The following is a 57671-nucleotide window of genomic DNA, read 5'->3' as shown; positions in this document are numbered from 1 at the left end:
AACGGTTCTCAAACGTAAATAGGAACCATCCTCTATCCAGCGGTCAGAAAAACGGGCATTCCCTACCGGATCGCCATAAGTGGCTTTTGGTACCGACGTAACTTGTCCATCACCTTTCCACCTGTTGCTAATATTTGGTGTTTGGTTGTAATAAGTACTTCCAGATTCTAGCTGTGCCCTGGTATAATTGTAAACATCGTTACCGCTAACAAAAGTGATTAAAGCATCTAAACTCCAGTTTTTGTAAGTGAAGGTGTTGCTAAAGCTTCCAAATATATTCGGATTAGGATTGCCAATAACGGTGCGGTCGGCGTTGTCAATTATCTTATCGCCATTGCTATCGGTAAACCTTACATCACCTCCTGTAAATGGCACAAGTGCTCCCAAACTGTTGCGACTAGATAAACCTGAGGCAGCTGCCTCGGCATTGGTCGCAAAAACGCCATTGGTTTTATAACCGTAAAACTGATTGGCCGCCTGACCAACCTGACTGATGTAAGCACCACCTGCATAACTGGTTATAACTGAATTTCCATCAGGTAAACTGGTAATTTTATTGGTTGATGTACCGATGGTTAAACCCGCATCCCATTTTAATTTTTCATTTAGAATTCGACCGTTTAAGGCTAAATCTAAACCATTTGTCTGCATGCCACCGTTATTGTTGATAAAAGAAGCTGTCCCCGTAACAACACTCAGCAATTGATAGCTTAGCATATTTTTAGTGCTGTTTCTCCAATAATCTAAGCTGATGCTTAGGCGCTCACTAAAAAAGGAGCCATCTATACCAGTATTAAACTTGCGTACGGTTTCCCATTGTAGATTCGGATTGGCAAAATTTCCTGTTACGATACCCCTGATGCCCAATACATTTTGAGAGGTATAATATTTTCTGGCGGTATAATTACCCACATCGTCATTTCCAACTAAACCATAGCTCATTCTTAATTTCAGCAGGTCAACGCGGTGTAAATTGCGCATAAATTTCTCTGAAGAAATTACCCAGGCAGCACCAACAGCGGGTAAAACGGCATAACGGCTTCCGTTAATTCTCAAACCATCGACGAAATTCAAGAAACCCTGATCGGCCTTTGCACCAAAGCGCGAAGAGCCATCAACAGCCATTGAGAAATTAACGAGGTATTTATCGGCGTAACTATAATTGGCAGACAGGTAATTGTTCAGTGTACGCCATTTCCCAATATCACCACCAAAAGTTCTAAAAGCGGCATTACTGTTTCCAATGCTGATCAACTCATCTGTTGCAGAGTTAAAACCCAAAGCATAATCCTGCTCGCTTTCGCTCTGCGAATATCGGGCACCCACAATTGCATGTAATTTACTGTAGGAGCCAAAAGACTGATCGTAAGTTAAACGAAGATCGTTAAACACATTAAAAAACCTTCCTACCTGTGTACCCAAACGGCTATCGCCTACATAATTGGAAAGCGTATCGTTGGTTACCCCTTTTCTTGGAATAAAAAGCGTTTCCTGTGTTTTATCGTAAGTTACACCACTAAGGTTAGATAGTTTAAAGTTTTTGTTGAAAGTAAAATCGAAATTGATGTTTCCATAAAATCGATAAGCCTTTTTTAAATTTTGACCTTTCTCGATTAAAGCTCTTGGATTACTCACCTGTAAAGTATCGTAATCCGCTAAATTTGGTGAAACTGCCCCAGTCGAATTTATTTCATTCCTGGCCATAAAAGGCGATTTAACCAAAGCTAAAAACAGTGGGTTGGTTACAGGAGCAATTCCCTGGTCTTTTAAACGTTGCTCAGTATAGGTAAATGATAAACTGGTGCTTCCCTGCAGTTTTTTGGTCAGGTTTAAATCACTGTTAAAACGCGTGCTGTATTTTAAATTATCAGTGCTATCAATTACGCCCCTATCTCTGGCATAAGCTGCAGAAAGTGCATACTTCGCAATATTATCGCCACCGGTTACCTTTAAAAAATAGTTCTGATCGAAACTGCTTTTTAATACTTCATTCTGCCAATTCGTTTCGTTGTGGTATTTAAAATAATCGGGATTGGCTGGACTGTCGTTCATATAAGGTTTTGCAGCAATGGCACTATTGCTTAACCCCTGACTTTTTAAAATATCAGAAAGATATAACCTATAATCTGAAGCGCCCATTACAGGTAAGTTTTTAGGCTTGAAATTGAAACCTGCATAGCCAGAAAAATCGATATTGGTAGCCAGATCGTGTGCACGGTTAGTGGTAATTAATACTACTCCATTTGCCGCTTTTACCCCATAAGTAGCTGCCAAAGCTGCATCTTTAATGATGCTGATGTTTTCGACATCCCGAACATCGATAAATTGAAGCGGGTTGTTAACATGGCCTTTAATTAGTGAAGTACCGTAATTATTGGCATCGAAAATCATCCCATCAACCACATATAAAGGCTGATTTGTGGCATATAAAGAGTTGAATCCTCTGATAAGCACATCGGCACCAACTCCTGGTGTTCCGGAGCGCCTGGTAACGTTAACCCCTGCGGCCCTGCCCTGAACGTAACTCATTACACTTTCAGAATTATTGGCCCAGTTGCCTTGTAAACCCACATTACTGATGGCGGGTATTGCCCTTGCCTGAGAAACCGTACCTATCGGCGTAACTACCTCGTTGTAAACCGAAGTAAATGATAACGGGTATAGTTTAGTTTTGATTTCTTTATCTTTGTAAACCGGCAGCACCTTGGTTTGGAAACCATTACCCGAAATAATAATGCTGGCCTTATAATCGGGTACAATTACAGTAAACCTTCCTTTTTCGTCGGTAATGGCGGCGTTAAAACCAGTAATTGTGATGTTAATGCCCACTAAAGGCTTATTGGTATTTCCATCGAGCACAACTCCTCTTATTTTTTCGCCTTTAACTGCACGCGCCTTTACTTTTACGGTAGTGGTATCTGTTTCGGTTTTCACCGAATCTACTTCCTGTGCCTGCGCAGCTAAGCCAAACACCAGTAAGCAAAGCAATATGCCCCAAACTTTTTTTATCGTTGTAAAATTATACATAGTATTTTTTTTGAAAGCAAGATTCATAATTAAGGTAAAACTGGTTCGAAGCGTAGATAATCTAATATGAGTGTACTTACATTTATACTCGTACTATTTGCAGCGGTTAACCTCACCTGAAAATTACCAAACTGTGCTGGCGTATATTCTCCTAAATAGGTTTCATTATAAGTTAAGGGGTTTACCAAATGGGTATAAAACAAAGTATAACTTACTGTGACAGGGTTAAAAAAGAAATAACGCTGCGTAAATGCCGCCACCTGCGGATCGCCAGGCAAACCAGAAATCGCTCTTGCGTAAACTTTATATTTTACCACCGGTAAATTGGTTTTGGTGTAGAATACACCAAACTCGGCATACTTATGGTCGTAAACCTCAATATCATTAAAAGTTTTTCCTAAATTATCGATTTTTGTACGGTATAAAAGCGTTCTTGCAGCACTAACGGCCTGTGGTTTCTCGCCCTCGATTCTAAATTCAGGTATTTTATCCTTTAAGCGGAAAGGCAAAGCATTTACCACATGCACCATACCATTACTGGCACGGTACGAACGGATAATATTGACCTTATTAACTGGCACTTTTACACCTTTTAAAGAAATAAGCGTATCTGGCAATTTTTCAATCGGATAAACACCTTTTATGGTTAAATCTTTAACAAGAAAGAAAGAAGCATTTAAATTTGGATCTATACTTGGATAATAGCTTGAAAGTTTTGATGATTCGGCTGTAAAGGCGGCATCCTGTAGTATAAAATAGGTGTATTGCTGACTTTCGTCCCTCAGATCGGCTACATTTACCCAATAAGTATTTCTGGCTATCATTGGTGGATTAGGTGCAAAAATTGGATTACCCAATGCGTTATAACCAATAACCGTAGCGTTTGCGGTATCGATAACGGTAATGGATAGATTATTGATGTAGTTTTTTTGCAAAGCACCATCGGTACTGGTCAGCATATAATCCCAAATATTCTGTTTGCCTGGAACAGCCTGATCTATGGTATACAATACCCCATTTTTAACAAACTGGCCAGCAGCCGAAACAGTGCCTTCTTCAAATTTAGTGCTGGTAAAAACACCAAACTTGTTATTAAGCAGTTTCAACCTTGTTGTGTCGCCCTCTTTGTTTAATGGAAAAGTAGATAGTGCAATATGGTTGGCTACAAAATCTTTTAATTTTGCAGGATCAGAAACAATTGCTGCATCTAAACTGGCTAAAGCCTGATTGGTAGGAGCCCAAACCGTATAGTTTTGTGCACCTGCAAGCACCTTATCATAACCCGTAGTTTTAACATAACCGTTAAAAATACTGAGGTTCGCTTGGGCATCAAGCTTTTGCGAAAGGTCTAGGCTATTATCTACATTAGTAAGCTCATTATGCAGTTCCAGGTTATCTTTACAGGAATATAAAACTGTACTGATACTGAGCAGGACAACGTATATTATATATTTTCTAGTCATTATTTATATTTTTTAGTTCTATGGCTCAATTAGTTATGGACGTTTATAAATCAGACCCGACGGACTAAATCTTGGATAGTTCTGATCATCATCAATCGGAATAAAGTGAATCATATCCATATTCATAATTCCGGACCCATTACCACGCAGCGTAGTAAACCTAACCCAGTGTTTATCAGTTGTTTTAATATCTACCACACCAGCCAATTTCCCGACCATAACCGACCATTGGTTATTAACTGATATGGGCTGTATGCCTCTTACACCATCCTGATTAACGTCTGCAGTGGTAGCCATATAGCGTTTAAAGCCGTTGGTTAACATTAATCCATCTGCAGAAGGCAAAGCAGCATTGGCGGTAGGCACACCAGAACTGGTTAAAGTTTGGGCAAAATCGACTAAGTTTGGCAATAATTGTTCTTGTGTTGTGCCCACATCTACCCCAACCTGTGTAAGTGGTCCGGAGCCATTGTAGGTATAACAGATCCAAACTTTGTATTTACCTTTTACCAGCATAGGGGTTCTGATTTCCATCCAGATAGAACGTGCGGCATTACTGGTAGTGGGGTTAAACTGAATTACATCTCTGTTGGCATAACTGCGGCCATCAGATGCGCCGATTGGCGTTGACGACACGGCATATACAGGGCCAATTGTGTTTGACCGGTAAGCATCAAGCCTGATACCTGCTGTAATCAATTTTCCATTTTGTAAAAGCGGAATGGTTTGTCCGGGTGCCCGCCAGGCCGCCAATAATTTTAATTCTGGCTGATCGCCAATATCGAAGAAAACACCCGTAGGTACCCTTGGTTTAATTTTGTAAAAACCTTTCGATTCGTGTAAAACCCCGTTAGAAGTAGTAACATTGCTAAAAGTCCTATTTACTTCTACTCCAGGCTCAATTACACCATTAAACTCATCATCATTTAATAAGATTTTCGTTCCAACTAATTTTGTGGTTACAATTTCACTAGGTACCAAAGTAGATAACGAAGGTGAAGAAACAATATCAGGCGTATAACTTGCCCCTGTTGAAATATGGTAAGCTACATACATCCACAAACTATCGCTATGACTTTTCGGGTTGCCTGTTTTTGAAAGTTTGGCTTTTAAAGCAGCGTAATTATTAAAACCTGCAGCTTGCAATGCCGAATCAGATTCGAGAATTACCGTCTGGAAACGACGTGTAGTATCAGGAATTACAGATTGTACATAGTTTAACGAATCGTAAAAACCAGTTTCTTTTAAGGCCTGGGTGAAGATGCTATACCTGGTATTGCCTTCGATAGTTGAAGCCAGCGTTTTAGTTGAAGGAATTAACACATGATCGATAACATGGATGATTCCATTCCCAACCCGAACATTCGACTGGGTAATGAGTGCCTGTTTGTTGATGATAAAACTACTTACACCATCTTTAAAGGTAACACCAGTTTGCAGATACTGACCGTAAAGGGTAATCTGGGTTAATTTACCGTCGGTAAATTTGCCCGTAGCAACTGTATCTGGCAAAACGTGAAAACGAACAACATCTTTCAGTTCTGCAGCTGATAATTGGTCGACTGCTGTTTTACTTAAACTTTTTAACCAATCGTTAACTGCATTATTATCAGGAGTAAACATGGTGTATTTACCATATGCTGCCAAATAACCTTTTGTACCCGATCTCTCTAAGATTTGGGTAAACAAAGAAAATTTTTCTGGATTTTTCTCCAAAAATCCGGTAATGTTAACATCATCAGTAGTACTTATTGTTAAACTTTCTCTTTTACAGGCATTGATCACTAAGATTATAAATGCGCTGAATATAACCAAACAGGTAATGTTACGGATGTCTAATTTCATTTTCATATCACTTATTCTATTTAGTGTAAAATGGATTTTGTACAAGATTAGGATCTGTAAATAACTCACTCTGATAAATCGGCAAGTAATGGCTGTTGGGATCTCTAAATTTGGTAATGGCTGATTGTTGAAGTGTAGGCGATACTGTTTTGGCGGCAATATCTAACAGAATATCAATGCGGCTATAGTTATTGCGTTTGGCATGGCGCAGAAGGTCGAACCATCTTTTGCCTTCAAAAGCAAATTCTCTGGCACGTTCGGCCAAAATATAATCGCACAAAGCTTCAGTTTCTGAAGGGTCTACAGTAACTTTCGTAGCATTTACAGCATTACGTCTTAATCTCAGTTCATCAACCAATGCCAAAGCTTCTACACCGCCACCGGTTAAGGCCAAAGCTTCGGCTTTAATCATCATGATATCTGAATAACGGTATGCTTGCCATTTTACGTAAGAAGGATTTTCTGTGCCATATTTCTGGATGGTAAAAGCCGAATTATAGTAAGAATCAGGCCTGATATCATAGTTATTATCCGGATCAACATCATCAGGAATAAAGATTTCAGTACTCAAAAAAGGAGAACCGATAAAACGTCGTCTTGTATTTACCAATAAATTATAAAACGGGTTTTCTATAGCCTGGTCAAATTCAAATATGGTTTCGATGGATGAACCTCTGAAGAATACATTATTGTACCAGCCAGAACCTGCACCAACCAGGGCAAATCTTTGCGAACTGATGATTTTATTACACTCGGTAATACAGTTCGGATAATCTTCCATCCACAGGTACACATCGGCTAACAAAGCATTTACGGTAAATTTGGTTACCCTACCCTTATCAAACCTTGTGCTACCATAAGTGGTAACCGCGCCTTGTTCAGCTTTTTTTAAGTCGGTAATAATCTGTTTTAAAATATCGGCCTGTTTGGTTTTCGGCAGATCCTGCAAATCGGTATCTTTTACGGTGGCAGTTAATTTTAATGGTACATCTCTAAATGTGCGCAGCAGGTAAAAATACATGAGGCTTCTTAAGGTAAGCGCTTCTGCCACATAACCGTTCAATGCTGCATCTGTAAAAGTGGGATCGGTAGCTTTAACGCCAGGCGCAAAATCGAGCACGGTATTGCAATAATTAATGGTACGGTAAAATGCTGCCCATCTTGCTATTGTATTATCCTGGGTAATATTTACATTGATAATGTCCGTTTCCTCTGTTGTAATACTAGGCCCACCTGTAATCATATCGGCCCTAAGCTCGCCATATATAAACATGTACTCCAATAAAGATTTATCACCAATACCGGGAGGAGGCGCCAGCAAAGAGGTGTAACAACCAGAAACTGCTGCTAAAACATCCTCTTTCGTTTTCCAGAATTCCTGTCTGGTAATTCCATCTCTGGGTTGAAGATCGAGCCACTTGTTGCAAGAGCTGCTCATCACCAGCATCATTAGTAAACAAGTGCTATATAAAATATTTTTCATCAGTTTTGAATTAAAAGTTAGCAGTTAAACCGAAAGTGATTGTTTTAATTGGCGGCGTGGTAGAATTATCTATCACTGTGTTCGCCCCATTTAACTTAATTGGCACCTCAGGGTCCTGACCAGTATATTTAGTAAATGTTAAGATATTCTGAACGGTAAGATTGGTGGTAAGCGATTTCATACCCAATCTCTTCATAAAGGTTTTGCCAAAGTCGTACTTTAACACTACCGAGCTCAATCTTAAAAATGATCCGTCTTCAATGTATCGGTCGGAGCCTAAAAAGTTATAGCCCGTACCATACATGGCTCTTGGTATATCAGTAACATCGCCCTCTTTTTTCCACCGGCGCAATACAGCTGTACTTTGGTTATTAAAACCATACATATTGGTGGTGTTAATTTTAGTACCGTTAATAATATCGTAACCGGTACGGAAAGTGAAGTTAAAACCTAAACGAAGGTTTCCATTGATGGTTAGGTTAGATCCAAATCCTCCTGTTAGTTTAGGGTTACCATTACCCAGGTACACGATATCTTTATAATCAATGTTTCCATCATGGTTGATATCTTCATACATGGCATCGCCCGGTTGAAAAACATAATCGATAGATGGATAAGCAAAACGCATATAAATTTTATCGCCGTTCGGCCCAACAATCTGGTTTCCATTCTCATCCAATGCAACCGTTGCATTTTTATCAGGATATACACCTTTAAATTTGAAGCCATAAAACGATCCGAAAGGATTGTTTTCCTGAACAAATACTTTGTACACATTGTTGCTGGTTACCCTACCTTTGTTTTCTCTGGGGTATAGCGGTGAAACCTCACGGATTACGTTTTCGTTGTGCGCGATATTGAAAGAAAGATCTAATCTTATCTTTTTCTTTTTGATCACGGTAGCATTCAGGTTTACTTCCCAGCCCTGATTATCCATGGTACCCACATTCATATCAACCCCTCCATAACCATTATAACTTGCTACCTGTAAGCCTGGATAAAACAGATCGGTTGTACGTTTACGGTATAAATCGAAATCGATATTTAAATTTTTAAAGAGGTTTAAAGTAATACCGAGGTTGGATTGAGTAACAGTTTCCCACCTTAAATCAGTTAATTCCATATTGGTAGAATATACCCCGGCATTATCCAAATAGCTAAAACCGTAATTTTGGTAAATATTAAAGTAAGAATAATCGTTACGCGGCACATTACCACTTTTACCGTAACTGGCCCTTAAACTAAAATCATCTACATATTTATTGGTCTTTTTCATAAAAGGTTCGCCAGATATCCGCCAACGGCCAGAAACTGAAGGAAAAATACCATATCGGTTAGCCGCACCGAACCTGGAGTTACCATCTCCCCTAATGCTACCATTAATAATGTAACGGTCTAAAAATTTGTATTGAACATTAGCCAATAAACCAACTGACCTGGTTTGTCCTAATGATGAGGTGGCAGAACCTGTGTAATTGGTACGGCTATCAACAGAAGGGTCGGATAAATACGATGATGCCGTATTGGTAGAAAACAAGTACTGCCCGGTTCTGCGACTATCTTCACTATCGAAGCGTAAAAAACCTATAATATCGTGTCTATCGTTCAATTTCGGTGTATAGGCCAATGTCATACTAGTGTTCATGGTGAATGAATCGCCATCAGCATCTGAAGCTGTATTGACTACCGATTCGGTATAAGGGCGGCCTGTTGCAACCTGTGGAAGGAAGGTTTTTACTTTGGTGTTATTAATATTTACCATAAAACTCCCGTTTAGGCGTAACACACTTGGCAAAATTTCGTACTGCAAACTAAATTTTGGTGTTATACGCTCGCCCAATTGGTGATTACTACCTGCTGTAGCCATGGCCAAAGGATTAAAGGTTCCGGTTACTCTTCTGTTATCGAAATTATAAAAGAATGCACCTTGGGCTGTTGCTGCAGGACTAAAGAAATTATCCGTTAAATTACCATACTCATCGTACTCATAAATACTCTGGTTAGGCATCTTTGTGTAGGCTACATCTCTAACATTTTGTGTAAAAAGTCCGTTCTGATCGATATGCGTATAAGAAATGTCAGAACTAAACCTGATTTTGTTCGACACCATATAATCTAAATTTACCCTTGCCGAAACACGGTTTAAATCGGTGCCAATGGTAGTACCTGTTTGGTTAAAATAATTTACCGAAGCACGGTATCTGGCTTTTTCACCACCACCAGAAATAGATAGGTTATGATCCTGCAGGTAACCTATCTTGGTAATTGCCGATAGCCAATCGGTATTGTTGCTGTAATTATAGTAATTATAAGGATCGTTCGGATCATATTGAAATTGCTTTGCAAATTCTGAAGTAGAAAACTGACGCCCCGCATTATAATATTCTTCCAAAACGAGTGATGAATACTGGTTACCATCCAACATCGGGATCGGACTTGGCTGTTTAGAATACGAACCTTTAAAGTTATAGGAAATAGCTGGCGGACCAATTGATCCTCTTTTTGTGGTAATAATTAATACACCGTTTGCTGCTCTCGATCCCCAAACCGCTGTTGCCGCTGCATCTTTTAGTACGCTAATTTCTTTAATATCAGATGGGGCAATATTTAATAACTGACCATAATTGTTCTCATCAGAGGTGGCAAAGTTAAAATCAGAAGGGATGGTAATATCGTAAGGCATACCATCCAATACAATTAATGGATCGGTTGCACCATTAATGGAAGATGTACCGCGGATACGGATCTGCATCGGCGCACCCGGATCGCCTGTACTGGCGGTAATATCAACCCCTGCCATGCGGCCTTGCAGGGCCTGATCGATTGATGCCGATTGGAGGTCTTCGAGTTCTTTGGCATCAATGGTAACTGTAGCCGAAGTTTGATCGCGTTTATCGATCGTCATTCCACTTCCATTGTTCGTTTTTGCCCTCGAAACAACCTGAACTTCATCCATTTGATTTTCAGAAGGTTCCAATTGAAAATTAATAACTACCTTATCGATATTAACAGGCGCTGAAGACTTATAACCGATATATGAAACCGATATCCTATAGGTCTTATCTGCTACCGGCAAAGAGTAATTTCCATCAATATCTGTCGAAACGCCTTTAATTACCCTTTTATCTTTATCAACAATTACAACAGATGCACCAATAATGGGCTGCTTATCTTTTTTATCAATAACCCTACCCTTTACGTAATTAATTTGTTGTGCATAGCTTAGTGATGATACCAACAAACAGCATAGTAAAATAAAAAAACTATAATTATATCTTTTAGTCATCTCGGTTTAGAATTGATATTTTAAATAAGAATTGATTTGATGAATCACCGTTCTGTTAGATAACACGTTGCTTCTATCGGTTGTACCCAGCAAAACATTCACAGAATTATTGGTTACATCTCTTAGCATGAGTGTATTGGTGGTGTTGGTAAATACAGTAACCTTGGCTGCATCTCCCGAATCGTTTTTAAGCAAGCTTTCAAAAGAACCTGTTTTCTGTCCATCGCTTGCTACTGTGCTTTTAATAATATGGTATTGGATAAATTTGGCCACCTTGCTAATATCTCCGGCATCTGTTGGCGCATAATTTGGTGCTCCGTTGGGTAACTCTGGCAATAACCCGGCCGTTACCGCAGCTTGTATAGCCGCATTTGTAGGAATGAAAACGGTGTAAGAGCTTCCATCGGTAACCCCTTGAATTGCACCTGTAGCAGCAGTATAAAGCGTAACGTTATTTTTAAGGTACTGAAAGAAAGAATAATAAGGATCGGTTGTTAGCGTACCATATTTTTCGATATGTTTGCTTACCGGAAGTACAGTATACATGAGTACTTTGGCAGCATAAGCATCAGCTCCATTAACAGCTGTGGCTACTGAATCGATTTTGATGCTTTTATCTGCAACTGTGGGCAGATCTTCTGTACCTGCTGAAGAGAAAAAACCATTATTGTACTTAATATATTCGCCACCAGAAGTTTTTAAAATACCAGCTGTTGTGGCAAAATTTGGCACGTCACGGTCGCCCAGCGGGATAATATGCGTTTGTAACAATCGCCTTAAAACATTCAGATCGCCCCTAATTGGCGACGAAGGATAAAAGGGATCGTATGAGAACCCTAAACTTACCAAGGTGGCATCGGGAATAGGAATAACAATGTATTTTAATGAGGCTGTTTTAATTGGAATAGCATAACCCAATACATCAAGCGCCTGTTTCATAATGTAATAGGTAGGATCTAAATTTACTTTCCCGTAAACCGTCGAAAATACATTGGCATTTTGAGCAGCGTTTACGCCATAAAACAATCCATTACTTAAAAACTGTTTGTCTACCACGTTCGCAGGTGCAAGTTTAGTGGGTTCGCCTAAAAAGCTGTTAACTGAATTAAACTTGCTCGGCCATACTGTAGTTCTGTATAAGTGGGAATTGATAAAATCTCTAATAATATCGGATCTTAAAGAAAACAGTTCGTTCAGCTGTGCTTTATAATTTCCTGGCTGTAACCTGTTTTTGGCATAATATTTTAACAGCACCTTTGCATAGGCCTCAACCGCATCATCAGTTGGTGCAAAAATGGTGTACATACCAATCTGCGCATCGTTGGCATCTTCTTTTAGGTAATTTTCGTTGTTAGGCGAAAAACCAAGCAATACACTATAGTTTTTAGCGTAAACATTATCGCTTTTACCTGTTAACACCTGGTAGCGGTGGGTAATGTCAGTATTTAAATTGTAGCTTACATATTTATCCAAAAGGGATTTGAAGGCGCCATATTGCGCTTTAGCACCTATATACTGATCGATACTTTGTGGCGGTGTAAGCACCTTATCTACGATGTGGATTACGCCATTTTCGGCTACAATATCTTGCTCGATAATTTTTCCAGGACCTACATTTTTTCCGGCATACTCGGTATTTGGATAAAAATAATTATAATCTAAAGCACTAATGCCTGCAAAAGTGACAAAGGGGCTAAGAAAAAAGGTCAGGTTTTTATTATTAAAATCGGTTGGCAAATAAGTTCCGTTTCGGTTACCTGCAATTACCTTTATTGCTTTACCATCATTATCTACGCCATCGTAAACAAAATCGTAATAAACGGTACGTCGCCTAAAACCAACATTTTTAACGAAACCTTTTGCTGTTAAATTATCGCTTAAACGTTCTACTTTCTCTCCGTCATAAGTCATTGAATAACGTACGATTGCCGAAGCGAGCGTTGCATTTATCTCGGTTAAGTTGTTCTCAGACATGTAGGTGGTAAAAGCCGCATCTGTTGGTGCAAAAACCGTCCACGATCCTGCTTTGCTTAAGGTTTCTTTATAGCCCGATTTATCTATACAATCTAAAAATCTGGTAAAATTCCCTTTGGCCTGAAGTTGTTGATAAATTGGATCGGCTAATGTTTCAGGACGACCATAGAACTCATCAAATTCTTTTTTCCGGCAAGCGCTGAGAATGAATATAACCGCCAAATTAACGATTAAAAATTTTTGTAAAATTTTACTCATAGCAATTTCATTGGATAAACGGCCATTAAATACTGGGCAATAAAAAGCTATGGATCTAAATCAATTAGAAATTAAAAAATGCAAAAACTGACTTAAAGGGTGAGTAGATTTTTACTGCATAGAATCGTATTAACGTTCGTTAATTAAATAGTTGGTTAAAAAGTTATTTGGTTAGTGAATTATTTCTTAAATATAAAAAGGTGGAACAAAATTCCCATCCTGTACTATCCTGTCTTCTTACTATAAAATATTATCATAAAAACATAACATCCATCTTCAGCACACCTAAATCGTTTTAAGCAAGCTCTAATGCCTTTAAAAAAAACAAATAACAATATGCCGATCAAAAAAAACATTAACAGTACAAGAAATAAGACAAAATGCGAGGGCTATCTGCAATTAGCAGTAGCATGTAATGTTGTTTGGTTTAAAGCTATTTGATACTCATCCATCCTTCTGGGATAGAAATTACAAAGATATTCATGGTTCGGTTATCTTCAGACAACATCGCTGATTGGATTTCGATTTTTTTACCATCAGGGCTCACGGTAGGATGCGGATGATCTGCAGCTGTTTGCTTATGTCCTGCCGAGAGCAGTTTCATTTCATGTGTTTTCCTATCTGTGCTAGCCAGTGTGATGGTTAAATACTAAAGTGCAGGTAAAAACGGCAATAAGAAATGAACAGGATATATATTTCATCTTTATTTTGGTTAAATGCGGTGTTGATTATTTATACATCTGTACCGAACTATCGTTTATTACAAAAGGATGCTTTTGTAATAAACGATAAGTTTCTGCTCCTGCCAAAAGCACAGGGCCATAACTATGTGCGGCAAAAACATTTACAGGTCTGTAATAGTAAAACGCAGGATCGAAACCCATGCCCGTACCCACACATGTACCTTCTACCTGACCGTTTGCATTTATTTTAGTACTTACGGCATTCCAGGCCAACAATACCATAGGGCCATAAGCTTTGGCATCTAGCCAGCCTTTGTTAACTGCACGGGCAATGCAATAGCTATAAATGGCGGTAGCAGAGGTTTCCGAATAAGAATCATTCCGATCTAAAAGCTGATGCCAAAAACCTGTCCCATCCTGCAGCGCTGCCAACCCTTTTACATGTGCTTTTAGCATTTGCAAGATATAGGGCCTACCAGGATGGTTTACAGGTAAGGCATCCAGCAGTTCTATTTTGGTCATAAGTGCCCAACCATTTGCCCTCGCCCAATGAAACTGGGGATGGGGATCCATATCCTGAACCCAGCCATGCATATACAATCCTTTTTCTGGGTTAAACATCCGCTTGGCGAACAATCTGTATTGTTTCTCCGCCTCGTCAAAATATTTAGTATCGCCAGTTAACACCCCCATCTGGGCAATTGCCGGCAGGCTCATGTAGAGATCATCAAGCCATAGCGTATTGGGCTGTGGCCGGTTCCTGGCCAATGTACCGTCTTTCAAGCGGAACTCTTTGGTCATGATGTAATTTAAATAATGATCAATAACCGGGCGGAGATCGGCTTTCACTTCTCCTGTTCGCTGTGCCTTAATCATTGCAGCAGCAATAGAACCTGCATCATCCAGTGCACGTGGATCTATCACTGAACGAACGGGCGTTGCAGCCCCCTTATTTGTTTTTAAATATTTTTGGTAAGCAGAAACAAGCTCTGCCAAAAAATTCACCCGTTTAACCGTATAATCTTTAAATTTTGATCACCAGTGGCAATAGCAGCCTCTAACATACCTGTATAGGTAACACCCCATTCGTAACTCGTTAAACGATAGTCTCCTGGTTTAAATATCGAACTGGAATCTGCTTTCTTTAAATCCGAAACCACTTTTCCCGAAACCTTATCTATCAGTTCGAAAGGGGTCGTTTTATCCAGATAATTATAAACCCGATCTAATGATACTTTAACATCTGCCATTTTTGTTTCTCCATAAGGTGTAACATAGGCCGGTTTTAGCAAATGTAGCGGCGAGGTAACATCATTACCTTTATGTTCTACATATTGGGCAAAAGCAGGTACAGCAGCGCACATCGCAGTACAAAGGAACAATATTTTAGATCCAGAAGTTTTAATCGGATTGGTAAAAACAAACATAACAGATGGCTTAAACTATGTCATTGCTCCTAAATGGAAACAAAACATATATGGGTTTATAAATGGTTAATCAATCCAATCTATCATAATTACAAAAAAGAAGCGACCTGCTCTGTCCTGCTTCTTCCGTAAAGAAATTATTACAGTATATATAGAGCCTGTTTAATTTGATACAATTATTTTACTTATCCTAATATTTTTGTCACACTGAGGGGAGTCGATTGCTTTTAATATATCTAAAAACGGGTCTTCGACTCCGCTCTCCATAGGAGTCCTTTGGACAGACTGACATACTAATAATTTATAATAAAATTAAACAGGCTCATAGAATACAGTATGTTTTGCGCAGATTTTTTATGCATTGGATGTATTAAACAGGCTTTACAGCTACGAGCTGCATTTCTTTTTCCTTTCCGCGGAGCTTAATTGCACCTAACATTTGCGTGGTATAATGGTCTGTTAACTGGAGCTCTTCAATTAGCGCTATCGAAACCAGCATCTCCTGGTTAAACTCCTTACACATATTCTGGATTCTTGAAGTGGTATTGAGTACATCTCCAGAGTAGGTAATATCGCGTTTTATAATCCCAACTTCGCCTGCTATAATCTTTCCGCAATGAATACCTGCTTTAAAAGCAGGCAGTAAACCATACTTTCCAATGTACTTATCCCTCAGAAGTAACAGATGCGTTTTGATATCAAAAAAACAATTGATGCATTTATTGTTCCTTAATCCTTCATCATATCGCCAGGCAATTACCACTTCGTCGCCCACATATTGGTATATTTCTCCCCTATTTTCTAGAATAGGATTTGTAATATCGATAAAGATATCTTTTAATAATTCGTGGTATTTTTTATCTCCGAGGCTTTCGGCAATGGAGGTTGATGAATTTAAGTCAAGAAACATAAAGATCCGTGATTCTTCTTTAGGTGTATTGTATTTTCCCCTAATAATATCCCAGAAAATCCCTTGTCCAAACTTACTGTTTATCTGCAGTAACAACTGCGTTATCGAAACCACGATGGCCCACACCAATCCGTTTTTCAAAAATCTTTTCGAATCGCCCAGCTCATAGAGGCTCAGTATCTCGTTTACAATTAAAATAACGCCTAAAAACGATCCGGCTACAATTAAAAGGGTATAACCATAAGGCTTATCGTTATATTTTACATTTACAAAGAATACGAGCAAACTTCCGCCTAACAGTGCCCCAAAAAGGCCAATAACTGCATTTAATATGATTGAAGAAATTAATGTATAACCAGGCACTGGTCCTAAAGAATTCCGGGTATGCAGTACAAGATCTTCAAAAACAGCGATTACAACCCCAGTCAACATCCATGCAAGGATAATGATTAATAATTGCTGGAGTTTCTGCTGTGTTTGCCGATTAATTTTTACTGACATCTTGATTCTTATTCAAAACTACTGATTCAATATACCTTAACTTTTCACTAAAATAATGAATATAATCTCATATGTATTGTGTTTAACATCGAATAAATAAGTTTAAGATAGTCTCAGTTTTCATTCAGATTCTCGACAGCTAAAAACTGTTCGCTGCCGCACAACCACTGTTCGGAAATGAACATGCCTCAACGAGCAATAAGCAAAAACAACTATTACAGAGCAATTAAGGTAACATTTACTTTTTGGCACCAGCTTAGTTAACCATGAAACTGAATAATATTGTTACAAGCTGGTTTTAACTAGCGCAACACCATAAGCTTATTATTTTAACATTTAAATAAAAACACGATGAAAACTTCAATTAAAACGCTAGTCATTATTACATCCGCAGTAATAACCCTAACGGCTGCTCTTCCAAACAACTTGAGGGCTACAGAAAAAAACGCGAAGATACTTTACAAGATCCCAAACTTTAGAAAAATTGTGATAAAGGGAAATGTAGAAGTGATGTTGGTACAGCGGCCCGCTAATGGAATATCTTACGCAGATGACAACATTGGAAGCGCAAAAATTACCCAGCAGGGTGAAGTGCTACGCATTACCGGCCTCAATAAAGAAAAGTGTAAACTTGTTATTTATGTAAACGATATCTACCGCATTGAGGCTGATCAAAATGCTGTAGTAAAAACAGAAGCAAAGCTCAGCACTAAATTTCTCCAGATCATTCTTAAGGGGAATGCCTTTGCCGATATCGACACCAGTAGCGAAGGTTTATATACTGAAATTCTCGACAATAGTACATTAAAACTCAAAGGCAATACCAATCACCATACGCTGGTGATAGGCAAAGCACCAAATTTAACCATCGACCGTTTTGCTGCCATCCAAACAGATGTTAGCCAGGCGGGAGCCACCGAGGAAGAAATTGCCGCCCTTGTCCCATCCTCAGTTCAATAAATGATAACGGCTTTAAAAGTAAATCATCCTGACCAATAATTTTGCTTATTACACAAACAACCAATAGAGACAGTTATTTTTTCTATTTTGCATTCAAAACAAAGTTTACCTCTAGACTAAATAACATCATTAGCAAATGAAACTCTCTGAAAACTTACAAAAGCTATTGCCATATGGTTACCTGTTCCTTGTGGTGATGGGTATACTAAAAGAAAGCATTTTTTACTATCAGATTGGTATAAACATTTTAAAATATACCACAATTATGGATGTCTTGATCAGTCCGGTGGCAACACTAACATCTCATCCGTCGGTATTAATCGTTACTACAGGTTTTATTATCCTCGCTTATGCTTACCCGACCTACCTGGCAAAGCGAAAGGATAAAAAGTGGGCACAAAATCTTTCTGGCCTAAAAAATCCTGAAACACTTAGTGAAGAGGAAGTAGGAAATCATTTTTCGAAACTTTTCACTATTGTTTTTGCCATTGGGCTACTATCACTGTTTTTGGGAATTGGACTTGGCCAAGGGAAAAACTTATCAAAACACATCAGCAATAACGAGCTCACATACGACCGCAAACTGAATTATTCGAACGGCGAATCTGAAGAAATTTATTTGATCGGCACAAATAGCATTTATTATTTCTACCTCTCTAAAGAAAACAGATCAATTAAGATCGCCCCAATTGGTGCTATAAAAAATTTAGAAATTCCACTAAAAGCTTCGATTAGCGCTAAATAGTAGTCTAGTTTCTGAATAAAATGTTCAGGTATTTTATGTTAGGTTGCGAGGGATCGTCATTCCCAACCCGATTGGGGATCGTAATGCAGGCGCTTTAAGATTCCCGCCTGCGCGAGAATGACGATCATTCTATTGAAGTCTGTCAATGATAGAGATAATCAATCTCAAGAAGTCTTCGACTACGCTCTCCATAGGAGTCATTTGGACAGACTGACGACTGCGGTGCTTATTTAACTCTGCTCAATTTCCTTCAGGCTATTCATTTTTTTATAAGCTAAGAATCCTTTTATATCTTCAAAGTGTTCACGAACACGCTTATTGCCAAATTCGAATACTTTTTGTACCAATCCATCTAAGAAATCGCGATCATGCGATACCAAAATCAAAGTGCCATCAAAATCTTTCAACGCGTCTTTAATAATATCTTTGGTTTTCATATCCAAATGGTTGGTTGGCTCATCCAGGATCAATACATTTACAGGCTCTAACAACAGTTTGATCATGGCTAAACGGGTTTTTTCGCCGCCAGAAAGTACCTTAACCTTTTTTGTGGTATCATCGCCACTGAACATAAAGGCACCTAAAAGATCTTTAATTTTTATTGAGCCGTCGCTTAACGGAATTTGATCAATGGTTTCGAATACCGTTAGGTTTTCATCAAGTAATGCAGCCTGATTTTGCGCAAAATAGCCAATCTTAGCATTGTGCCCTACTTTTAAACCGCCTTCAAAATCAATCTCACCCATAATGGCTTTAATCATAGTCGATTTACCTTCGCCGTTTTTACCAACAAAAGCTACTTTTTCGCCTCGTTCAATCACCATGGATGCTTTTTCAAAAACAACATGATCGCCGTAAGTTTTGGTAAGCTCTTCTACCATTACCGGGTATTGACCAGAACGTGGTGATGGAGGAAATTTCAATCGTAATGCTGATGTATCCACTTCATCAATTTCGATTACTTCGAGTTTTTCGAGCATTTTTACACGCGATTGCACCTGTAAGGTTTTAGAATAGGTTCCTCTAAAGCGATCGATAAATTCCTGGTTATCGGCAATAAAACGTTGTTGTTCTTCGTAAGCTTTCAATTGGTGTACACGGCGCTCGGCACGCAATTGGAGATAATGGGTGTATTTGGCTTTATAATCGTATATCCTACCCATCGTTACCTCAATAGTACGATTGGTAATGTTATCTACAAAGGTACGGTCGTGCGAGATTACCATCACCGCCTTTGCCGAATTGATCAGGAAATCTTCCAACCATTGAATACTTTCGATATCCATGTGGTTGGTAGGCTCATCCAGTAAGATGAGATCAGGTTTCTTTAATAAAATTTTGGCCAACTCGATACGCATACGCCATCCGCCCGAAAACTCAGAAGTTTGGCGGGTAAAGTCTTTACGCTCAAAACCCAAACCTTTTAATACTTTTTCTACCTCTGCATCGTAATTGGTTTCTTCAATCGAATAAAATTTCTCACTTAGCTCCGATACACGTTCAATAAGCTTCATATAATCGTCACTTTCGTAATCGGTACGAATAGTAAGTTGCTCATTCAGCTCGTCAAGCTCTTTTTGCATCTGGTTTACCTCTGCAAAAGCTTTCATGGTTTCTTCAAAAACAGTAACATTATCATGAGCGAGCAAATGTTGCGGCAAATACGCAATCACAGCTTCTTTCGGACCTGTTACACTACCAGAAGTAGGTTTAGCTACATCGGCAATGATTTTAAGTATGGTCGACTTGCCTGCACCATTTTTACCCATTAAGGCGATTTTATCGTTCTCGTTTATCGAAAAGGTTACATCGCTAAAAAGGGTGGTTCCGCCAAATGAAACGGAGATGTTATTTACATTAATCACGATTGGGAATATTAAATTAGCGGCAAAGATAAAGGAAAGCAGTTAAATTTTAGCTAGAAGATGAGACATAAAAGAAGGATCTCCTGAACAATTATCCAAGAGATCCTTTTTACATTATTAGGCCGCAGCGTAGCGGCAAATAAGTTTACTATTTCAGCTCAACCTCGGCCAATACCGGAAAATGATCTGAAGGAAATTTACCAAAATAGGTATCAGTTAAAATACCCCACCTGGTTGCTGTAAATTGTTTGCTCATAAAAACATGATCAATTACAGTTTGCCCACGTGGTGTACGGAAGCCATTTGAAGATGAGTTATTGGCATACGGAAACTTAACTTTTGAATGCGTATCTGATAAAACACCTGAAGTTGCGATTCTTTGATACCATTCGCTGTCTCTTCCTCCATTTAAATCGCCAGTTAACAATGCTGGTGCAGTGCCAGCAATTTCAGCAATCTTTTTTAATATCAGTTTACTGCTCTCTTTGCGGGCAATAACCCCTTGGTGATCGTAATGCACATTAAAGGTGTAAAACTTCTTTTTGGTTTTCACATCTTCGAGGAACACCCATGAGCAAATTCTATTGCAACAAGTAGCGTCCCATCCTTTCCCTGGTTGATCAGGAGTTTCAGATAACCAAAAGTCACCACTTTTAAGCAGCTTAAAACGGTCTTTACGATAAAAAATAGCAGAATGCTCCCCACCATCCTTGCCATCGTCTCGTCCCTTGCCATATCGGGCATATTCTGGCAAGGCATTAGAAATATCATCTAACTGATTTTTTAAACCTTCCTGAATTCCAAGCACATCGAAACTGTGAAAGCGGATTAGGTTAGAAACAATAGGTGCTCTGTTTACCCATAAATTACCTGAATCGGCAGGATTATCGTAACGGATATTAAAGGTACCAATGGTAATTTGTTGTGCCTTTACCATCAATGTGGTAAAGGATAACAAGGTTGCAGCTAATATTAATTTTATTTTCATCTTTATTTATTTATAAAATCAATCATTATTCCCAGCCTGGGTTTTGTTTCAGGTTGGGGTTTCGTTGAAGATCGCTTAAAGGAATTGGATAATAATAATTTCGCTCATTCCATTTCCGCGGAATTTCTTTCATCCAGATAAGTTCGCCATTACTGCCATTCTTTAACAATTGCGAATTGGTAGCACCACCAATAGTTGCAGAAACATCAACATAAGTTACTCCAGCCACACCAGGTGTTGGGCGTGTGCCCTGATAAAATGCAACGTCCAGAATGCCATCCTCATTTAAATCCATAGGGGTATTTAAAGCTGGCACGTAGAAACCTTTCCATTCTTGCTCCATTAAGGGGCCTCTTTTCCACCTCAGTAAATCAGCATAACGTAATCCTTCCAGGCTTAGCTCAATACCACGCTCTCTCCTGATTTCCAATAAGGTGGCATCAGTAATCCCAGGAAAATAATTGGTAGTTAAATAAGGGTCGGCAATGGTTGGCTTGACACTTAAACCTCCGCTAATTCCCGCTCTCGATCGTAACGCACCGATAGTTAAAGCCCATTCCGCATCCGTTAGCGTACCTAACTCAGCTTTTGCTTCAGCATAATTTAGCAATACTTCTGCATAACGAAATAATGGAATTGCATTGGTGTTTAGTGCACCCGCATCAAAATAAGTATCATCAAGTGTATATTTGATCGGCTGGTAACCCGTAAAGGTATAAGAGAATACCGGTGGCGCAGGTACCTGCTGTCCACTACTTATTCTTTTATAATCGCCTGAGCGGATGGTCTGCTTCAATCTTAAATCACGGTTTTTTACCTCATCCTTAAAAAGCATAGTACTGTATGCCGGATCATTGGTATACGGCGTACCATCCAGTTTCAGAAAGGTATTAATAAAGGTTCGGGTAAAACTTGCTTTTGCACCGTAGGTACCACTAGTCCACCACCAATTCGCCTCATTTAATACGCCAAGGTTAACATCTGCAACAGCGGCTTGGAGCACTTCGTTTATCAATGGTGTATTGCTCGTAAATACCTGGCGATAAGATGCCCCTGCACCTCCTGCCGTATTGAGTGAATAACCACCCTTTTTGATAATCTCATCGGCAGCTGAGGCAGCATCTTCCAGCCATTTGTTTGCAGTTGCACCCAAACTTAACTCGGTATGATATTTCCTATACGTACCCTCAAAAAGACAGATCCGCGATTTGTAAGCATAGGCTACCCATTTAGTGATCGTGGTGCGACTGGCATCATTGGTAGCGAGAATGTTTGCACAGGCAAAATTGATATCGGCCAGTACCGAATCCATCACCAGCTCTCTTTTATTTCTACCTGCATTTAATGCCGGATCATCAATATCTAAGGGCTTGTTAATCCAGGGTACATCGCCAAAACGCTTTACCTTTTCCATATAAAAATAAGCACGGAAATAACGTGCTATTCCTAAATAGTTGTTGCGAACTGTTGGCGATACGGCAGGGTCGTTACAGTTTTCTATAAAATAATTAATGTTCCTTAAATCTCTCCAGGTCCAGCCAGAGCTATTATTGGCGGCAAAACCACCCTGCCGGATAAAATCGGGTACAGATTTAACCGCAAGATAATCGGACATGGCATCCTGGCTGGTAGAATTTTTGGGAAGAAAATCCATACCATAAAAGGAATTGGTATATAATTTAAGTCCGTTCTCTGTACCGAATACCGCTTTTTTAGTTGCTGTGGATTCTGGTTGCTGATCTAACTTTTTGCAAGCCGCCAAAGCCAGGCAGGCCAAAAGAATCCAGGTATATTGTTTTTTCATCATTTCTATTATTTAGTAATCGATAGCCTAAAAACCAATGTTTAATCCAAAAGAGTAAGACTTCATTAAAGGATAATTGTAGCCATCACCATTTTTACTGTTTGGATTCAGGTCCTGATCCGAAGGCACTGCGTTTTCTACATCGATGGTATGTTTTACAATTTTGTACATCGGCGAATAGGTAAATAGGTTTTCGCCTGAGAAAAACACCTTTACACTGCGTGCACCGATCTTATTTATCCATTTAGTTGGCAGGTTATATCCCACCTGAAGATTTTTCATCCTGAGGTAAGCCACATTCTGTAGGTACTTTGTTTGCGCCACGCCAAGTGTGCGATTGGTATTGCTCGATGCAGCCCTCGACATTGTTCTTGGGAAATAGGCATCAGTGTGCTGTGGTGTCCACATATTACCCAAATGAAAAGTGGGTATGTTGTTATATGGTCTGTTATACTGTCCCCAGAACATTTCTGTTTCTGTGCTTGGATACCATTGTTGTTTGCCTACGCCCTGAAAGAACACAGAGAATGAGATATTGTACCAATCTGCGCCCAGATTAATCCCATAAAGGTATCGCGGCGCCGAGTTACCGATGATCTTCCGATCACCTGATTTGCCCACTTTATTCTCACCTACATTGATAAAACCATCTCCATTCAGGTCTTTAAGTTTGATATCTCCAGCGAACCATTTACCCGTTGGAGATGCTCTCATCTGTGGATCCTGTTTGGCGTGAGCTGCTATATCGGCATCATCAATAAAAAAACCTTCGGTTTCATAGCCCCAAATTTCTCCCAAAGTCTGTCCTTCGTAGTAATCGCTCAGTAACTTATCTGGATTGTTGTATTTATCGATCTTAGTCTTGTTATCAGAAAGGGTTAGCCTCACATTATATCTAAAAGGTTTGTCTGATCTCCCAATTCGGTCATTCCAGCCTAATGAAACTTCCCAGCCCCTAGTTGTTAAATCTGCGTAATTACCCTTAGGAACATCAGCCCCAAATACCGCAGGTGGAGTAAGGCCAAAAGTAAACATGTCGGTAGTTTTCCGGATATAAGCGTCACCAGTGAAAGTTAAACGTCCTGAAAGCATGGTGAGATCTAAACCAAAGTTCGTTGTTGTAGAAGTTTCCCAGGTTAAGCCATCTGGCAATACAGCCGGAATTCTGGTTGTTTGTGGTTTAACACCATTCAGAATGACATTAGATTGGCTGATGTTGAAGATTTCCTGAAATGCGTAGGAAGCAATATTACCATTTCCAAGAGATCCATAAGAAGCTCTTAATTTTAAATCGGAAATAAACTTATCGGATACTTTCCAGAAAGGCTCTTTATTGATCCTCCATCCTGCTGAAACTGATGGAAAAAATCCATAACGCTGATTTGAAGGGAATTTCGAGGATCCATCATAGCGTGCATTTACCTCTACAAGGTAGCGATCTTTAAAAGCGTAGTTTAACCTGGAGAAACCACCAAGAATTGCCCATTGTTCGTATCCTCCCTCCGTACTGATTGACTGCCCCAAAGCCAGGTTAAGATCTGTGGCATCTTCAAAAATAATCCCATTACGCTGAATGGCAACTCGGTTATAAGTAGATTGCTCATAGTTGTAACCTGCCATTACTTTTAAATAATGATCAGCCCCGAAACGGTTCTCGAACTCAGCATAAACATTAGTGGCAAGGTAATTGGTTTCACGCTTATCGAACAACAGATCGTTAGTGGTTGTCCCCACATAGGCAGTTACCCCGCGTGTATTGCTGTATGGAACCTGTACCCTTTTCTGTTCGATATCATTGTTTGTATTGCGAAAGGTAAAATCGGCATTTATCCTCAATTTATTATTTAAGAAATTACTCCTTATTCCCGTAATATTCCTAAAAACCTGGCGTCGGGTATCAATCCCATTCTTCCCATAGATAAAATCACCTACGGTATATGCAGATGCAAACGTTAATGATCCATCAGGATTAAATAAAGGCATTGTTGGTTTTCCTTCATCGGCAATGTTCCGCCAGATACCACCACCTTCACCCACATTAATTGGATTGTGGTAATTCATTACTGAGTAATCGGCATTGTTTTCGATGCTCAGCCAGGGAAAAACCTGAACAGAACCTCTTGCCCGGATATTTTTCATGTCGTAATCATCGCTATTGTATCTAAACAACCCACCTTGATTTAAGAAACGGCCTGAAACCAGAAACGAAGCTTTATCGCCACCGCCGCTTACCGACAAATTATTTTCAAAGGCAGCAGTATTTCTTTTATACAGCTCGGCATAATAATCGGTGCTACCGTAATAAATGTATTCTCCGGTAGTTGGATTAACCTCGATCTGATTGTAAGGCTGACCAGATTCTGCTCTTTTCTTAAATTCGTCAAGATATGCCTGCGAGAATTTCTGGGTTTTGTTCGCATTTTGAGGAAAAGCACCATCACCATTTACAAAAGCTTCGGCAAACATTTTTGCCCAGGTGTAACCATCAGTTACATAATCGGGAACCTGCAATGGACTTTTTATAGCATAGTTGGAAGAATATGAAACATTAGTGCGCCCTTTTTCAGCTTTTTTAGTCGTGATCAGCACAACCCCAAAAACACCCCTTGCACCATAAATGGCCGCAGAAGCAGCGTCCTTTAAGATAGATACACTTTCAACGTCGTTAGGATTAAGCAAACTCGGATCTCCCTCAAAACCATCGATAAGGATCAGTGCATTACCACCTTGGCCAATAGAAGTTGTACCTCTGATATTGTAGCTTGGTGACTGTGTGGGCTTACCGTCCATCATTTTCAGATTTAGATTGGGAAGAAGTCCCTGAAGCCCCTGTGTAAGGTTGGTAATCGGCCTGTTCTCAATGCTCTTAGCCGTAATCTGATCAACCGCACCCGTTGCATTTTCTCTCTTTTGTGTGCCATAGCCCACAACAAGTACCTCGTTTAAACTTCCAGTCTCTCCTTTAAGGGTTACATTCAGCGCTGTTGTTTCGTTGCTTTTTACCACAACTTTGTTCAGGGTTACTGCAGTATAGGAAATGAAACTTACCTGGATATTGTAAGTTCCATCAGGAACGTTTATACTAAAGCTACCATCGGGTTTGCTCTGCACAACTTTGTTTAATTCTTTAATCAGTATGCTTGCGCCTGGAAGCGGGTCGCCCTTTTCATCAACGACCCTACCGCTGATGCTTCCTGTGCCTTGCTTTTTTATGGAATGGACTGCATTATCCCAATAAATCGCCGCATTCGCAGGTATTGAGATTACACCGGATAATAGACTTGCCAATGACGCGCATAGCAAAAACTTCCGCTTAAGCAGTAAAGGTTTTTTCATGTTAATTAAAAATTAGTAATCGGCCCTAAACCGTTTTAGTTTATATTCTTGGTCCCTTAGAATGCAGGCAAAGCTACTCGCTCCATGTAAACACTATATTAACTTACTTTAATTTTTAAAGCCTAAACGAATTAGCTGAGGACGGAAAAATTGAGTTATAACAATTTCTAAAAAAATTGCGAGATACTCCTTTATACCAAAAGTAGGTTAAAGTTGAGCCTACAAATAGCGTAGAATAAAAGGATAAATAGTAAATCAATCGATAATACCATTTTTTGAGATGATGTTCCCAGAAATTTCTTCACCGTTCAATTCCATCAAAGTGGTTTCGATCGTCAGGCACATTGCATTTAGGGCGAGGTCGTTCGATGCCGCGCCGAAAGGCTGCTCGATCTCGTTTACAATGGCCTCAAAAGCTACAAAAGTATAAGCAATAAAAACTACGATAACGGGATAAGCCATTGGAGGCTATCAACCCAGCCCGAAGGGCAACAAAAAACAGTACAAATAGACAGTACAGCGCAACAACACCCGATAGCTATAAGGAATGGGTGTGGAAATAATACGTTCACACCCACCAACAATCTCTGCCGGTTTATTAAGTTTTCATCGAATCTCATCTACTGTATAGTATCAATGCGGCCGGTCTAAATCAAAATCGCTATTCCCTATCGATAATATGCATCAGCTAATCGTTGATGGTTTGGAAATTCCCAAAAGCATCTTTGCACATTTCTCACTCTTTAAATTTTGAATATTGTCCTCTTTCCATTTTTATATTTAATCGTTTGTAAAATTCAACAGGATTAAATGCTATTCGCTTATATTCTGTTTGTACAGTTGTTTTCGCTTGATTTAGTTTATCCTGGTTTTCCCAAACGGCAATTGTTATAATGACCAAATTGCCTTCATTGTCTTTTTGTTCGAAAACCTGATCACTTATAAAGCCTGGCAAAGTTTTTATAAACACCCTGTTATAATTCATTCTCTCTACAAACTCTTCAACTGATGCTTTGGGAACTGAAAACTTATCTATGAAGTGGATCTCATCACCATTTTCTTTTTTATTGGATAAATTTGCGAGGTCGATGGGTAAAACACCCAGCTGTTGTAAAAAGCCTAATCGGTCTGTTTGTATCTGACTTCCAGTTATTTTGCCATTTTTAAATTCATAGGTTACTATTCCGTCAACAGAAACAGCTCTATTGGTTGGCGGAATATTCTGAAATTGATTTTTATGAGTTCCACTAAATTTCTGTTTTACTACTACTTTATTCCCATCAGCAATTATCTCATTTACTTCCCATTGAGCATCTGGAAATGCTTTTGTTAACTCAAATATTGTTTCTTGAAAACCAGCGGCGCCCTTGGCTCCAAACTGGTTTATATAATCCGGTGAAATTAGCTCTGATAACTTCTCATACCGTTTTTTTAAAAATACCGTATCGTAGAGGAAATAAATGAGCTCCTTTTGTTTAGTGTTATCCATCTTGTTTGATTTTTCTAATGACCTGTTAGTAACTTGGGAAAAGCTATTTTGCTTGCACATTATTACTGTGCATAATGCGAAGGTTATTCTGAGTATTGAAGTCATCGGTTATATTTTTATACTTCAAATTTCAGAACAACTCAAGCCAAATCATTGTAAAAAATCATTGAATTACCAAAAGTTAGGCGATTTATAGAACGCTGATGGCGTTTGCCCCGTAAACAGTTTAAAGTCTTTATTAAAATGAGGTTGGTCGTAATATCCTGCGTTAAAAGCTATGCCTGCCAGGCTTTCTGCTTGTTGTTTCTGCCTCACAATTGCCTCCATCCTTATAATAGAGGAGAATTGTTTTGGCGATGTACCTACTATTTTTCTAAACCTCTTTTCAAAAGCGTCATTGCTGATATAAAGCGTGTCTGCTAATTCTTTTATTCTGATTGCACCTTTTGTTGAATGAATTATTTCTACCGCTGCTGAGATTAATCTGTCAGGTGTATGGCTATCTAATCTCGATAATAAAAACTGCTCAATGATGGCAATCCTTTGAATATTGTTTTGAGCTTCGGCTAATTGTTCTTCAATAATTTCAATTGTATTTCTCTTAATGAAAGCATCAAGAGAAATACTTTCTTCAAAGAGTTCATAGAGCGGTTCGTTAAAAAATGCTTTAGCCCCTGTCTCTTTAAACTGAACAACTATGGTAGCAGAATCTTGTAAATAATGGATGAGTCTTACCGATTTTCTTAAACCAGAAATAGTTGAAGCAGGCAAAAGTTCTTCTCTATCGCCTGATACGTAACTGACCTGTCCCTTGTAACGAAAAGCAACAACAAACGAGCTGCCCGGTAAAATTCTATTCGTCATTTCCACTTCACTTTCAACAATTCTGTATGCTTTAATGAAATGTCTTAGTAATTCGGTCGGTATGTACTCTTCGATTCTCATTTTTTCTGTTGGTACTGATAAAAATACAGCTTCTATTTATTCTGTTCAAATTTTCTCGGATATTTATCCCTCCAATAACCTGGCAGGATACCAAGATTGACTTCAATTTTTCTTCCTGTTGCAGGAATTCCCATGGCATCTAACCCGGTAATGCAGAATTCGCAGCATCCGCAAGCACTAAAAAGCCATGCCCCCCACAACATCACCTTCCTTCATATTCTTTTACACCATGCCCTAAGGCTGCTACGACTCCGATGGCCTCATGCCCGGGAATAAGCGGCATCTTAGCCTTTAAGGAGCCAGTCGCCGCTACAGGCATGGAGATCGGTATGGCAAATCCCGCAGGCAAGCACTTTCACCAATATCTGATATTCTTTGACCTTAACCTGCTCAATTTGCAGGGCTGTTCCGAAACTGTGGCTCACGGCTCTCATTGTTTTAGGAATCATTTTAAATATATTTATCTAGAGATTTTTAACAGACAACGGCCTTATGGCCCTGGGGAAATACGAGCAACGGAAGTTCGGTAAGCCTGGCCATTTTTTGGCTATGGCTACCCTTTAACACCCCGTCGAGAAAATCATGCGGACGATGAATCATGGCCAAACAGTCCACATGTCCGTATCCGCTGAGCCATTCCAGTCCTTCCTCTACCTCCTTGTTATATACATTTTTATAATAGATCTTATCGTAATTGATATCGGTCTTAAGCTGGGCGATAAAGTCATTGATCTTTCCTGTTTTTTCGGGGCCTGACCCATTCTTGATGACATGGACGATAAGCAGCTCTGCATTGAATGCCGCCGCCAGCCCCACAAGGGACTGAATGGCCTCGAAGTCTGTTGTGCTCAAATCGGTTGCGAACGCGATCTTGGTAAGGGGGCTGAATTTTATATTTTTGGGTATGAGCATCAGGGGTAGCTGCGCAGCATCTATCATGTCTCTGGTACTGCTGCCTAGAAAAAACCTCCGCATATCCCCTGCACCGGAAAGCCCCATCACTGCCAGATTAACCCTGGCGGTCAGAACTGCTTCGCGGACAAGATCCGAGAGGTCACCCACCTCTGCTTTTACAGAAACTTTGGGAAACCCTTTACCGGGAAGACTGTTGGCATCTACGATCAGATTAGCAAAGTCTTTCAGCGCTCTTTTGCTCTGGCTAATGACCGAATCATAGTCCATTGGCCATACCATTCCACCTGGGATGGGCTGCGAGAGTGGAACGGTAACGGCATTGCAAAGTACCAGGTTAGCCTTAACCCTTTTTGCAAGTTCAAATGCATAGCGTGATGCATTTTCAGCAGATTCCGAAAAATCGGTCAAAGCAAGTATTGTTTTCATGGTCTGGATATTTATCAATTTTTAGCTGCTGGGCAACTGCCCGGCCATGCAATATGCGCCCAAGTTCAGAATTTGTCCTTTTTCCGGCGATGATATTTATCATACCTGAATATGTTTTTGATCAGTGGAGCAGATTCAAAACCGATATATCTTGATGATAGGAGTTCCCAGCAGACTAAACCTGGGCTTTATTTTTATTACTTAGATGCCCTACTTCTCCATTTGACAAGTTCAAACCATACAACAGAAACAAACCCTAAGACAATGCTAATCAAGAGTCTGGATAAACTAAGAGACTGAAATCCGAAAAACGATGCCAAGGGCGGTAAGTAAATCAACGCACCTGAAATAGCAATGGTAATGGCTATAATAATGGGTACAAGGTTATTCTTATACCGTATGGTAGTAAAAAGCGAGTAGAAAAACGAGCGGTTGACCAGCGTGAGCGATATATTTGCGGATATCAGGCAGCTGAACACCATGGTGCGGGTGATGGATTCATCAGCACTGTCATTTATCGCATACTGATATGCCGCAAGGGTTCCCGCAGTAATGAATAACCCCTGAATGATGCTTATGGATAGTTCTTTCCAGTCAAAGAAGGTAGAAGTCAGGGGTCTGGGTTTTTGCAGCATTGTATTTTTCTCGATCGGCTCATTCTCATAGATTATAGAACAGGTGGGGCCCATAATGAGCTCTAAAAAGATGATATGAACAGGCGAGAAAATATTGGGATAAATCCAGCCCATTGCCAACGGTATAAACACGGTTAATATAATGGGAATATGAATGGATATAATATACTGTATAGCCTTTTTTAGATTTGCATAAATGCGCCTGCCCATCGCCACCGCATCCACCATCTTGGATAAATCGTCCTCGAGCAATATCAATGAGGCCGCCTGCTTGGCAATTTCAGTTCCTTTTTTACCCATGGCGATACCAATATGTGCAGCTTTCAATGCAGGTCCGTCATTCACCCCGTCCCCGGTCATGGCTACTATTTCTTTATTGGCTTTAATGGCATTGATGATTTTTAGCTTGGCCTCAGGAAACATTCGGGTAAAAATATTTACGGATTTAACTTTTTCACCAAGCTGTGCTAAGGAGAGCGACATCAGCTCATCGCCGCCTATACAATCTTCAGCACCCCTGAAACCAATTTGCTTTGCAATGGCGCCTGTGGTTTGTGCATTATCGCCTGTGATAATCTTAACAGAAATACCCGCAGCGTAAAAGGCATCCAGTACAGCGCTGATGTTTTTCTTTGGCGGATCATAGAAAGCAAGGAGACCTTTAAATGAAAATTCATATTCCTGCTGGTTTTTTGGAAAATTATTCCCTTCAAAGCTCGCCTCTCCTACCGCCAAAACGCGGTAACCTTCTTTAGCTAAAGAAAAAATCGCTTCATTGACGTTCTGTTTTTGGATCCCGCTGAGGTGACTTACCACTATAAGCGCTTCCGGAGCCCCTTTAGCTGAGATAATCCGCTGCCCATAGGAGTTTTCAAACAGGTGGGTCATCATCGGGGGTTTCCCTCCCAGCGGATACTCATGAATCAAATGGAATTCTGCGCGCTCATCTTTTGCTGAATTTTTCAGATAGGCATCATGTAGGGCGACTTCCATCGGATCGAAAGGTATGGGTTCACTGGCCCACATGCCCAGGGTTAAGATTTCCTGGCTGGCCGAATCGAATAGATGATCTTCTACATCACAGATTTGATTGGTCTGCAGGGCATATATTTTTGTCAGGCTCATCCTGTTCTCGGTCAGGGTTCCGGTTTTATCGGTACAAATAATTGAGGCACTGCCAAGGGTCTCAACGGTTTTCATTTGCTTGACGATGATCCCCATGTTCATCATACGCCAGGCACCCAATGCCATAAAGGTTGTAAATGCCACCGGAATTTCTTCCGGCAAAATGCTCATTGCCAGTGTCAGGGCTTTGATCAGGCTGTCCAAAATATGCGGAAAGCGGAGGTAGTTTATTAACCACACGGCGAGGAATATAATCCCACCAACCATTACCATTTTTTTAACAAAACTGTTTATCTGCAGCTCAAGTGGTGTTTTTTCTTCTTTTATAGACTCCAGGCTTTTCCCGATCCTGCCCAGTTGGGTTTTATTTCCGATAGCCTGTACCGTGGCAATAGCAAGGCCGCTTGCAACGGTGGTTCCGTGAAAGATTAAATTCTCGTCTGAAGAGCTGTCTTTATAAACAGCCAGAGATTCACCGGTGAGTACGCTTTCATTAACAGAGAAATCATTAGCATGAACAATCACTGCGTCAGCCGTTATTGATTTCCCTTCTTCAACCATCAGGTAATCCCCGATAACGAGATCCGCTGAGCTTATCTCCTTCACCTCCCCGTTTCTAATCACACTGCATTTGGGCTGCGAAAAATCCTGTAATTTTTTCAGGGCGTTTCGGCTCCGCGAATCCTGAAAGAGTGAGATGGTTGCAACAATTACTACTGCAAGGAAAAGAAAAATACCATCACCAGGTTTTCCGGTGAGAAAATAAATCAGGGAAGCGGCCAACAACAAGATAACCATTGGCTCCTTTATGATTCTTTTCAGGGCATCCAGGAAGGCGTTTTCCTTTTTATAGGACAAGACATTTGTGCCGTACTTTTCCCGGGAGGCTTTTACCTGAATATCGCTCAAACCGCTAAGCCCAAAAGTATTGATCTTCATTATCAGTGAATTATTTTTGCAACGTTTTATAACACTATTTTAGTTCAATCAAAAAAAATCCATGATCGATTTTACCCACTGCTCTTCAGATATTAAAGAAGCGGAAGAAGAAATATTAACCTAAAAGCAGAATAAGCATGATGAGATTGAAAAGAAGGGCATTCAGGGGATATTCACCAAACCTTGACACATTTTTTTTGTATTTTTTTATTTATTAATACCCCATTATATTTTTCCAATAATCTGATGTAGCGCGCTATCCAGTATCTGACTTCCGCATCTTCTGCGATTGACGAAACGGATATATCTAATTCGGGCTCAATAGATTGAACCGAGAACCCGTAAATTTCCTCTAAAGCCATAACAGAGTTTACTCCAATGGTATTTTCAATCTTTACAATGGTCAAAGCATCAAGATTTTCTTCCTTGAACCATTGATATACCGTTGGACGCGATACTTTTAATTTACGCGCCAGTTTTGATATTCCAAAACCACTCCGGCGTACACTCCGTTCCAGCAGAGCCCCGTAATTTTTGATCATCATTTTTACTGATTTTGATTTAGCTGCCTTAGCCCATAACAAAAGGTATGTCATTTCAAATTTATCACTTGAGTAAAAAAGAAAATATGACCTAAGTCATTATAATAGATGATTTTGATACAAAGAGCTTTACCCAGCAGTTATAAGCTCCGCAAAACCGGAGATTATCTCAGCAGGCTATTTTTCAGATACATTTTAAATCGGCAATTTGCTTCAGATTTAACAAAATTAGCTAAGCGCATTTGCAGACTTGAATAACCTAAGCGAAAAAAAGATTCTCAACAGGCCTGAGGTAATAAATAAAAGGGCCATCCAGGAGACAATGTTGATCATGCCCATAAGCGGATTATCAAGGATTAAAAAAGAAAAAATGAGGATAACCAGGCCAGGTATTAGAAAGATAATCCAATGCCGACCTGAATATGCTGCAGTACCTAACGACCTTCCTATTTCCATAAAACCCCTTAACAGTAACCAAATTCCAATCAAAACAGGTAAAAGGATCATGGTGAGCATAGGGAAATAAAACAGGTAAGCTGCTAATGCTATATCTATGATTGCCCCGCTCAATAGCCATAACCAACCTGAAATCCTTCTGCGAAATGTAAATGCCAGATATAAATGAAAAAAACCGGATAAACATAAGCCCGTGGCCAAGATTAGGCTTAATGAGAAGTATGCCTCTGATGGGCTTATGAGTACATAAATCCCTATAAGTATCATCATTATTCCTGAAATCAACATCATCGGAAGAATTGGCCTTATACCCTTTATTGAATGTTCCTTTTTCATAATTTATAGATTTTAAGCCCCTGGTATCGAAGAAATATGCATAACGAAGCTGGAGTATATACTTTAAGTCTTCCAAAAATTGAATACTGAAAAAATCCAGAATGGCGGTCACAATATTTACAGCGCAAATAACCCTTTGACAGGTCATGATGAATTACCGAGGTTTTCGAAAAATCTTGAACCGTATACAAAATTACAGCATCTGCCCGGAACAGTTATGATTCCAATCAACCTGCGGGATGATACTGGTCAGCATTTGCAGCATTATTTTTAGCCATATTTATTTTATAAACAGGAAAATCATGAACACCAAGAAAAAAACATCTGCAAAGATGATCCTAATGCTTACAGAATTCAGCAACAGGGATAAAAACGCTACAGATGCAGCGCTAAAACTCGCTGCAAAACTTGGGCTGAACCTGATGCTTTTGCACGCTTACCCCTTAACAGGTAATGAGCACTCAAATGCCCAGATAGAGAATACTAAATACCTATCCGAGATTGACAGGCATTTTGAAAATGAGAAGAAAAGGCTGCTGGAGCTATTAAAAATAAATCACGAGAGCAGTTTTCAGCCCATCATCAAAAGCTGTTCGGGTGAGGGCAGTTTATCTGACAACGTCTGCGTAATACTTGAAAAAGAAGATATCGTTATGATCGTTATGGGGGGACGTCCGGCAAGGAACAATGACTACCTGTTTTGCACAGAAATCGACGAGATACTCTATAAAACACATCGTCCGGTGCTCATTATTCCGGAAAAGATAGGCCTGGAGATTTAATTTTTGGGGTAATAAGAAATTTAAGTCATTCTTTTAACAGCGAAGTCCCGGAAGAATCTGCTGTCCACCCAGAACATAAAGATTCCAAACTAATGCTTCCCGCTGCGATTTGCAGGGATTTGAGAACTGTTGGCAACAGTTGTGCCTACAGCTCCTGCTTCAGCCTTTAAGCAATGGGAAGATGCCAGAATCCGGTTTTCTTTAACGGGAATGGCCTAAACTTTTTATCAAGCAGTTCAATCTTATCATAAAACAGGCCCATTTTGTTTATGCTTGTTTCTTTTCTGGGGCTGTTATCTATTTCTGTCAGAGGCAGATATCAGGGGGAAGCCCGTTCATCCGCTTCCGCTATTTTTTGATTTCTGCAAGCTGAACCTTTGAAGGAAACATCATTTGTTCCAGCGCAGCATCTCTTTTATAGATGTCAGGGTAAGACCTGAACATGCCATCATCGATCTCGCAGGTAAAATAGGTAATCTTTATAGGTACGGGATGAGTTAAAGTGAAATTTCTTCTTTGCATTTTTTCAAGTGATTCATTCATTTTCGGTACCCTGTTTACCGCTCCATCATATTCCAGAAGTAACTTGGCCAGGCGGTCTGCATTTTCCACCCGGACACAGCCGTGGCTGAAAGATCTTGACTCTTTTTTGAAAAGTTTTTGTTCCGGTGTATCATGCAGGTAAATATCAAAACGGTTCGGAAATCTAAAGACAATTTTTCCCAGTGCATTATCACATCCCGGTGACTGCCTTGCAAGGTAAAGACCGGGCTGTGCAGATATTTCCTGCAGTTTATTCCGGGTAATGACTATATAATTACCTTTTAAATCGTAAATCCCATAGTGGTTATTCTTCAAATAATTGGAGTCCTTTAACGCTTTAGGCAACAGTTCTTTTGCAAAAATCTTTTGGGGAACTTTCCATTCAGGTGCCGTGGTCATGTAATTAACCTGGCTTTCAAGCTCCGGTGTCGGGGTAGAAGGTTTTCCTACTACGGTCTTGAAAAGTATGATGCTATCCCCACGCAGAAGTTTAAGTGAATAAGACGGGATATTAATATGGATATAATACTCCTCACCGGAATTTATCCAGCGCATCCTTTCCATGTTGATCGCCATTTTCCTGGCATCGCCTTCGGGAAATTCGTAGCAATCGTCGATGTACTGTCCTTTTACCAGATGCAGATAATCCTGCAGGAGCCTGTACATCTGCATTTTTGGTTGTGCCGAGACTACCGCTTCCATGAAGTCCCTTGCATGAAGGGCACCAGTTAAATGCGCCACTGGATCAAAGCCGCTCTGCTTGCCCTCTTCCAGAACCTCAGAGATATAGACAGGATTAAACTTACCATAGTGCAGGTGGTTAACCAGGGTAATGAGCGCATCGGTTAAATAAACATCAAAATTACTCTTCTCCTGTGGATTGGACTGTGCCTGCACCAGTGGCTTTAAAAGATTATAGGTCAGTTTACCGGGATGAAAATCATCTCTGTTCAATCCAAACTGAAGTACACAGTCCATTAAAAGCATCGATTTATAAATCTCCGACTTCACCGTGTCCGGTTTCACCCAGATCATGGAGAATCTTTGATTTTTGTAGAACCGCTCAACCAGTTTGGGATAGTTCAGCCGGGGCGATATTTGAGAAATCGCAATTTTGATATACGTGGAATCAGCCAGGGCTATTTTATGTTTTGAGTGATTAGTATCCCTTTCCGATGGCGCGCATGCAGGCACTGAAGCCGAAAAGCCGCATAAAAGTGTACAGGAGATAATTGTTCTCCTTAACAGGTTTTTCAGGAAATAAAAGTTCTGAGTTTTCATAATGAACTGTCTTATGTGGTAAAACTCCCAAGAATCTGCATTATAAATAATGATCTGGATCATTACGTGTGCTGATTATCAACACTATAATACAAAATCGATCACTAACGCTCAAATAGCCAGCTAAAGGGACGGATTTTTCTTGCTTTTTGCAGGCCGAATTTTTTGATGCTATGCAGCTTGATGAACTCCTCGGCCTGAGAAATATCGTCGGTGATCAGAAAAAGACTGAGGTCAGTTTCGCTTATTGTCCCATTCTCCCTCATTTCAGCAATATGGCTCAATAGATTTTTGTGAAACTCTTTTCCAAATATGATTACCGGGAAATCATGGATTTTGCGGGTCTGGATCAGCGTGAGGGCCTCAAAGCACTCATCAAGCGTCCCATATCCGCCAGGAAGGACAACGAAAGCAAAAGAATACTTTACAAGGAGCACTTTACGGGTAAAAAAATGATTCATGTTGACCCACCTATCCAGATAAATATTGGGTTTCTGTTCCCTGGAAAGCGAGATATTGCAACCCACCGAACGCCCACCTACATCTTTTGCCCCCCGGTTCGCGGCCTCCATCAGCCCCGGTCCGCCTCCGGTCATGATGGTAAATCCAAGCTTTGCAAAAACAGTGGCTGCTTTTCTAGCAAATTGGTAGTGCGGATGATCCTGGGAAAAACGCGCCGAACCGAAGAATGTAATACAGGGACCAACAAAATGGAGGCCCCTAAACCCTCTTATCAGATCGACCATTGTTCTGATGACAAAAACGAATTCCTTTATTCTGGAATGCGGACCTTCCAGAAATTCAATCTCTGATTTACTATTCATGTTTTTGGTTAAATGATATGTTGTCAATTCTATTAAAAACGGTGCAAATTATCTTCTGAACTGCCTGAAATCATGGATATTAGTGTAGAAAGAAAATTTTAGAACAAGCGGTATATATTTTTGTGGTTAATTCCCACAATCAGAATCATTTAACTGCCTACGATTTTAATAAAAGTATCTTTGTCCGAAATTTTCTACCTGTGCCTATTGGTCCGGACGTCAAGGGCCATGTACAAGGGGCAAAACCCGAAGATTCCGGTCCACAAAAGAATACCTGCAATACTGATCAGCGCCAACTCGGCACTTGCATTAAAAACACCAAGGATGTATGCGGGCAATATGGCAAGCGCCAGCAGCGTCCTTATTGCCCTATCCAATAAACCTATATTTGTTTTCATTTCCATCGTCCTAATTTTTACAAAACAATTTCGATTACTGCAGGCATTTTATTGCCTAACGCATAAGCAAAATCAGGGTCTGCAGCAGATTTCAATAAATAATATGAAACCCTATTCGCCTGACCGCCAAATTCGCTGAAAATACTTAAAGCTTAAATGAGCGAGGTCATGGGTGATGATGATTGTTGATCTATCAAAGAAAGGTTATGGATAGAACTGAATACTTCAGGTAACGTTAATCATTAACACCAATGATCTTAATCAGCCGAGCAACTGGCCAGTATTGCTAATTTTAGAAGTATACTCAAATTAAGCCAATGCAACATAGATTCAAATCTGACCAGGGCGGTTCAACAGAAAATGCTACTGGCGTTTACCTAGCATCCTTCGGTGCGGCACAGACCGTGACCGGGTCAAAACATATCCTTTATACCCCAGATGTGGATATTCTCATTGATTGTGGACTTTTCCAGGGGATCAAGTCGCTAAGAATAAAAAACTGGGAAGCGCCAGGTTTTGAAATTGAACGCATTGGTGCCTTATGCCTTACCCACGCCCACCTGGATCATTGCGGTTATATCCCAAGACTGGTAGGGGCAGGATATAGGGGGAAGATATACATGACCGCTCCCACCCGGGAGCTCACCGAACTTATTTTAAGGGATAGTGCAAAAATCCAGGAAGAAGATGCGTGGAAGGCTAACCGTTATGGCTATTCAAAACACCATCCTGCAAAGCCGCTATACACGCTGACCGATGTAGAACGTTGCCTGCATCAGTTTGTAACTATTGAGCCCGGGGTAGAGATCAATATTGCAAAACAGGTGAGTATGAAATACATGCTATCGGGCCATATTCCCGGGGCATGTTCCATAACGTTTACCGTATCTGACAAAAAAGTGCTCTTTTCAGGAGATATTGGGCGCACGCACTCAGCTTTTTTGGATGCTCCTCAGCACGGAGCGCCCGCGGATGTGATTATTATGGAATCTACTTATGGGGACAGGCTCCATGGAACGCAGGAGGCTGAAAGCGAACTGGAGGATGCCATCAACAGCACCCTTGAAATAGGCGGAAATGTGATGATACCTTGCTTTGCAGTAGGCAGAGCGCAGGAAATCATCAGGATTCTATATTTGCTCAAACAGGCGGGCAAAATCCCGCTGTCCCTGCCGGTTTATCTGGACAGTCCTATGGCTGCTGCTGCATCCGAAATCTTATTGCGTTATCCCGAGTGGAGTACCTTGAGTGAAAATGAGTGCAGGATGATGATGAAAGGGCTTATCATTAATGAGAAACATGAAAACACGATCGGCATCATCAAAAACAAAAAAAGCAAGATAATCATTGCAGGCAGTGGGATGCTCTCCGGTGGCAGGATCCTGGAGTACCTAAAACATTATGCCGGAGACAAGCGTAACTGCCTTATACTTTCCGGTTTTCAGGCTGAGGGTACCCGTGGGCGGGCACTGCTGGAAAAAACCCATGAGATACGCATAGACGGGCAATATTTTCCGGTACGGGCAAGGACGGTTTCGCTGAACAACCTTTCAGCTCATGCCGATCAGCATGAACTTATTGAATGGCTGAAATCATCGTCAAAAAAAGAAACCCAGGTCTTTCTGGTACACGGAGAACCCGGGGCCCAGGAATCCCTAAGGGTTAAGATAAGGGTTACGCTGGGCTTTGAGGCCCGAATTATCCGGGAGGACGAAAAAATGAAGTTATTCGATATCCTAAACGCGCTGGCTAAAAAAAAGACCAGTAAACTAGCTAAATAAGCAGCATGCTAAGTAAATACTGCTAAATGGAAAAACAGTACACTAATAAGAAAAACAAAATGGAAATACTGACCAGCCAAAGCACTTTTGTGCTCAGTGATGAACTCTTAGAGAAAATGGATGCGTACTGGCGCGCAGCGAATTACCTCTCTGTCGGACAAATCTATCTTTATGATAATCCGCTACTCAAAGCACCTTTGCAGTTGTCTCACGTAAAACCGATGGTGGTGGGACACTGGGGAACCTCCCCCGGGCAGAACTTTATCTACGTGCACCTAAATAGGGTGATCAAGAAACATCATTTAAACATGATCTACATATCTGGTCCCGGACATGGCGGACCTGCACTTGTTGCCAACACCTATCTGGAGGGAAGTTATAGTGAAGTTTATCCGGACATCAGTGAGGATGAACAGGGAATGAAAAAGCTTTTTACCCAATTCTCCTTTCCCGGAGGCATCTCCAGCCATGTTGCGCCAAGTACGCCGGGATCAATACACGAGGGCGGAGAGCTTGGCTATTCACTGAGCCATGCCTTCGGAGCAGTTTTCGATAATCCGGACCTAATCGCCGCATGTGTTGTCGGGGATGGAGAAGCGGAGACCGGGCCGCTGGCAACAGCCTGGCATTCCAATAAGTTTCTTAATGCGAAAAGTGACGGAGCGGTATTGCCCATCCTGCATTTAAACGGTTATAAGATCAGCAATCCAACCCTACTTGCACGCATTCCGCATGAAGAGCTCGAACAGTTCTTCCGCGGTTGTGGATGGAAACCCTATTTTGTTGAAGGATTTGAAGCTGGGGATATGCACCGCAAAATGGCATTGGCTATGGAACAGGCCATCAACGAGATCAGGACATTTCAGAAAAATGCCAGAGAAAAAGGAGATGATAAAAGGCCTTTGTGGCCAATGATCATCCTTCGCTCGCCAAAAGGATGGACGGGACCAAAATCAGTAGGGGGATTAAAAAACGAGGGGACTTTCCGCTCCCATCAGGTCCCCATACCCGTTGACCAGGCACACGCCAGCAATGTAGAACTTTTAGAACAGTGGATGAAAAGCTACCGTGCGGAAGAACTTTTTGATCAAAACGGAAGGCTTATTTCTGAACTGGCAGAACTCTGTCCAACAGGCGATAAACGCATGGGTGCCAATCCCCATGCCAACGGAGGGCTGCTGCTCAGGGAAATCAGGTTACCGGATTTTAGGAATTTTGCATTGCAAATCTCTTCCCCGGGCAGCGTTCAGGGACAGGGTACTGTAACATTGGGCAATTATTTATCAGGCGTTATCAAACTTAATGGAAAGAATTTCAGGATATTCGGCCCTGATGAGACCTTATCAAATCTATTGGGTGCGGTATTCGAGGTAAGCGACCGCCAGTGGGATGCACAGGTTATGGAGGAGGATGAATTTCTCTCCCCTTCCGGGCGCATTCTGGATGCCCAGCTCAGTGAGCACCAGTGCCAGGGCTGGCTTGAAGGATATTTGCTCACGGGCAGGCATGGCATGTTCAACAGTTATGAAGCCTTTATCAGGATTGTGGATTCGATGTTCAGCCAGCACGCCAAATGGCTGAAGGTAACCCGGGAACTTCCGTGGCGAAGAGATATCGCCTCACTAAATTACCTTCTGGCCTCGCATGTATGGCAGCAGGACCACAACGGCTTTACCCACCAGGACCCCGGATTTTTGGACCATGTGGCCAGTAAGAAAGCAGACGTAGTGAGACTGTATCTTCCACCTGATGCAAACTGCCTGCTGAGTGTAATGCACCATTGCCTTGGCAGCAAAAACTACGTAAATGTCGTTGTTGCGGGTAAGCATCCCCTGCCCCAGTGGCTGGGAATAAAGGAGGCAGAAATACATTGTGCACAAGGCATTGGTATATGGCAGTGGGCCAGCAATGATCAGCAATCAGGCCCCGATATTGTAATGGCGAGTTGCGGGGATACGGTAACACTGGAGCTGCTTGCAGCAGTATCCATTCTTAGAAAACACTTTCCGGAATTGAAGGTCCGAGTGGTAAATGTAGTAGATTTGATGAAAATGCAGTCTGAGCTTGAGCATCCGCACGGACTTAGCGATGCTGACTATGATTCCATATTTACCTTAGATAAACACATTATATTCAACTTTCACGGTTATCCATGGCTGGTACACCGCCTGAGTTACAAAAGGGCAAACAGGAACCTACACGTTAGGGGCTACATTGAAGAGGGTACCATAACAACCCCCTTTGATCTCAGGGTACAGAACAAGATTGACCGCTTCCATCTGGTCATCGAGGTAATTGACAGGTTGGGAAATCTCGGAAGCAAAGGCGATTACCTTAAGCAACAGCTTCAGGATAAACTCCTTGAGCATAAGCATTACGTACAAAGATACGGAAAAGATATGCCCGAAATCGCTGGTTGGCTTTGGGGTGAATAGCACTTATAAAAAAGCGGCAGGCAGTTGTAGAAATCATCAACTGTCTGCCGTTGTTATTATGAATAATCCCTATCAGGTTTTCAAAGAATATTTTAAGCTGCAGAAAGAAAAGGTTGATTTTAATTTTATCACGCTTCTTTTTCAATATAACCCGGAGGAAATACCAATAAGGGTGTGGTGGTATATCTGGCAAAACGTTTGGTTCTGCTTCCGCTGAATATTTTATCGAGTAGATTATGCTTCCTATGAAGCATCGAGACAATGTCAATATCTTCCTGTTCGGCTATCCATTCGAGCCCCTGATCGATATTGCTGTTCCAGACCGGTTCATAGCAGATTTTATTGTAACCTGTAAGTATTCTTATCTGGTCGATAAAATCCTCACCGATAGATTGTATATCAGTGTTGAGGTCCTTTCTCATTTCAATGATATGCAGCACGCAGACTTCAGCTTTAAACCATAATGCAAGCTTACAGAGGTATTCCAATGGCTTTATATCTTGCGGCGTGAGTGAGCCGGCATAGACTATTTTCTTTATCCCGTGGTATCGGGCACCGAAAGGAATAAGAAGTACGGGGCGATCACCTTTTTCTATGATGGCCATACTGTTACTGCCCAAGATGAAGTTCACAAGTCCGCCCGCTCCAGACAGCCCCATTAAGATAAGGTCAGTATCAATCTGTCCGGAAATCTGCTTTATGACAGAAATTACCGGGCCTTCAGCGCAACGGTAATCTATCGTAGGACAGCTGCCCGGGTCATCTGAGCAGGAGTCATCGAGTAGTTTTTTGACCATGAGGTCGAGTTCACCTCCGATATTCCCTTCAAGATCAGCAGTATCTATAACCGGCCATAAACCGTTTTCAGAAACAGGTACGGGAAGGACAAAAGCATTGACGATAGTTACCCGTGCATCTAACACCTTCGCCATGGAAATGGCATATTTTGCCGCATTTTCAGCGGGGGCCGAAAAATCGGTCGGAACAAGGATTTTTTTCATTTTTTCTTATTGTTTTAGCTTCGGTGAAAACCGCATTTAAGTTCAGCTGCGATGGTTAAGTTATTTTCCATTGCTTGATTGACTATCTTGCAGGGCTTTTCCAAAGTTAATACCTGAAGAGCATGCAGGAAGATGATCCGGATTGGTCAAAACAATGATTTAAGACATCCAGGAAAGAAAAAATAAGCGCTGATCCCTTTATCACACAGATTACTTTTTTAGGAAGACGAGAAAATTAAAAATATTGTTGCCCGAGCCATTAGAGGTGATTTTGATCAGTACTCCCCCTGATTGTGCTCATTGGGCGGGCATCCCCGCCAGGATATCTTTATGAATATGGTTATAGCCTGTATAGAGAGATGAATAAACCAAAAAAGAGTAAAAACCTGATAACTTCTTTTAAGCATTCGATTGCAGACTTTTTTGAGGCTACCGGCCAGCTCTCTGCTTTTATCGGCAAGTTCTTCCGCGTAGGCTTCCGTCCGCGTTATGAGCATAAGGAGCTGCTCAACCAGTGTTATCTCATTGGCTACAACATTCCGGTGAGTACTTTTATCGAGCGGGGAAGGCCTGCATCGGTCATTATCGAACTTTCCCGCTCCTGGAATGCAGACATGATTGTTTTGGGTACCCACGGCAGAAAAGGGCTTTCTCATCTTTTGATGGGAAGCGTAGCAGAAGAGGTGATGCGGAATTCGAGCAAACCACTCGTCATCATTCCCATATCTGAAAAACGATGATCGAAATCCAAAAGGAAGGGGTTCTGCTCTACCCTACAGATAAGCCCTTTGAATCCAGGGCGGTACTTAACCCTGCAGTTCTTCAGGAAGGAGAAAACATCGTGATGCTGTACCGGGCCGTTAATGCATCCGGCATCTCAACGATTGGCAAATGTATATTTAAAGGCCCGCTCGAAATCATCCAAAGAGATAAAACACCACTTCTAATTCCTTTAGGCGAAGAAGAAAGTGCGGGAATAGAAGATCCCAGGCTGGTAAAAATTGATGACACATATCTTTTAAGTTATACCGCTTTTGACGGAATGAATGCACTTGGTGCAGTTGCGGTATCTTCAGACCTGGAGACTTTTGAACGTTATGGCGTTATTGTCCCCAAAATTGTTTTTCCAGCTTTCAGAATGCTTGCGGAACAATCAGGGGTATTGAATCCAAAATATGCCAGGTATGCTCATGACAAGACCCTTGCCAAGGACAACAAGCCTCTTCTGGTCTGGGATAAAGACCTGGTTTTCTTTCCAAGAAGGATAAATGGCAAACTATATCTCATGCACAGGATAAAACCGGATATACAGCTGGCCAGTGGGGATAATCTGTCGGATTTTGATAAGCCTTTTTGGGAAGATAACCTGAAACACTTTCAAACGCATATCCTGCTGCGTCCGAAGTTCGCTCACGAGGTAAGCTATATTGGTGGCGGATGCCCACCGATCGAGACCGAATGGGGCTGGCTGGTGATCTATCATGGGGTATGTGATACGCCCGATGGCTATCGATATAGCGCCTGCGCTGCACTGCTCGAGCTTGACAACCCCGAGCGGGAAATCTCCCGTCTGCCCTATCCGCTGTTTTATCCTGAAAAGAACTGGGAACGTGATGGCGAGGTCAACGATGTCTGTTTCCCTTCAGGCGCAGCGGTATTTTCGGGAAGACTCTACATTTATTACGGGGCTGCAGACTCCTGCATCGCCTGTGCCTCGATTGACCTCAAAGGTCTTTGCGTGGAGCTCAGGCGTTTCCGTGATCTATAAAGGAGTATGATGATTGTCATCTTGAGCCTCTGGATAAAAATCCTATCGTGTGGACACACATCTTTGTTAAGATAGATTTGTGTTTGTAACCTCTTTTCCTAAAGCGATCGTCATGCTGACCTGTAGCGCAGCGGAAAGCTACGCAGTAAATTTATTTCAGCATCTTTCCTGCTATTAAAAGATCGTGCTATAAAGATTGCTTCGTCTGCTGAAAAAGCCTTCTCGCAAAGACGATACCTCGCAACCTATCACTGCAAAAAAACTCTGTCATCCCTGATCAGCCGACAAGAAAGCATTTGCCGGTAATTGATTAAAATTCCCGGAAAGTTTAATTATGCAACTTTTCGTCTAACCTTGCGGGATAGAGGCTAGTAGCGAAACCCTGGGGAAAGATCATTAGGGGTAGCCTGGTTCTGGAAATCATTCTTAAGGTTTTATCTCCCCCGAAGAGCTCTCCTATCATACTGTGCTTTTTGTGTACCATTGCCAGCATATCCGCTTCACTGTTTTTTTCCAAAACCTCCAGCGCCTCCTCAAGGGTATCCTTTTGTTTGTGCCTATAAAAAATCTTAGGGTAATCAATTGCCTGGGCTACCTTGTCCAGAAATTTTTTCTCTTTCTGCAAAAACTTTCGTCCCTTCTCAGCGGATAGCCTGTTATGAAAAATAAGCAGATCTGAATGATAAGCAGATGCAATTTCAGCTAAAAAATTGAGCGCTGTGATTTCACTATCCCCAAAGTCAGTAGCGAAAACAATCTGCCGGAGTGGTACAGGGGGAAAATCCATGGGAACAAGCAGCACAGGCACACTGGCCCATTTGATCAGCTTACGGATCGTACTTCCGGGCAAAGTTCCCAAATATCTTTCCTCAGGCTTGATGCCCATAACAATCATACCCATATCCTTCTGGTTGAAAAAGGATTTTATCCCGGCGGCAGGAACACCGATTGTTGAGAAAACCTCGATGGACGGCTTGAAGCCATCAGCGCACAACTGGTTTGCCTCCAGGTTAAGTTTTGCCGCGAGTGCAGACAATCTCCCCAATGAATCCTTTTCGGCAAGGTCATATAAGCTGTCCTGCGAAATCATAGTCCCGTCTGCTACCATTGGTAAAGCGACGGAGTAGATGTGTACTATGGCCAGGTTCATTCCGCATGAGCAGCCCATCCGTAGGGCATAATCTGCAGCAGAAGCTGCTGCCCTGGAAAAATCTGTCGCAATCAATATTTTATACCTCATAACCAGATCTATTTTGAAGATATAAATCTGATAAAACCAAGGCTGGAAGCAGGTGAGGGAAATCAGCGGTACCGATGATACTGAAAATAAATCAACAAAAGTCAATGGACAGGATTATTACCGGAGATGACCATTATCATCAATAAATCAAATTTCGCCCCCTAGCTTAGCAAGATGAAAACAATACTGGTCATGACCGATTTTTCCAGGGCCGCTAAAAATGCAGCTCAAACCGCTCTAGGCATTGCTGAACATTTCGGGGCTGAGCTCCTGCTGCTGCACAGCTATCACCTGCCCCAGATTATTCTCGCTGAACCTTTAAAAATGGACTATAAGGAAATGGAGGAGAAGGCTAAAATTTCGCTTGAAAAAGAAAAGGAAAGGCTTTTAAAACAAATGAAAACTCGTCAACAGTACATCAGAATTCACACGATAAACACCATAGGCCCGATATCTGAGGTACTTTACGACATTCAGCAGGGCGAAAAACTAATACTGGCGGTGATGGGCAGGCACAAAAGGCATAAAAGTAATTTTCTTTTTGCAAACCATATCCATATTGCCATGCGAAACAGCGATTGCCCACTGCTTATATTATCTTCCAGTGAATTCCTTCCAGATAAGTGCAGGATAAACTTCGCTTCCGACCTCAATGAAAAGGACATCGCTCTGCTTGAATCCATTGAGAAGATCCGCAAAGCGTTCAAGGCCAGCCTTTCACTCAGTTACGTAATGGAAAGCCGCGGGCTAGTTGCTGATTTTGATGAAGAGGACCGTATAACATCTTTTCAGCGCGTTTTGCAGAAAGATAAATTCAGCGATATCCCCTTTCATCTTCTAAAATCCAATGCCATCGCCAGTGAAATCAACCGGATGTTTCCTCCATCGAAAGATAATCTTTTACTCCTTGTCAACAGGACCCATGGGTTGCTTCATGAGATTTTCCATTCTTCTCAATGCCGTGCAATTATTAAAAAGCACCACGGAGCCATACTGGTCTTACCCGAGCTTTGGAAGCCTGCATGCCAGCAGTAGCCAGGTGCAGGAGTATCGGAACAGTTTTAAACCCGCTAGCTTGATCCAGCCCTTGCAATTTCGAAGCCGATAAAATCATTGCTTCATCCGTGCCGGGAAAAACAAACAAAGAGCTAGTAGTAGTCTGATTAAATCAAATTCCTTTTAAAAATAATGTGACTACCATCATTGCCCCATATGACACCGGTCATTAATAAGTGTAAAAAAAGATACAATTTTAGCTATCTGTACTCCTCAGTTGAATAAAAGCTGCTCATGAGCGGGCAATGTACACCTCAGGAAAATACCGATGATTAATTGTTGTATATTTATGAAGTAGGCTAATATGTCTTTCAACCAAAAGATGAACAAAACCACGGGAATTGGTTTCGATCCCTTGTTTGATAATGCCTCTATGGGTATTATCGTTGCTGATGACAGGGGCCAAATTGTGATAACCAATCCATTTTTAGAAAAACAATTTGGTTATAGCCCGTTGGAACTTAGCGGAAAGCCGATTGAAGATCTTATTCCAAGCAGGTTTGCAGATAAACACCAGCAGCATGTTAATGGCTATATCAAACACCCGCGGTCGCGGCCGATGGGGCTGGGACTTGATCTTTTTGGACTTAGAAAAGATGGAACGGAATTTCCTGTAGAGGTTAGCCTGAGCAGTTATCAAACAGATCAGGGAAAATTTGTCATCGGTTTTATAAGTGATATCTCGGCAAGAAAAAAAGCGGAGCTGGAGCTTAAAGTCTTAAACGAGCAGCTGGAGGCCAAGGTTTTAAGCAGGACACGCTCACTGACAAGCACGATAAAACAATTGGCAGAGCTTATCACCGAAACCGAGCTAAAGGATGTAGAGCTCAATAGGGCAAACACTTTTTTGCGGAGTATTTGGGGTCATGCAGAGGTTATCCTATATGTTACCGATTCGGGCGGAACGATAAAGATGTTCAATCCTGCTGCCGAACGAGAGCTGGGCTATGTTGCCGAAGAAATCATCGATAAGCTTAGCCCCTCAGTTTTTCATCCTGCTGAAACACTTAAGCAAAGCGCGGTCGAACTTAAAAAATCACTTAAGTTAACTGTTGCTGCCAACTTTGAGGCACTAAAAATAAAAACTGATCTCGGATTGGCGAATGAACGGGAAATTGAATGCCTGAGAAAGGACGGAAGCCGTTTTCCGGCATCACTTACCATTACAGCGATGCATACACCAACCGGGGATACCGAAGGCTATCTGGGGATTGCGATGAACATTTCTGAACGGAAGAAAGTTGAGGAAAAAATTCTCCAGAGCCTGAAAAAGGAAAGAGAGATGAGTGAGTTCAAGTCGAGGTTTGTCTCAATGGCCTCCCATGAATTCCGGACCCCTTTGAGTACTATACTCTCTTCTGCCTATCTGATATCAAAATATACCACAGAAAATCAGCAGGAAAAGCGGCAAAGCCACGTGAACCGGATAGCCGCTACAGTACAGTCTTTAACCGATATATTAAACGATTTCCTATCCCTTGAGAAAATTGAGGAAAACAAAGCCGAACCGCATTACAGCACTTTTGAGCTAACGGATCATATCAAAAACGTTATTACAGAAATAGAAACACTGAAAAAGAAAGGTCATATTATCCAGTTTTCTCATCAGGGAGAAACCCGCGTGTATTTAGATCAGGTCATGCTCAAGCACATTATCATCAATCTGCTTTCCAATGCCATCAAGTTTTCCCCTGAAAACAGCCACATTCATATATGCAGTTCAGTTGACCAAAATCAGGTAACGATAAAAATCAGTGACAAAGGATTGGGCATTCCTACGCAGGATATGCATCATCTCTTTGAAAGGTTTTTTCGTGCAAGCAATGCCAACAATATCCAGGGAACAGGACTGGGCCTGCATATTGTCTCCAGATATGTGGGGTTAATGGGCGGAAAAATTTCCTGTAAAAGTGAACTTGGATCGGGAACGGAATTTACTATTGAATTTGTAAAAACAAAACAAACTGAATTATGAAACGGATTTTAGTTATCGAGGACAACCGGGACATCAGGGAGAACCTTTCAGAGATCCTTGAGCTGGCCAACTATAAAGTCGATCAGGCCGAAAACGGAAAGCAAGGTGTAGAAATCGCCCTTCAGCAACGGCCGGACCTGGTACTTTGCGATATCATGATGCCCGTTCTGGATGGCTATGGTGTGCTGCTTATGCTTCAAAAAAACCAGGCAACTGCCAACATCCCCTTTATCTTCCTTACAGCCAAGTCTGAACGTACTGAGGTGAGAAAGGGCATGGAAATGGGCGCAGATGATTATATCATAAAACCTTTCGACGGGACCGATGTAATCAATGCCATAGACGGGCGGTTGCGCAAAGCGGCTTCCCTAAAGGAAGAAATTGCCCCGGGGATAAACGGCATGGACAGGCTTATCATGCTTAACGATGGAAAAGACCATCTTGATTTACTCAAAGAAAACCGCAGCCAGAACCAGTACAAGAAAAAACAGATTATTTATACTGAAGGAAACCTCCCTTCCAAGTTATTTTACCTGAGCAAAGGAAAAGTCAAGACTTACAAACGAAACCAGGAAGGAAAAGAACTCATCATGGGGCTTTATAACCAAGGCGATTTTTTTGGATATCTGCCTTTGCTTGAAGGCAGAAATTACCGCGAATCTGCGGAGGCTTTAGAAGATACCGAGCTTGCTGTGATTCCCCGTGCGGAGTTTGAGCAACTGATGGGCAGTAACCCACAGGTGATGAAAAAATTCATTTCCGTTCTTGCAAAAAATCTGATTGAACGTGAAGAACACTTACTGGCTACGGCATATAACTCCCTCCGCAAAAAGGTTGCAGATACACTCGTCACCCTTTACGAAAAATACAATCCTCAACAGCAGCAAACCTTTGAAATTGACCTGACAAGGGAAAATCTGGCCGCTATTGCAGGGGTTGCCAAAGAGTCCATGATCAGAATGCTTGGCGAGTTCAAGGATGAACGGCTCATCCGCATTACCGATAGTGTCATCCATATAGAACAGATCGATAAATTAAGAAACATGCACAACTGATCTTCGGTTCCACGATAAATCTAGGCCAAACCGGCCTAAATATCTTCAGCTATTGCCTTAACACCGGAAATCCTTTTTGCTGCAGCAATTTTTTTAGAATAGCAATCTACCTCCCCCTGATAATGTCACGATACCATCTTTCACCGAAACACCAATTTCGGCTGAATTAACAGAGGTTCTCACTTGAGTTCACCGAGAACATCTTTTTGAATCTAATTGTCTGTTTTCATAACTTTTAATATAAAGTGTACTATTTAGTTTGAATAACCAAAGAGCGCAATTACATCCCAAGCCTTCAAGAACCCTGCTCAGTGAAGCGGATGATACTCATCAGGGAGATGAAAGGACAGGGAATCAAAATCCGCGGGTCTACAAATTCAATGGGCGGTGGGGGAAAATTTCTTTCCAAGAACCAGGCGTGCGGTTCTGATCCTGGTTTTTACCGTTCCGATGGGCTGGGCAGTTGCCTGGGAAATTTCACGGTATTTATAACCTTCATTATACATCGTTATCGCCTGCCTGATGGGATAAGGAAAACTGTTGATCACCCGATGAACATCATCGGAGATCAATTTTGAGAAGACAGTGCTTACCGAACAGCTATTTCTGGAGGCTATTTCAATCTGCGTATGGTGTTCCATCACTCTTGAAGTTCTGTTGACCCTGTTAATAAAGGTGTTCCTCATGATGGTATACAGCCATTTGCGAATATCGGTGTCCATACTAAACTTCTCATAGAAACGCAATGCCTTGAGCAGGGTATCCTGAACCAGATCCTCCATTTCGTCTTTCTCATTGACAAAATGACTGGCCATACTTTTTAAGATTTTGACTTCTGCCAGCAGCAGTTCTTCAAAGGATTTACGTTCGGTAAAAGAATTAATCGGCTTTTCCATGTTTTACATTTTAATGCCAAAATCAAAAAAACAATTTGTTTCCTCGATGATTTCACTCATGCGCTTCAATGATGTGAATGATTAAATATAAGCCGGCGTCAAGGGATTACCCTATCCTAAAACCCGGCTTAAATTCATCGTCTGTTCAGGAAATCTTCACCTGCTTTTTTTCCGAAGAGAGCTTACCAGTCTTTCTAAGTGTCAACGAGAGAATACCATCCCTGTATTTGGCGCTTATATGTTCTGGAGAAACATTTTCAGGAAGGCTGAACGCCCCGCAGAACGAAGTGCGTGAGAATTCTCTTCTCAAATAATTTTCCTCATTGCCCGTTTCATGCTCGGCAAGGATATTGAGTACTCCATCTTCAACCTTTACAGAGAAATCTTTTTTTCGAAACCCGGGCGCGAGCACCTCAATTTTGAATTTGGTATCCCTTTCTATAACATTTACGGCCTTCTTTGGCTCATTAGGCTCATCAAAGAATTCAGGATCCCAAAAATCCTGTACCATGGAGCTTATCTCTTTTTTGTTTAAATTTTCTGTAACTGACATAACTTTTTTTTATAAAGTTAACCTGTCTTAAACAGGGTTTAATTGATACCCGTCATTATCTGCTATGAGTTTGCTCACCGGTTATTATGCTGCCTGTGGGCATTTTTCAACAACGGCAATTAAAAGGATGCCCATCCTATAATCCGATGAAAAACCCATTATCTTATCTACTGCAAAACATCATCTCTTTTAAGCCTTCAGATCAAGATCATTGCCAGAGGTGATAAAAATCATAAAAATATAGGGATAAACTACTGAAATTGATAGTGATCTGGGATAGCTTTAGAGAAGAGAAAAAAGCTGCGTTAAAAACCAGGGGAAAAAGATGAAAAAAATTATGGTAACCACCGATTTATCTGATAATTCAAAATCAGCTGTACGCATGGCACTGCGATTGGCCAAACTTAAAGGCTGTGCCTTAAGTGTGGTGCAGGTAAATCATATACCCAAACCTTTTAGCTGGACACAGGAGGCTTACAGCAAGTTTTTAAAAAAGAGCATGGATAAGCTCACCGGAGAACTCAGCGCCTTTGTTTCTGCAATCTGCCGTTCCATCGATCTCGAACCTTTCAGGTTCAAATCTGTGGTGCTTAATTCAACGGAGGTGGTTGATGCCTTAATTGATTATGCCCAGGCAGAGAAATTCGAGTATATTCTGATTGCTACCCGCGGAGCAGGCATGGTAAAAAAACTTTTCGGAACCCATACCAGCAGACTATTGGCCAGTTCCAAAATCCCGGTGATCGTAGTGCCCAGTAAATACCGCCACAGGAAGATAAAAAATATCATCTATGCAACAGACCTTCAGAATATTGAGCGTGAGCTTCCACATTTGGTTGATTTTGCATCTCCCCTTGGTGCAGAAATCCAGATGATGTATATGAGTCTACCGTTTGAAGGCATGAGCAACCCTGAAGAGCTTGAGTTAAGGATGAGAGAAAAATATAGTTATCCAATAACATTCATCCCGGTTAAACGCAACATAGAAAGGTCGGTAATAGCAGATATCCATCAGACCATAAACAAAGGGCATAACTCCATTCTTGCACTTTTCTCTCATCACGACCGCTCTGGATTTGACAAACTCCTGTTTCCCTCCAATGCAGAACAGTATTCATTCTATGCAAAGGTGCCTTTATTGGTTTTTGCCAAACATGAATAATGTTGGCTGTATACTGAAAACCTTATTGAGAAGATGTTATTTACCTAGAAAGTCAAAACACGATGTTAGGAGAACTAAACGATCGACAGATCGAAAACCTTTTGAGCAGTCAGATTACGGGCAGAATTGCATGCAGTAATGACGGCGTTCCGTATATTGTTCCGATAAACTATTATTTAGATGGAGAGAAAATCTTACACATAATGTAGATGTAAAAAAGATTTCCATCATGTACAAAAACCCCTGAGGTATGCTTTCAGGTTCACCAGATCACAAACATTTTCAATTGGCAACGCGTGATTACATGGGGACTTTTTGAGGAGATTTCGGACATGGAGGAAAAGAGCAATTGCATGGAAGCATTAAAAGTGCGTACTCAGCCTTTTTCAGCCCCGGTAAAAAATAAGTATCCTGAGTTTTTCATATTAAAGTGTCTTACCATGTGGCAGATCTTCCGAATCATTGAGGCATCATCTCCCTTTAACGGTTGTGCGCAACCAGCAGCGAACATTTGCATTGGGTAATCAGACCGTCTGCTATACTTGGAATAAACCAACGGGATGTACTTCCCCTGCCATACGCGCCGGCCACAGTCAACGCCCCCGGCCCAAGTCCCTGCACGTAATCAATGGCTGACTGCTTCTCGGGCCCGGATATGCAGGTATAGATTGCACCCGGGCGATGGCATTCCACCAGGGCTTTTATTTTTTCAAAATCTGGAATTTCCGACTTCGAATCGGAACTTGTAACATACAGAACTTCTGTGGATGTATCCTCCTCTGCGTCGAAAAGCGAAAAAAACAATTTGATGGCATATACCGACCCGGGTTTGCCGTCGTAGAGAAGTACAACGTGGCTGGGACTTTCGGTGCGTTCATTAAGGAGGAGTACGGGGCACCTGGAATCTGAAAGCAATTGTCTGGTAAAAGTTGAGGGCAACTGTGTCCCTATGGTGCTGAACCTTTCGCCTTTAGCGATGAGGATCAGATCGGCGAAAGTACTTTCCTTTAGCACCTCATCAATAGTAATACCCTCGGGGTGGCTAATGGAATAACTTATCTTTGCCTTTTTGCATCCATCGGCAAACAGCTTTCGTGACCTGGCCCTTTTTTCGGCCTCCTTAGCAACGGCATGTCTGATCTTTACAGCAGAAATGCCGTTTTTTCCAAGCAGCTCAGCAAAATCATACTCGTGATAAAGAAAAGATTCCGGAAAAATACCCACCAGATGTGCGTCCGATTTCTTACAGTACCCGATAGCGAAGTCCATAGTCGATCTTGCAAAGTCCAAACCATCAAAAACAGCAGTAATTCTTTTCATTGTTTTTATATTTTTAATTAAAGATAGACTCCGCAAAAATGAAAAGTAATGACCGCTGTCATGCCTGGTAATGATACTTTACGATAAAAAACGGAACATATTAGCCTTCTTTTAGCACAAGCCTTTGACAATGCCCAAAATAAAAAAGCGTAATTTTAAACAGTCATTTACTGTTTAAAAGAAATGTTCATCTTTTTGAAATTTTTCCGGAAAAATCAATAGCGGCTTTTTTTGTGCTGAGATGGCGGTCTTTAAAGTATTCTTTTTAAAAATGGAAACAAATATAGGTCTATGGTGCTCGGAAAGGGCAATCCAGCCCGCTTCTAGAATTTCGCTCCATTGCTCCAGCATACCAAATATCTTACCCCCCATTAAATGCCTGTAGGTCAGGTTTTTTTTACCCAAAAGCTTCATCTCATCAACAAACCTTTGTTCACGCGCTATTTCTTCAGGGTGGATGCCGCGCTCGCTTTTCACGTGTACAACTTCTATGGAAAATCCAAGCCGTTCCCCAAGAAAGGAAAGATAACTGCAGGCAGCAAGATCATTCTCATTAAAATCGGTTGCGAATATAACTTTCGTATTTACTTTTATGCTCTGGCTACCCGGGTTTAGAATCAGCACCGGAACGCTTGAAGCTTGAATAACTGCACGCACTGCATCCCCAAAGAGAATGTGCGAAAGTACTCCGGACTGCCCTGCTCCCATCATCACAAGAGCAATATCTTTACCGATGGTGTATTCTTCTACCAGAATTCCAAGATCCCCTTCAGTTAACACCGAACTGATTTGAGGACGGCGGGCGTTTCCCGGTAGCGATGCGGAAACCTGTTCGATTTTTTCAATCAACTCTTTAAAGGCCTCTCGGTGATCATCATACGCATCGCTATACCATTTGGCTTGATAAGATCCGGCATCAAGTGAGGGAACATAAGGTACGCCATTGTATAGGTTTAATACCTGTAAATTGCAGCCGGTCTGGCTGCACATATTTACCGCCATGGTGTAAATATGTGTATCATCTTTGCTGAGATCAGTGAGAAAAAGAATATCTTTCATTGGGATTATATTAATTTACTTTTTTTACGAGTAAAACTACCTGCATCGGAGTATTAAAGAAATGAGCAATATCATTCCTGATAATGATCTTGGGGAGTATGTTTGGTTCAGCTCCGTGGGCTAAGGTCTCAAGCGCGCATGACCGGGCTCATATTCAACAAGGGTGCGGGTCATGGTGTTCCGCCCAGGAGTGAAAAAGTCCACCAGATTACAGCTTACTCTTGGAGAGCTCATGACATCCAGGCACAACACGGTTTCATCTGTTTTTTACAGCCTTTTCGATCTCCACTGCGAGAAAAACGACAGTGGACAACACCCCGACAGTTAAAAATTCCATCAGGCTTAGCGACTGGGTATGAAAAACGGTCTGCAGAAATGGTAAATAGGTTATAAGGAACTGAAAGAGTAAAACGGCCACTACTGATGATATAAGGGGTTTATTCGAAAAAAAAACCTATCTTAAAGAAGGATTGATATTCTGAGCGGATGGCAAGTACGTGTCCCATCTGGCTCAGGCATAAAACGTTGAATACGATTGTTTGCCAATGAAGGCCCTGACTTATCGCCCATCGTTGTGCTGCTAAGGAGATGGCGGCCATAAGTACTCCAACCCATATCATGTGCAAACCTCTCCCATTGCCAAAAACACTTTCCTGGGCAGGCCTGGGCGGTCTTTTCATAATATTTTTTTCAGCTTTTTCAAAAGAAAGCGAAACTGCGGGCAAACCATCTGAGACCAGATTTATCCATAGAATATGTATGGGCAACAAGGCAATGGGCATGCCCAAAAGGGGGCCTAATAACAGAACCAATAGCTCGCTAGAGTTTGTGGTCATCAGGTATTTGATAAACTTAAGAATGTTGTCATAAATTTTCCTGCCCTCACGTATGGCCTTGATGATTGTTGAAAAGTTATCGTCCAGCAAGATCATATGGGCTGCCTCTTTAGAGACATCGGTACCTGTAATGCCCATAGCGATACCTATGTTTGCTCTTTTCAAAGAAGGGGCATCATTTACCCCATCGCCCGTCATTGCTACATAATGTCCTTTTTGCTGAAGGGTTTTTACTATCCTTAATTTTTGTTCGGGGGAAACCCGTGCATAAACCTTGATCGTTTCTATTTTTTCAAGCAACTGTTCATTGTTCATTGCCGAGAGCTGCTGACCGGTAATGGTAATATCCTTACTGGAATCGAGAATACCGATGCGCTCAGCAATGGTACTTGCTGTAAGCGGATGGTCACCAGTGATCATGATCGGCACGATACCTGCAGCCTTACATTCCCTTACCGCTTCAAATACCTCCTCCCGCGGCGGATCTATAATACCTGTCAAACCTAAAAAATGCAGGTCTCTTTCATGTACCGCACTACCGGGCTTTTCGGGCAATGCATTCCAGTAACGGTAAGCAAATCCCATGATACGGTCACCCTTTCTTGCCATAAGATCGACCTGCTCCTGCAACCTTAACTGATCGATACCTCTACATAGCGGCAATAAAACATCAGGCGCACCTTTGGTGAAAGAAACAATTCTTTCACCATCATGATGAAAGGTGGTCATCAGTTTACGGTCCGCATCAAAAGCGATTTCCGCTAAGCGTGGCCAAATGCTGCCTTTGATATTATACCCTGTTGCTACCGCCATTAAGGCAACTTCTGTACTATCGCCTATAATACTATTATCATCAGCCAACAGGGCATCATTGTTGAGCGCAAATGCTTGTAACAATAAACCGATATTGTCGTTCTCCCTGATAGCGGGCAGGGCACCAGGAGGATAAGACTGCCCGTTTATAAAAATCTCCTCTACATACATTTTATTTTTGGTGAGCGTACCGGTTTTGTCTGTGCAGATAAAGCTAACGGCGCCCAGGGTCTCTACGGCCGGTAATTTTTTGATAAGACAGTTAAATCGTATCATTCTTTTTGCAGCGAGAGCGAGAGAAATAGTGATCACCGCAGGCAATGCCTCAGGAATAGCAGCAACAGCGAGGGAGATACTGGTGAGTACCATCTTAACGGTATTTTCACCCCTGAACCATCCAGCAAGAAAGAAGGCTACGCATAAAAACAACACCAGCAGAGAGAGTTTTTTGCCGAAAGCGGCCATTCGCTGCTGTAAGGGAGTTGGGGGTTCGTCTTGCTGCAGCATGGCTGCGATACGGCCAAGTTCAG

At 41.3% G+C, this 57671-nt stretch carries 45 protein-coding genes and 1 pseudogene (2 of these 46 only partly in view); 12 read left to right on the top strand and 34 right to left on the bottom strand.

Annotated features, from left to right (window positions below; translation table 11 throughout):
• The 10 genes from EYS08_RS06895 to EYS08_RS06855 all read right to left on the bottom strand — a co-directional run.
• Window positions 1-3027, bottom strand: the 5' portion of a protein-coding gene (locus EYS08_RS06895) for a SusC/RagA family TonB-linked outer membrane protein (protein WP_131029312.1). It extends 207 nt beyond the left edge of the window; 3027 of the gene's 3234 nt are visible here — the first part of the coding sequence; it begins with the start codon at window positions 3025-3027; the stop codon falls past the left edge of the window.
• Window positions 3028-3056: 29 nt separating this feature from the next.
• Window positions 3057-4490 (bottom strand): fasciclin domain-containing protein, encoded by a 1434-nt coding sequence (locus tag EYS08_RS06890; RefSeq protein WP_131029311.1) that lies wholly within the window; start codon window positions 4488-4490, stop codon window positions 3057-3059.
• A 33-nt stretch (window positions 4491-4523) separates the two neighbouring features.
• Window positions 4524-6341 (bottom strand): fasciclin domain-containing protein, encoded by a 1818-nt coding sequence (locus EYS08_RS06885; protein WP_131029310.1) that lies wholly within the window; start codon window positions 6339-6341, stop codon window positions 4524-4526.
• Window positions 6342-6351: 10 nt separating this feature from the next.
• Window positions 6352-7818, bottom strand: a complete 1467-nt coding sequence (locus tag EYS08_RS06880; protein ID WP_131029309.1) for a RagB/SusD family nutrient uptake outer membrane protein — start codon at window positions 7816-7818, stop codon at window positions 6352-6354.
• Window positions 7819-7828: 10 nt separating this feature from the next.
• Window positions 7829-11104, bottom strand: coding sequence for a SusC/RagA family TonB-linked outer membrane protein (locus tag EYS08_RS06875; RefSeq protein ID WP_131029308.1), 3276 nt, complete (start codon window positions 11102-11104; stop codon window positions 7829-7831).
• Between the two features lie 6 nt (window positions 11105-11110).
• Window positions 11111-13336, bottom strand: a complete 2226-nt coding sequence (locus EYS08_RS06870) for a fasciclin domain-containing protein (RefSeq protein WP_131029307.1) — start codon at window positions 13334-13336, stop codon at window positions 11111-11113.
• A gap of 433 nt (window positions 13337-13769) precedes the next feature.
• Entirely contained in the window at window positions 13770-13940 is a 171-nt protein-coding gene (locus EYS08_RS06865) for a TolB-like translocation protein (RefSeq protein ID WP_208745805.1), read from the bottom strand.
• 124 nt (window positions 13941-14064) lie between these two features.
• Window positions 14065-15015: a glycoside hydrolase family 88/105 protein gene (locus EYS08_RS06860; RefSeq protein ID WP_244215878.1), complete on the bottom strand. Its 951-nt coding sequence runs from the start codon at window positions 15013-15015 to the stop codon at window positions 14065-14067.
• Between the two features lie 5 nt (window positions 15016-15020).
• Window positions 15021-15446: a glycoside hydrolase family 88 protein gene (locus tag EYS08_RS26305; protein WP_244215877.1), complete on the bottom strand. Its 426-nt coding sequence runs from the start codon at window positions 15444-15446 to the stop codon at window positions 15021-15023.
• Window positions 15447-15816: 370 nt separating this feature from the next.
• Complete coding sequence (locus tag EYS08_RS06855; protein ID WP_208745804.1) at window positions 15817-16857, bottom strand: adenylate/guanylate cyclase domain-containing protein; 1041 nt, start codon at window positions 16855-16857, stop codon at window positions 15817-15819.
• Between the two features lie 351 nt (window positions 16858-17208).
• Here EYS08_RS06855 and EYS08_RS06850 point away from each other — a divergent pair, with 351 nt between their 5' ends.
• Both EYS08_RS06850 and EYS08_RS06845 read left to right on the top strand, forming a co-directional pair.
• Window positions 17209-17817, top strand: coding sequence for a GIN domain-containing protein (locus EYS08_RS06850; RefSeq protein ID WP_131029306.1), 609 nt, complete (start codon window positions 17209-17211; stop codon window positions 17815-17817).
• A 136-nt stretch (window positions 17818-17953) separates the two neighbouring features.
• On the top strand, window positions 17954-18562 hold the full coding sequence (locus tag EYS08_RS06845; protein ID WP_131029305.1) for a hypothetical protein: 609 nt from the start codon (window positions 17954-17956) through the stop codon (window positions 18560-18562).
• Between the two features lie 230 nt (window positions 18563-18792).
• Here the strand turns inward: EYS08_RS06845 and abc-f are convergent, their stop codons facing one another.
• From abc-f to EYS08_RS26630, 13 genes and pseudogenes are all read right to left on the bottom strand, one after another.
• Window positions 18793-20427, bottom strand: a complete 1635-nt coding sequence (abc-f, locus tag EYS08_RS06840) for a ribosomal protection-like ABC-F family protein (protein WP_131029304.1) — start codon at window positions 20425-20427, stop codon at window positions 18793-18795.
• Window positions 20428-20575: 148 nt separating this feature from the next.
• Window positions 20576-21415: an endonuclease/exonuclease/phosphatase family protein gene (locus tag EYS08_RS06835; protein ID WP_131029303.1), complete on the bottom strand. Its 840-nt coding sequence runs from the start codon at window positions 21413-21415 to the stop codon at window positions 20576-20578.
• A gap of 25 nt (window positions 21416-21440) precedes the next feature.
• Entirely contained in the window at window positions 21441-23222 is a 1782-nt protein-coding gene (locus tag EYS08_RS06830) for a RagB/SusD family nutrient uptake outer membrane protein (protein WP_244215876.1), read from the bottom strand.
• A 24-nt stretch (window positions 23223-23246) separates the two neighbouring features.
• Window positions 23247-26555, bottom strand: a complete 3309-nt coding sequence (locus tag EYS08_RS06825) for a SusC/RagA family TonB-linked outer membrane protein (RefSeq protein ID WP_131029302.1) — start codon at window positions 26553-26555, stop codon at window positions 23247-23249.
• Window positions 26556-26810: 255 nt separating this feature from the next.
• Window positions 26811-27146 (bottom strand): annotated as a pseudogene (locus EYS08_RS26025) (hypothetical protein); the annotation flags it as partial.
• 145 nt (window positions 27147-27291) lie between these two features.
• Window positions 27292-28044: an ester cyclase gene (locus EYS08_RS06815; RefSeq protein WP_165456396.1), complete on the bottom strand. Its 753-nt coding sequence runs from the start codon at window positions 28042-28044 to the stop codon at window positions 27292-27294.
• A gap of 171 nt (window positions 28045-28215) precedes the next feature.
• Window positions 28216-28989, bottom strand: coding sequence for a helix-turn-helix domain-containing protein (locus EYS08_RS06810; RefSeq protein ID WP_131029300.1), 774 nt, complete (start codon window positions 28987-28989; stop codon window positions 28216-28218).
• Window positions 28990-29191: 202 nt separating this feature from the next.
• Window positions 29192-29272 (bottom strand): alcohol dehydrogenase catalytic domain-containing protein, encoded by an 81-nt coding sequence (locus tag EYS08_RS26450; protein WP_262711719.1) that lies wholly within the window; start codon window positions 29270-29272, stop codon window positions 29192-29194.
• 1 nt (window position 29273) lies between these two features.
• The gene (locus EYS08_RS26445) at window positions 29274-29414 is read right to left on the bottom strand and encodes an alcohol dehydrogenase catalytic domain-containing protein (protein WP_262711716.1); all 141 of its coding nucleotides are present in this window, start codon (window positions 29412-29414) and stop codon (window positions 29274-29276) included.
• A gap of 49 nt (window positions 29415-29463) precedes the next feature.
• On the bottom strand, window positions 29464-30330 hold the full coding sequence (locus EYS08_RS06800; RefSeq protein WP_131029299.1) for a universal stress protein: 867 nt from the start codon (window positions 30328-30330) through the stop codon (window positions 29464-29466).
• Between the two features lie 197 nt (window positions 30331-30527).
• Window positions 30528-33029, bottom strand: a complete 2502-nt coding sequence (locus EYS08_RS06795) for a cation-translocating P-type ATPase (protein WP_131029298.1) — start codon at window positions 33027-33029, stop codon at window positions 30528-30530.
• 173 nt (window positions 33030-33202) lie between these two features.
• Window positions 33203-33574 (bottom strand): helix-turn-helix domain-containing protein, encoded by a 372-nt coding sequence (locus tag EYS08_RS06790; RefSeq protein ID WP_131029297.1) that lies wholly within the window; start codon window positions 33572-33574, stop codon window positions 33203-33205.
• Between the two features lie 225 nt (window positions 33575-33799).
• Window positions 33800-34297, bottom strand: a complete 498-nt coding sequence (locus EYS08_RS26630; RefSeq protein WP_394343108.1) for an HdeD family acid-resistance protein — start codon at window positions 34295-34297, stop codon at window positions 33800-33802.
• A 368-nt stretch (window positions 34298-34665) separates the two neighbouring features.
• Here EYS08_RS26630 and EYS08_RS06780 point away from each other — a divergent pair, with 368 nt between their 5' ends.
• Window positions 34666-35145, top strand: a complete 480-nt coding sequence (locus EYS08_RS06780; protein ID WP_165456395.1) for a universal stress protein — start codon at window positions 34666-34668, stop codon at window positions 35143-35145.
• A gap of 348 nt (window positions 35146-35493) precedes the next feature.
• On the opposite strand, the gene EYS08_RS06775 is transcribed toward EYS08_RS06780, so the two are convergent.
• From EYS08_RS06775 to EYS08_RS06765, 3 genes are all read right to left on the bottom strand, one after another.
• Complete coding sequence (locus tag EYS08_RS06775) at window positions 35494-36969, bottom strand: L,D-transpeptidase scaffold domain-containing protein (RefSeq protein WP_165456394.1); 1476 nt, start codon at window positions 36967-36969, stop codon at window positions 35494-35496.
• Window positions 36970-37073: 104 nt separating this feature from the next.
• The gene (locus EYS08_RS06770; protein ID WP_131029293.1) at window positions 37074-37793 is read right to left on the bottom strand and encodes an LOG family protein; all 720 of its coding nucleotides are present in this window, start codon (window positions 37791-37793) and stop codon (window positions 37074-37076) included.
• Window positions 37794-37987: 194 nt separating this feature from the next.
• Entirely contained in the window at window positions 37988-38191 is a 204-nt protein-coding gene (locus EYS08_RS06765) for a YgaP family membrane protein (RefSeq protein ID WP_131029292.1), read from the bottom strand.
• 317 nt (window positions 38192-38508) lie between these two features.
• Between EYS08_RS06765 and EYS08_RS06760 the strand changes: the two genes are divergently transcribed.
• Together EYS08_RS06760 and EYS08_RS06755 are read left to right on the top strand one after the other, a co-directional pair.
• Window positions 38509-39972: an MBL fold metallo-hydrolase RNA specificity domain-containing protein gene (locus tag EYS08_RS06760; protein WP_131029291.1), complete on the top strand. Its 1464-nt coding sequence runs from the start codon at window positions 38509-38511 to the stop codon at window positions 39970-39972.
• A 26-nt stretch (window positions 39973-39998) separates the two neighbouring features.
• Complete coding sequence (locus tag EYS08_RS06755; RefSeq protein ID WP_244215874.1) at window positions 39999-42407, top strand: phosphoketolase family protein; 2409 nt, start codon at window positions 39999-40001, stop codon at window positions 42405-42407.
• A 128-nt stretch (window positions 42408-42535) separates the two neighbouring features.
• Here EYS08_RS06755 and EYS08_RS06750 read toward each other — a convergent pair whose 3' ends face one another.
• Window positions 42536-43408: a universal stress protein gene (locus EYS08_RS06750; protein WP_131029290.1), complete on the bottom strand. Its 873-nt coding sequence runs from the start codon at window positions 43406-43408 to the stop codon at window positions 42536-42538.
• 359 nt (window positions 43409-43767) lie between these two features.
• Here EYS08_RS06750 and EYS08_RS06745 point away from each other — a divergent pair, with 359 nt between their 5' ends.
• Both EYS08_RS06745 and EYS08_RS06740 read left to right on the top strand, forming a co-directional pair.
• Window positions 43768-44148, top strand: coding sequence for a universal stress protein (locus EYS08_RS06745; RefSeq protein ID WP_131029289.1), 381 nt, complete (start codon window positions 43768-43770; stop codon window positions 44146-44148).
• Window positions 44145-45176, top strand: coding sequence for a glycoside hydrolase family 130 protein (locus tag EYS08_RS06740; RefSeq protein WP_131029288.1), 1032 nt, complete (start codon window positions 44145-44147; stop codon window positions 45174-45176). The genes EYS08_RS06745 and EYS08_RS06740 overlap by 4 nt, the downstream gene beginning before the upstream one ends.
• A gap of 328 nt (window positions 45177-45504) precedes the next feature.
• On the opposite strand, the gene EYS08_RS06735 is transcribed toward EYS08_RS06740, so the two are convergent.
• Window positions 45505-46416, bottom strand: a complete 912-nt coding sequence (locus EYS08_RS06735) for a universal stress protein (RefSeq protein WP_131029287.1) — start codon at window positions 46414-46416, stop codon at window positions 45505-45507.
• 174 nt (window positions 46417-46590) lie between these two features.
• Between EYS08_RS06735 and EYS08_RS06730 the strand changes: the two genes are divergently transcribed.
• The 3 genes from EYS08_RS06730 (at window position 46591) to EYS08_RS06720 (ending at window position 50502) form a co-directional block, all read left to right on the top strand.
• Entirely contained in the window at window positions 46591-47451 is an 861-nt protein-coding gene (locus EYS08_RS06730; protein WP_131029286.1) for a universal stress protein, read from the top strand.
• 343 nt (window positions 47452-47794) lie between these two features.
• Complete coding sequence (locus tag EYS08_RS06725; RefSeq protein ID WP_165456393.1) at window positions 47795-49447, top strand: sensor histidine kinase; 1653 nt, start codon at window positions 47795-47797, stop codon at window positions 49445-49447.
• Complete coding sequence (locus tag EYS08_RS06720; RefSeq protein ID WP_131029284.1) at window positions 49444-50502, top strand: response regulator; 1059 nt, start codon at window positions 49444-49446, stop codon at window positions 50500-50502. Before EYS08_RS06725 ends, EYS08_RS06720 begins: the two co-directional genes overlap by 4 nt.
• Before the next feature lie 377 nt (window positions 50503-50879).
• Here the strand turns inward: EYS08_RS06720 and EYS08_RS06715 are convergent, their stop codons facing one another.
• Both EYS08_RS06715 and EYS08_RS06710 read right to left on the bottom strand, forming a co-directional pair.
• Entirely contained in the window at window positions 50880-51398 is a 519-nt protein-coding gene (locus EYS08_RS06715; protein WP_131029283.1) for a sigma-70 family RNA polymerase sigma factor, read from the bottom strand.
• A gap of 145 nt (window positions 51399-51543) precedes the next feature.
• Window positions 51544-51951, bottom strand: coding sequence for an Hsp20/alpha crystallin family protein (locus EYS08_RS06710; RefSeq protein WP_131029282.1), 408 nt, complete (start codon window positions 51949-51951; stop codon window positions 51544-51546).
• Between the two features lie 325 nt (window positions 51952-52276).
• On the opposite strand from EYS08_RS06710, the gene EYS08_RS06705 reads away from it, so the two are divergent.
• Complete coding sequence (locus tag EYS08_RS06705) at window positions 52277-53113, top strand: universal stress protein (RefSeq protein WP_131029281.1); 837 nt, start codon at window positions 52277-52279, stop codon at window positions 53111-53113.
• 62 nt (window positions 53114-53175) lie between these two features.
• The gene (locus EYS08_RS06700; protein WP_131029280.1) at window positions 53176-53322 is read left to right on the top strand and encodes a pyridoxamine 5'-phosphate oxidase family protein; all 147 of its coding nucleotides are present in this window, start codon (window positions 53176-53178) and stop codon (window positions 53320-53322) included.
• Between the two features lie 271 nt (window positions 53323-53593).
• Here EYS08_RS06700 and EYS08_RS06695 read toward each other — a convergent pair whose 3' ends face one another.
• The 4 genes from EYS08_RS06695 to EYS08_RS06685 form a co-directional block, all read right to left on the bottom strand.
• Entirely contained in the window at window positions 53594-54433 is an 840-nt protein-coding gene (locus tag EYS08_RS06695; protein ID WP_131029279.1) for a universal stress protein, read from the bottom strand.
• Window positions 54434-54607: 174 nt separating this feature from the next.
• Window positions 54608-55492, bottom strand: coding sequence for a universal stress protein (locus tag EYS08_RS06690; RefSeq protein ID WP_131029278.1), 885 nt, complete (start codon window positions 55490-55492; stop codon window positions 54608-54610).
• A gap of 256 nt (window positions 55493-55748) precedes the next feature.
• Window positions 55749-55910, bottom strand: a complete 162-nt coding sequence (locus EYS08_RS26625) for a cation transporting ATPase C-terminal domain-containing protein (protein ID WP_208745802.1) — start codon at window positions 55908-55910, stop codon at window positions 55749-55751.
• 19 nt (window positions 55911-55929) lie between these two features.
• On the bottom strand, window positions 55930-57671 hold the 3' portion of the coding sequence (locus tag EYS08_RS06685) for a cation-translocating P-type ATPase (RefSeq protein ID WP_208745801.1). 640 nt of this gene lie beyond the right edge of the window; only the last 1742 of its 2382 coding nucleotides appear in the window; its start codon lies off the right edge, out of view — the gene reads right to left on this strand; it ends in the stop codon at window positions 55930-55932.

Source organism: Pedobacter kyonggii, assembly GCF_004310665.1.
GTDB lineage: Bacteria > Bacteroidota > Bacteroidia > Sphingobacteriales > Sphingobacteriaceae > Pedobacter > Pedobacter kyonggii.
Note: the sequence above shows the minus strand (reverse complement) of the source record. Positions and strands in the feature narration are given on the sequence as shown.

Bases quoted from the DNA above. Each gene is read 5' to 3' on its own strand.
- EYS08_RS06725 (WP_165456393.1), top strand. From the start codon at position 47,795: ATGAACAAAACCACGGGAATTGGTTTCGATCCCTTGTTTGATAATGCC.
- EYS08_RS06845 (WP_131029305.1), top strand. From the start codon at position 17,954: ATGAAACTCTCTGAAAACTTACAAAAGCTATTGCCATATGGTTACCTG.
- EYS08_RS06790 (WP_131029297.1), bottom strand. From the start codon at position 33,574: ATGATGATCAAAAATTACGGGGCTCTGCTGGAACGGAGTGTACGCCGG.
- EYS08_RS06720 (WP_131029284.1), top strand. From the start codon at position 49,444: ATGAAACGGATTTTAGTTATCGAGGACAACCGGGACATCAGGGAGAAC.
- EYS08_RS06775 (WP_165456394.1), bottom strand. From the start codon at position 36,969: ATGAAAACTCAGAACTTTTATTTCCTGAAAAACCTGTTAAGGAGAACA.
- EYS08_RS06690 (WP_131029278.1), bottom strand. From the start codon at position 55,492: ATGAAAGATATTCTTTTTCTCACTGATCTCAGCAAAGATGATACACAT.
- EYS08_RS26305 (WP_244215877.1), bottom strand. From the start codon at position 15,446: ATGTTTGTTTTTACCAATCCGATTAAAACTTCTGGATCTAAAATATTG.
- EYS08_RS06855 (WP_208745804.1), bottom strand. From the start codon at position 16,857: ATGTCAGTAAAAATTAATCGGCAAACACAGCAGAAACTCCAGCAATTA.
- EYS08_RS06830 (WP_244215876.1), bottom strand. From the start codon at position 23,222: ATGATGAAAAAACAATATACCTGGATTCTTTTGGCCTGCCTGGCTTTG.
- EYS08_RS06765 (WP_131029292.1), bottom strand. From the start codon at position 38,191: ATGAAAACAAATATAGGTTTATTGGATAGGGCAATAAGGACGCTGCTG.
- EYS08_RS06750 (WP_131029290.1), bottom strand. From the start codon at position 43,408: ATGAAAAAAATCCTTGTTCCGACCGATTTTTCGGCCCCCGCTGAAAAT.
- EYS08_RS06715 (WP_131029283.1), bottom strand. From the start codon at position 51,398: ATGGAAAAGCCGATTAATTCTTTTACCGAACGTAAATCCTTTGAAGAA.
- EYS08_RS06730 (WP_131029286.1), top strand. From the start codon at position 46,591: ATGAAAACAATACTGGTCATGACCGATTTTTCCAGGGCCGCTAAAAAT.
- EYS08_RS06760 (WP_131029291.1), top strand. From the start codon at position 38,509: ATGCAACATAGATTCAAATCTGACCAGGGCGGTTCAACAGAAAATGCT.
- EYS08_RS06705 (WP_131029281.1), top strand. From the start codon at position 52,277: ATGAAAAAAATTATGGTAACCACCGATTTATCTGATAATTCAAAATCA.
- EYS08_RS06870 (WP_131029307.1), bottom strand. From the start codon at position 13,336: ATGAGTAAAATTTTACAAAAATTTTTAATCGTTAATTTGGCGGTTATA.
- EYS08_RS06770 (WP_131029293.1), bottom strand. From the start codon at position 37,793: ATGAATAGTAAATCAGAGATTGAATTTCTGGAAGGTCCGCATTCCAGA.
- EYS08_RS06890 (WP_131029311.1), bottom strand. From the start codon at position 4,490: ATGACTAGAAAATATATAATATACGTTGTCCTGCTCAGTATCAGTACA.
- EYS08_RS06800 (WP_131029299.1), bottom strand. From the start codon at position 30,330: ATGAAAACAATACTTGCTTTGACCGATTTTTCGGAATCTGCTGAAAAT.
- EYS08_RS06710 (WP_131029282.1), bottom strand. From the start codon at position 51,951: ATGTCAGTTACAGAAAATTTAAACAAAAAAGAGATAAGCTCCATGGTA.
- EYS08_RS06700 (WP_131029280.1), top strand. From the start codon at position 53,176: ATGTTAGGAGAACTAAACGATCGACAGATCGAAAACCTTTTGAGCAGT.
- EYS08_RS06740 (WP_131029288.1), top strand. From the start codon at position 44,145: ATGATCGAAATCCAAAAGGAAGGGGTTCTGCTCTACCCTACAGATAAG.
- EYS08_RS06885 (WP_131029310.1), bottom strand. From the start codon at position 6,341: ATGAAAATGAAATTAGACATCCGTAACATTACCTGTTTGGTTATATTC.
- EYS08_RS06850 (WP_131029306.1), top strand. From the start codon at position 17,209: ATGAAAACTTCAATTAAAACGCTAGTCATTATTACATCCGCAGTAATA.
- EYS08_RS06780 (WP_165456395.1), top strand. From the start codon at position 34,666: ATGAACACCAAGAAAAAAACATCTGCAAAGATGATCCTAATGCTTACA.
- EYS08_RS06865 (WP_208745805.1), bottom strand. From the start codon at position 13,940: ATGAAACTGCTCTCGGCAGGACATAAGCAAACAGCTGCAGATCATCCG.
- EYS08_RS06875 (WP_131029308.1), bottom strand. From the start codon at position 11,104: ATGACTAAAAGATATAATTATAGTTTTTTTATTTTACTATGCTGTTTG.
- EYS08_RS06880 (WP_131029309.1), bottom strand. From the start codon at position 7,818: ATGAAAAATATTTTATATAGCACTTGTTTACTAATGATGCTGGTGATG.
- EYS08_RS06755 (WP_244215874.1), top strand. From the start codon at position 39,999: ATGGAAAAACAGTACACTAATAAGAAAAACAAAATGGAAATACTGACC.
- EYS08_RS06795 (WP_131029298.1), bottom strand. From the start codon at position 33,029: ATGAAGATCAATACTTTTGGGCTTAGCGGTTTGAGCGATATTCAGGTA.
- EYS08_RS06735 (WP_131029287.1), bottom strand. From the start codon at position 46,416: ATGAGGTATAAAATATTGATTGCGACAGATTTTTCCAGGGCAGCAGCT.
- EYS08_RS06810 (WP_131029300.1), bottom strand. From the start codon at position 28,989: ATGAGAATCGAAGAGTACATACCGACCGAATTACTAAGACATTTCATT.
- EYS08_RS06815 (WP_165456396.1), bottom strand. From the start codon at position 28,044: ATGGATAACACTAAACAAAAGGAGCTCATTTATTTCCTCTACGATACG.
- EYS08_RS26450 (WP_262711719.1), bottom strand. From the start codon at position 29,272: ATGCCGCTTATTCCCGGGCATGAGGCCATCGGAGTCGTAGCAGCCTTA.
- EYS08_RS26630 (WP_394343108.1), bottom strand. From the start codon at position 34,297: ATGATGATACTTATAGGGATTTATGTACTCATAAGCCCATCAGAGGCA.
- EYS08_RS06825 (WP_131029302.1), bottom strand. From the start codon at position 26,555: ATGAAAAAACCTTTACTGCTTAAGCGGAAGTTTTTGCTATGCGCGTCA.
- EYS08_RS06745 (WP_131029289.1), top strand. From the start codon at position 43,768: ATGAATAAACCAAAAAAGAGTAAAAACCTGATAACTTCTTTTAAGCAT.
- EYS08_RS06695 (WP_131029279.1), bottom strand. From the start codon at position 54,433: ATGAAAAGAATTACTGCTGTTTTTGATGGTTTGGACTTTGCAAGATCG.
- EYS08_RS06835 (WP_131029303.1), bottom strand. From the start codon at position 21,415: ATGAAAATAAAATTAATATTAGCTGCAACCTTGTTATCCTTTACCACA.